The 57,671-nt window shown below is 70.3% G+C and carries 46 protein-coding genes and 1 tRNA gene (2 of these 47 running past the window's edge); 17 read left to right on the top strand and 30 right to left on the bottom strand.

Annotated elements, in window-relative coordinates; all coding sequences use genetic code 11:
• Positions 1-576, bottom strand: the 5' portion of a protein-coding gene (locus MKK82_RS17715) for a 2-hydroxyacid dehydrogenase (protein WP_243986362.1). It extends 396 nt beyond the left edge of the window; only the first 576 of its 972 coding nucleotides appear in the window; it begins with the start codon at positions 574-576; the stop codon falls past the left edge of the window.
• Positions 577-835: 259 nt separating this feature from the next.
• On the opposite strand from MKK82_RS17715, the gene leuC reads away from it, so the two are divergent.
• The 3 genes from leuC to MKK82_RS17700 all read left to right on the top strand — a co-directional run bounded on the left by leuC (position 836) and on the right by MKK82_RS17700 (position 2,961).
• A complete protein-coding gene (gene leuC / locus MKK82_RS17710) occupies positions 836-2,248 on the top strand; it encodes a 3-isopropylmalate dehydratase large subunit (RefSeq protein WP_243986361.1) in 1,413 nt (470 codons plus the stop codon).
• Positions 2,249-2,315: 67 nt separating this feature from the next.
• Positions 2,316-2,400, top strand: a tRNA-Leu gene (locus MKK82_RS17705).
• Between the two features lie 297 nt (positions 2,401-2,697).
• Entirely contained in the window at positions 2,698-2,961 is a 264-nt protein-coding gene (locus tag MKK82_RS17700) for a hypothetical protein (protein WP_238287352.1), read from the top strand.
• A 1,985-nt stretch (positions 2,962-4,946) separates the two neighbouring features.
• Here the strand turns inward: MKK82_RS17700 and MKK82_RS17690 are convergent.
• A complete protein-coding gene (locus MKK82_RS17690; protein ID WP_238287350.1) occupies positions 4,947-5,378 on the bottom strand; it encodes a hypothetical protein in 432 nt (143 codons plus the stop codon).
• Between the two features lie 2,126 nt (positions 5,379-7,504).
• Between MKK82_RS17690 and MKK82_RS17685 the strand changes: the two genes are divergently transcribed.
• Both MKK82_RS17685 and MKK82_RS17680 read left to right on the top strand, forming a co-directional pair.
• Positions 7,505-8,173, top strand: a complete 669-nt coding sequence (locus MKK82_RS17685; protein WP_238287349.1) for a metal ABC transporter permease — start codon at positions 7,505-7,507, stop codon at positions 8,171-8,173.
• A 1,358-nt stretch (positions 8,174-9,531) separates the two neighbouring features.
• Entirely contained in the window at positions 9,532-10,314 is a 783-nt protein-coding gene (locus tag MKK82_RS17680; protein ID WP_238287348.1) for a PAS domain-containing protein, read from the top strand.
• A 31-nt stretch (positions 10,315-10,345) separates the two neighbouring features.
• Here the strand turns inward: MKK82_RS17680 and MKK82_RS17675 are convergent, their stop codons facing one another.
• Positions 10,346-11,659 (bottom strand): polyhydroxyalkanoate depolymerase, encoded by a 1,314-nt coding sequence (locus MKK82_RS17675; protein ID WP_238287390.1) that lies wholly within the window; start codon positions 11,657-11,659, stop codon positions 10,346-10,348.
• Positions 11,660-12,470: 811 nt separating this feature from the next.
• On the opposite strand from MKK82_RS17675, the gene MKK82_RS17670 reads away from it, so the two are divergent.
• Positions 12,471-14,222 (top strand): sensor histidine kinase, encoded by a 1,752-nt coding sequence (locus MKK82_RS17670; protein WP_238287347.1) that lies wholly within the window; start codon positions 12,471-12,473, stop codon positions 14,220-14,222.
• A 5-nt stretch (positions 14,223-14,227) separates the two neighbouring features.
• Here MKK82_RS17670 and MKK82_RS17665 read toward each other — a convergent pair whose 3' ends face one another.
• The 3 genes from MKK82_RS17665 to MKK82_RS17655 all read right to left on the bottom strand — a co-directional run bounded on the left by MKK82_RS17665 (position 14,228) and on the right by MKK82_RS17655 (position 17,853).
• The gene (locus tag MKK82_RS17665; protein WP_238287346.1) at positions 14,228-15,187 is read right to left on the bottom strand and encodes an amidohydrolase family protein; all 960 of its coding nucleotides are present in this window, start codon (positions 15,185-15,187) and stop codon (positions 14,228-14,230) included.
• A gap of 243 nt (positions 15,188-15,430) precedes the next feature.
• On the bottom strand, positions 15,431-16,510 hold the full coding sequence (locus tag MKK82_RS17660) for a tartrate dehydrogenase (RefSeq protein ID WP_238287345.1): 1,080 nt from the start codon (positions 16,508-16,510) through the stop codon (positions 15,431-15,433).
• Between the two features lie 44 nt (positions 16,511-16,554).
• Positions 16,555-17,853 (bottom strand): MFS transporter, encoded by a 1,299-nt coding sequence (locus tag MKK82_RS17655; RefSeq protein WP_243986359.1) that lies wholly within the window; start codon positions 17,851-17,853, stop codon positions 16,555-16,557.
• 153 nt (positions 17,854-18,006) lie between these two features.
• Between MKK82_RS17655 and MKK82_RS17650 the strand changes: the two genes are divergently transcribed.
• On the top strand, positions 18,007-18,732 hold the full coding sequence (locus MKK82_RS17650) for a GntR family transcriptional regulator (RefSeq protein WP_243986358.1): 726 nt from the start codon (positions 18,007-18,009) through the stop codon (positions 18,730-18,732).
• Positions 18,733-19,460: 728 nt separating this feature from the next.
• On the opposite strand, the gene MKK82_RS17645 is transcribed toward MKK82_RS17650, so the two are convergent.
• From MKK82_RS17645 to MKK82_RS17635, 3 genes are all read right to left on the bottom strand, one after another.
• Entirely contained in the window at positions 19,461-20,447 is a 987-nt protein-coding gene (locus MKK82_RS17645) for an inorganic phosphate transporter (RefSeq protein ID WP_238287342.1), read from the bottom strand.
• A gap of 16 nt (positions 20,448-20,463) precedes the next feature.
• A complete protein-coding gene (locus tag MKK82_RS17640) occupies positions 20,464-21,105 on the bottom strand; it encodes a DUF47 domain-containing protein (RefSeq protein WP_238287341.1) in 642 nt (213 codons plus the stop codon).
• Positions 21,106-21,235: 130 nt separating this feature from the next.
• Complete coding sequence (locus tag MKK82_RS17635; protein ID WP_238287340.1) at positions 21,236-21,448, bottom strand: hypothetical protein; 213 nt, start codon at positions 21,446-21,448, stop codon at positions 21,236-21,238.
• A gap of 597 nt (positions 21,449-22,045) precedes the next feature.
• On the opposite strand from MKK82_RS17635, the gene MKK82_RS17630 reads away from it, so the two are divergent.
• Positions 22,046-22,225: a hypothetical protein gene (locus tag MKK82_RS17630; RefSeq protein ID WP_238287339.1), complete on the top strand. Its 180-nt coding sequence runs from the start codon at positions 22,046-22,048 to the stop codon at positions 22,223-22,225.
• A 30-nt stretch (positions 22,226-22,255) separates the two neighbouring features.
• On the opposite strand, the gene MKK82_RS17625 is transcribed toward MKK82_RS17630, so the two are convergent.
• Together MKK82_RS17625 and murI are read right to left on the bottom strand one after the other, a co-directional pair.
• Positions 22,256-22,801: a histidine kinase gene (locus MKK82_RS17625; protein ID WP_243986356.1), complete on the bottom strand. Its 546-nt coding sequence runs from the start codon at positions 22,799-22,801 to the stop codon at positions 22,256-22,258.
• Positions 22,802-23,051: 250 nt separating this feature from the next.
• A complete protein-coding gene (murI, locus tag MKK82_RS17620) occupies positions 23,052-23,927 on the bottom strand; it encodes a glutamate racemase (protein ID WP_238287335.1) in 876 nt (291 codons plus the stop codon).
• Positions 23,928-24,190: 263 nt separating this feature from the next.
• On the opposite strand from murI, the gene egtB reads away from it, so the two are divergent.
• The 3 genes from egtB to MKK82_RS17605 are packed head-to-tail and all read left to right on the top strand — an operon-like array spanning position 24,191 to position 27,556.
• Positions 24,191-25,459, top strand: coding sequence for an ergothioneine biosynthesis protein EgtB (egtB, locus tag MKK82_RS17615; RefSeq protein ID WP_238287333.1), 1,269 nt, complete (start codon positions 24,191-24,193; stop codon positions 25,457-25,459).
• A 20-nt stretch (positions 25,460-25,479) separates the two neighbouring features.
• Positions 25,480-26,454 carry an L-histidine N(alpha)-methyltransferase gene (gene egtD / locus MKK82_RS17610; protein ID WP_238287332.1) on the top strand — a complete coding sequence of 325 codons (975 nt, stop codon included), beginning with the start codon at positions 25,480-25,482 and terminating at the stop codon, positions 26,452-26,454.
• A 46-nt stretch (positions 26,455-26,500) separates the two neighbouring features.
• Entirely contained in the window at positions 26,501-27,556 is a 1,056-nt protein-coding gene (locus MKK82_RS17605; protein WP_238287330.1) for an adenylate/guanylate cyclase domain-containing protein, read from the top strand.
• An 18-nt stretch (positions 27,557-27,574) separates the two neighbouring features.
• Here MKK82_RS17605 and MKK82_RS17600 read toward each other — a convergent pair whose 3' ends face one another.
• The 4 genes from MKK82_RS17600 to clpS form a co-directional block, all read right to left on the bottom strand.
• Entirely contained in the window at positions 27,575-28,891 is a 1,317-nt protein-coding gene (locus tag MKK82_RS17600; protein ID WP_243986354.1) for a flavin monoamine oxidase family protein, read from the bottom strand.
• Positions 28,892-28,939: 48 nt separating this feature from the next.
• Positions 28,940-29,224, bottom strand: a complete 285-nt coding sequence (locus MKK82_RS17595) for a hypothetical protein (protein ID WP_238287326.1) — start codon at positions 29,222-29,224, stop codon at positions 28,940-28,942.
• A gap of 94 nt (positions 29,225-29,318) precedes the next feature.
• Positions 29,319-31,808: an ATP-dependent Clp protease ATP-binding subunit ClpA gene (gene clpA, locus MKK82_RS17590; RefSeq protein WP_243986352.1), complete on the bottom strand. Its 2,490-nt coding sequence runs from the start codon at positions 31,806-31,808 to the stop codon at positions 29,319-29,321.
• Positions 31,809-31,845: 37 nt separating this feature from the next.
• Positions 31,846-32,232: an ATP-dependent Clp protease adapter ClpS gene (clpS, locus tag MKK82_RS17585; protein ID WP_238287388.1), complete on the bottom strand. Its 387-nt coding sequence runs from the start codon at positions 32,230-32,232 to the stop codon at positions 31,846-31,848.
• Positions 32,233-32,782: 550 nt separating this feature from the next.
• Between clpS and MKK82_RS17580 the strand changes: the two genes are divergently transcribed.
• Positions 32,783-34,252, top strand: a complete 1,470-nt coding sequence (locus tag MKK82_RS17580) for a D-alanyl-D-alanine carboxypeptidase (RefSeq protein WP_238287323.1) — start codon at positions 32,783-32,785, stop codon at positions 34,250-34,252.
• 111 nt (positions 34,253-34,363) lie between these two features.
• Here MKK82_RS17580 and MKK82_RS17575 read toward each other — a convergent pair whose 3' ends face one another.
• Genes MKK82_RS17575 through MKK82_RS17565 form a run of 3 tightly spaced genes read right to left on the bottom strand, consistent with a single transcriptional unit; the run spans position 34,364 to position 36,531 of the window.
• Entirely contained in the window at positions 34,364-35,149 is a 786-nt protein-coding gene (locus MKK82_RS17575) for a DnaJ domain-containing protein (RefSeq protein WP_238287322.1), read from the bottom strand.
• Positions 35,150-35,152: 3 nt separating this feature from the next.
• Complete coding sequence (locus MKK82_RS17570) at positions 35,153-35,404, bottom strand: hypothetical protein (protein WP_238287321.1); 252 nt, start codon at positions 35,402-35,404, stop codon at positions 35,153-35,155.
• The gene (locus MKK82_RS17565) at positions 35,401-36,531 is read right to left on the bottom strand and encodes a S1C family serine protease (RefSeq protein ID WP_238287320.1); all 1,131 of its coding nucleotides are present in this window, start codon (positions 36,529-36,531) and stop codon (positions 35,401-35,403) included. The genes MKK82_RS17570 and MKK82_RS17565 overlap by 4 nt, the downstream gene beginning before the upstream one ends.
• A 404-nt stretch (positions 36,532-36,935) precedes the next feature.
• Here MKK82_RS17565 and MKK82_RS17560 point away from each other — a divergent pair, with 404 nt between their 5' ends.
• A complete protein-coding gene (locus tag MKK82_RS17560) occupies positions 36,936-37,151 on the top strand; it encodes a hypothetical protein (RefSeq protein WP_238287319.1) in 216 nt (71 codons plus the stop codon).
• A gap of 251 nt (positions 37,152-37,402) precedes the next feature.
• Here MKK82_RS17560 and MKK82_RS17555 read toward each other — a convergent pair whose 3' ends face one another.
• A complete protein-coding gene (locus MKK82_RS17555; RefSeq protein WP_243986350.1) occupies positions 37,403-40,840 on the bottom strand; it encodes an SbcC/MukB-like Walker B domain-containing protein in 3,438 nt (1,145 codons plus the stop codon).
• Between the two features lie 187 nt (positions 40,841-41,027).
• Between MKK82_RS17555 and MKK82_RS17550 the strand changes: the two genes are divergently transcribed.
• Complete coding sequence (locus MKK82_RS17550) at positions 41,028-42,698, top strand: methyl-accepting chemotaxis protein (protein ID WP_243986349.1); 1,671 nt, start codon at positions 41,028-41,030, stop codon at positions 42,696-42,698.
• Between the two features lie 16 nt (positions 42,699-42,714).
• Here the strand turns inward: MKK82_RS17550 and MKK82_RS17545 are convergent, their stop codons facing one another.
• The 7 genes from MKK82_RS17545 to MKK82_RS17515 form a co-directional block, all read right to left on the bottom strand.
• The gene (locus MKK82_RS17545; RefSeq protein WP_238287314.1) at positions 42,715-43,341 is read right to left on the bottom strand and encodes a DUF4194 domain-containing protein; all 627 of its coding nucleotides are present in this window, start codon (positions 43,339-43,341) and stop codon (positions 42,715-42,717) included.
• Positions 43,334-44,704 carry a Wadjet anti-phage system protein JetA family protein gene (locus MKK82_RS17540; RefSeq protein ID WP_243986348.1) on the bottom strand — a complete coding sequence of 457 codons (1,371 nt, stop codon included), beginning with the start codon at positions 44,702-44,704 and terminating at the stop codon, positions 43,334-43,336. Before MKK82_RS17540 ends, MKK82_RS17545 begins: the two co-directional genes overlap by 8 nt.
• A gap of 34 nt (positions 44,705-44,738) precedes the next feature.
• Positions 44,739-45,155, bottom strand: coding sequence for an FKBP-type peptidyl-prolyl cis-trans isomerase (locus tag MKK82_RS17535; protein ID WP_238287311.1), 417 nt, complete (start codon positions 45,153-45,155; stop codon positions 44,739-44,741).
• A 326-nt stretch (positions 45,156-45,481) separates the two neighbouring features.
• A complete protein-coding gene (gene coaBC, locus MKK82_RS17530; RefSeq protein ID WP_243986347.1) occupies positions 45,482-46,723 on the bottom strand; it encodes a bifunctional phosphopantothenoylcysteine decarboxylase/phosphopantothenate--cysteine ligase CoaBC in 1,242 nt (413 codons plus the stop codon).
• Between the two features lie 43 nt (positions 46,724-46,766).
• Positions 46,767-47,492: a di-trans,poly-cis-decaprenylcistransferase gene (locus MKK82_RS17525; protein WP_238287309.1), complete on the bottom strand. Its 726-nt coding sequence runs from the start codon at positions 47,490-47,492 to the stop codon at positions 46,767-46,769.
• A 77-nt stretch (positions 47,493-47,569) separates the two neighbouring features.
• Positions 47,570-47,959 carry a transcriptional regulator gene (locus MKK82_RS17520; protein WP_238287308.1) on the bottom strand — a complete coding sequence of 130 codons (390 nt, stop codon included), beginning with the start codon at positions 47,957-47,959 and terminating at the stop codon, positions 47,570-47,572.
• Positions 47,946-48,563 (bottom strand): hypothetical protein, encoded by a 618-nt coding sequence (locus MKK82_RS17515; protein ID WP_238287307.1) that lies wholly within the window; start codon positions 48,561-48,563, stop codon positions 47,946-47,948. The genes MKK82_RS17520 and MKK82_RS17515 overlap by 14 nt, the downstream gene beginning before the upstream one ends.
• A gap of 294 nt (positions 48,564-48,857) precedes the next feature.
• Between MKK82_RS17515 and uvrB the strand changes: the two genes are divergently transcribed.
• Positions 48,858-51,635, top strand: coding sequence for an excinuclease ABC subunit UvrB (uvrB, locus tag MKK82_RS17510; RefSeq protein ID WP_243986346.1), 2,778 nt, complete (start codon positions 48,858-48,860; stop codon positions 51,633-51,635).
• 18 nt (positions 51,636-51,653) lie between these two features.
• On the opposite strand, the gene MKK82_RS17505 is transcribed toward uvrB, so the two are convergent.
• Entirely contained in the window at positions 51,654-51,872 is a 219-nt protein-coding gene (locus MKK82_RS17505) for a hypothetical protein (RefSeq protein WP_238287304.1), read from the bottom strand.
• A gap of 138 nt (positions 51,873-52,010) precedes the next feature.
• On the opposite strand from MKK82_RS17505, the gene MKK82_RS17500 reads away from it, so the two are divergent.
• Both MKK82_RS17500 and MKK82_RS17495 read left to right on the top strand, forming a co-directional pair.
• Entirely contained in the window at positions 52,011-52,538 is a 528-nt protein-coding gene (locus MKK82_RS17500; RefSeq protein ID WP_238287303.1) for an ankyrin repeat domain-containing protein, read from the top strand.
• A gap of 65 nt (positions 52,539-52,603) precedes the next feature.
• Positions 52,604-54,364 carry a pyrroloquinoline quinone-dependent dehydrogenase gene (locus MKK82_RS17495; protein WP_243986345.1) on the top strand — a complete coding sequence of 587 codons (1,761 nt, stop codon included), beginning with the start codon at positions 52,604-52,606 and terminating at the stop codon, positions 54,362-54,364.
• Positions 54,365-54,392: 28 nt separating this feature from the next.
• Here MKK82_RS17495 and MKK82_RS17490 read toward each other — a convergent pair whose 3' ends face one another.
• From MKK82_RS17490 to MKK82_RS17480, 3 genes are all read right to left on the bottom strand, one after another.
• Positions 54,393-55,718 carry an O-antigen ligase family protein gene (locus MKK82_RS17490; protein ID WP_238287301.1) on the bottom strand — a complete coding sequence of 442 codons (1,326 nt, stop codon included), beginning with the start codon at positions 55,716-55,718 and terminating at the stop codon, positions 54,393-54,395.
• 119 nt (positions 55,719-55,837) lie between these two features.
• A complete protein-coding gene (locus MKK82_RS17485) occupies positions 55,838-56,740 on the bottom strand; it encodes an alpha/beta hydrolase (RefSeq protein ID WP_238287300.1) in 903 nt (300 codons plus the stop codon).
• A gap of 84 nt (positions 56,741-56,824) precedes the next feature.
• A protein-coding gene (locus MKK82_RS17480) for a lytic transglycosylase domain-containing protein (protein ID WP_373323326.1) crosses the window boundary here: on the bottom strand, positions 56,825-57,671 show its 3' portion. The gene runs 35 nt beyond the window's last position; only the last 847 of its 882 coding nucleotides appear in the window; its start codon lies beyond the right edge, outside the window — the gene reads right to left on this strand; it ends in the stop codon at positions 56,825-56,827.

Below are 57,671 nucleotides of genomic sequence, written 5' to 3'. Positions count from 1 at the left end.
GACCAAGCTGTCGTGATAGGCGTAAGGCGCGTCCGACTGGCGGCGCCGACCGTGATACGCGATCTCGACGCCGAAACTTTCGAGGCGCTTGGCGATGGCCCGGCCGATCCGGCCGAGTCCCAGGATGCCGACCCGCCGCCCGCGCAGCGAGGCCGTGAGGGGGAACGGCGCCTTCGGCCAGTGTCCCTCGCGGAGGTAGCGGTCGGCCTGGGGCAGGCGCCGCAGCGTCGCGAGCACGAGGCCGATTGCGAGGTCGGCGACCTCGTCGGTGAGCACGTCCGGGGTGTTGGTGACGATGACGCCGCGCCGGTGCGCCTCGGCGGCATCGACCGCGTCGTAGCCGACGCCGAAATTAGCGATGATCTCCAGGTTCGGCAGACGATCCATCAGCGCCCCGTCGATGCCGACCTGACCGCCGACGCAGAGCCCGCGGATCCGCGGCCCGATCGTCTCCAGCATCGCCTCCGGATCCGCGGCGCCCGCGAGGCGATGCACGTTGTGCCGCCCGTCCAGCGACGTCTCGACCAGCGGATGCATCTTCCGCAGGAACAGGATGTCGGCCGCGGCATCAGGCATCTTTCACTCCCAAGTCGGCCGTTCGCCGGCCATTCCCGACCAGCCAGCGAAGCCGTCGGATCCTCCACCCGCCATAGGGCCTCGGCGGGGGGCGGCGCCAGTCGATCCGGACCTCGCGCGTGACATCCGCCCGCGAGCGCCGGGCGGGTATCCGGCTGCGGCAGGCTTCGCCCCTTCCGAAAACCGCCCGCGATGCCTACTAAGGATGACGCATTTCCGCGAGCACCGTGCACCGACGCATCTCCGAAGACGAAAACCGATGACCAGCCCGCGCACCCTCTACGACAAGATCTGGGACGACCACGTCGTCGATGTCCAGCCGGACGGCTCCAGCCTCCTCTACATCGACCGCCACCTGGTCCACGAAGTGACGAGCCCGCAGGCCTTCGAGGGATTGCGCGTGGCGGGCCGCAAGGTGCGCCACCCGGAGAAGACGCTGGCGGTCGTCGACCACAACGTCCAGACCTCCGACCGCTCGCAGGGCATCGACGATCCCGAGAGCCGCACGCAGCTCGAGGCGCTGGCCGAGAACGTGCGCGACTTCGGCATCGAGTTCTACGATGCCCTCGACGTGCGCCAGGGCATCGTCCACATCATCGGGCCCGAGCAGGGCTTCACGCTCCCCGGCCAGACCATCGTGTGCGGCGATTCGCACACCTCGACGCACGGGGCCTTCGGGGCGCTGGCGCACGGCATCGGCACCTCGGAGGTCGAGCACGTCCTCGCCACCCAGACCCTGGTGCAGCGCAAGGCCAAGAACATGCGCGTGACCGTCGACGGCGCCTTGTCGGACGGCGTGACCGCGAAGGACATCATCCTGGCGATCATCGGCGAGATCGGCACCGCGGGCGGCACCGGCCACGTCATCGAGTATGCCGGCGCGGCGATCCGCGGCCTCTCGATGGAAGGCCGGATGACGATCTGCAACATGTCGATCGAGGGCGGAGCCCGCGCCGGCATGGTCGCCCCCGACGCCACCACCTTCGCGTACGTGAAGGACCGGCCGAAGGCTCCGAAGGGCGCCGCCTTCGATGCCGCCCGGCGCTACTGGGAGGGCCTCGTGACCGACGAGGGCGCCTTCTTCGACCGCGAGGTGCGGCTCGACGCCGCCAACCTGCCGCCGCTGGTGAGCTGGGGGACGAGCCCCGAGGACGTGATCTCGATCCAGGGCCGCATCCCGGATCCGGCCGAGATCGCCGACGAGAACAAGCGGCAGTCGAAGGAGAAGGCGCTGGCCTACATGGGCCTGACGCCGGGCACCCGGATCACCGACATCACCCTGGATCGGATCTTCATCGGGTCCTGCACCAACGGGCGCATCGAGGATCTGCGCGAGGTTGCCCGGGTGGTCGGTGACCGCAAGGTGCATGACGGCGTGTCCGCCATGATCGTCCCCGGCTCCGGCCTGGTGAAGGCCCAGGCGGAGGCCGAGGGGCTCGATAAGATCCTGAAGGCGGCGGGCTTCGACTGGCGCGAGCCGGGCTGCTCGATGTGCCTGGGCATGAACCCGGACAAGCTGCGTCCGGGCGAACGCTGCGCCTCGACGTCGAACCGCAATTTCGAGGGGCGGCAGGGTCCGCGTGGGCGCACGCACCTGGTCTCCCCCGCGATGGCCGCCGCCGCCGCGGTGGCCGGGCGCTTCGTCGACATCCGGGACTGGCCCAGGGGCTGAAATCGCGATTGACGGCGACGGCTCGGTTGCCTAAACGGAGCCGTCGCCGGCCACTGGCCGACGGCGAGCCCAGGTGGCGGAATTGGTAGACGCGCTGGTTTCAGGTACCAGTCTCGCGAGAGGTGAAGGTTCGAGTCCTTTCCTGGGCACCATTCTACCGTAGCCCGATATGTTTCAGCTGGACGTGAGTTGCTGACCGGGTTGCAAGGCCGGGTCACCCCTCCGGATGAGCCTCAGCACGAAGCGCGACATGGCCCGATCCGAGTCGGGCTTCCGGACCCGACCGCTATTTCGGACCGGGCGCGACGGGGCGCTGCCGCAGGGTGCGCGAAGGCCTGATCCAGGCCGCGACGCCGCCGACCTCTCGGCCCGGCGCTGCCTCACAATCCCCAATCAGCCGGAAGTTCAGGGCGGGCGGCGGCACACGCTCTTCCGGTGCAGAGCGCTGGATGACCTGTTCGGTGGTCCGTACAGCTGATCAGTCAGGAAAGAGGACGCTCGTTCAACCCCCTGCGTACCGCGCGCTCGGCGCAGGCATGTTGACGGAGGGCGCGCCCTTCGGCGGCAAGTCGGCTTTCAGCCAAGCGGTCGCGGTGCTGATGGCCGCCACGAGTATCGCCCCGATCTTCAGCATCCCCATCGCGAACTTTCGGCTCATGACGCGGCCGTTCGTGCTGCCCCGCATGCAGGGCGGGTTCGATCGGTCGCGCTGATCAACCTCACAGGTGCTGCCTTCCCGATCGGAGGGGTTTCGGCTTGCCCCCGCGCCTGGTCAACGGAAGCTGCGCCTACAAGCCGACGGATGCGTCGGTGGCTCAGTACCGATCGTCGACAGCGCTCCCCGACCCGGGCTCAGCGTCCCTGGTCGCCGCGGGGGGGACCTCCGGTTCTGGCTGCGGATGTGTTGTCCCGCGCTTGACCACTGAGCTTGTGGTCGACGGAGATTTCACCGCCGGAGAAGCACCGGGCGGTCCCATCTTTCCGACTGGGCCAGGAGCTCCCTGGGGTCCTCGTGGTCCGGGCGGTCCGGCTGGCCCAACTGCTCCGGCAACACCGGCCGGCCCCGGAGGACCTGCCGGACCGGGTTCGCCCTGCGCACCCATCGGACCGGGCTGGCCCATGGCCCCCCTGTCACCTTTCGGACCTGCCTCCCCCTGCGGCCCCGCCTCACCGCGCGGTCCGGATGGCCCGGCTGGTCCGACGAGCCCCGGTGCCTGCGGCCCCTGCTGACCGCAATCGCTGACCACGATGTCGCGGGACTGTCTCGGTGTCCGAAGCGTCGCGATACAGGTGGCCGGGTGATAGACGACCCGGAATTCGAAATAGCCCTTCGCGTCGGTGTGCTGAGGGAATTTGCCGTCGAGGGTGATTTCGCTGTCGGGCTCGTCGGCATACCCGAGAACCCACAGATAACCGCCCGTGATCTTGGCATCCTCGACTTTCACGTCAGCATAGGCAGGCATCGCATATGTCGCGATGAGACCTAAGCCTAACCACCTGATCGCCTGTCCTCGCATCGCAATACGCTCCTGGAGCTATGGCACCTCAGGCACCATGTTTGGAGTTGCGCTCGACAACTCGTAGCGACGTCGGGGCGCCCGATGCGCCCCGGGGGTGCTATCCACGTCGATGACGTTATCGCATCCGCAGTTTCCGCGTCAGAACTGAGACGATGCGGCCATCCATCAACGCGGTATGGGCCCAGCCTTTCGGATAGAGACGGTCTCACCACCGCGTCCGGACCGGTTCAGTCTCCAGGCCCTTCTTGCCGCAGACCGCGCAATCGGCGTTGGGACGACGGCGAGCTGAGCGACCAATCCGCGTTCCGGTTACGGCCGAAGAACCGTCGGCACGGTTTCGCCCCCCGTCGCAACTGTGAGACCGGCCAGCCTGCCGCCCCGTGGACGAGCGAGGCACGCGCGTGCGGGCGACCTCGGCACCTCCGTGGTCTTCAGAGCGGACTGACAACGGCTAGCGGCCACGGGCGGACCAGGCCCGGAGCTTCACAATCACCTTCCGCCGCCGCCCTGGAGCAGCGGCCGTTCGGGCTGACCGGCATTGCCCCCACCCGCCGAGTCGTTCGTCACGGTGTCGGCTGGTCGACCCGTCGCGGTTCCCGTCACCGTAGCCCAAGCGCCGGTCGAACCGAGGGCTAACGCAGGCGGAGCCGCTGCTGGCGCTTGCGCGAAGGCTGCTCCCGAGAAGAAGAGCAGGAGCGGAAGAGCTGCTGCGAGAGGGCGATGGCGCACGGGAACCTCGTCGATATAGCAGTCCGGTAACGCACGCCTCAGCGAAAACGTTTCGAGGTCTTGCGTCCTCCCGGGGCTACGATCGGTCCTTCGCCGATGACGCGCCGCGGGCCGCCTTCATCAGACACCCCGCGAGCATCCGGCGCCGCCGCATAGGGGAGGGCCGGCAGTGCCGATGGGGATCGCGTCGCCGTCGTCCATCACGACCGGAGGTAGCCCGGCGGCGTCGAGATCCCGGGGGCGGCCCCAAGGTCTCCTCCCGCCGCGGGGACGAGAAGCCGACGCTCAGGCGCACGATCCGGCGCACGCCGGATCGTGCGGCGTCCCAAATCTCTCGCGTGACTGCGCCGACGAGACTGCACCGGGGATCGCGGAGGATAGATCCCGGTGCTGCTCGTCTGACGCTCGGCTGACCCTCGGCATCCGGCCGGTCGCTCGAGACTTTCCACTCAGCGGCGGCCGAGGGCTGTCCACTGCGCGACGATCGACGCGTCGGCAGGCATGTAGGCGTCGACGATGGCGCCCTTACGGTTCACGACGCAGATCATCGTGGCCTCGCGCACCTCGTACATCATCGGTGTCGCGTACGTGATGCGGAACAATACCGGCGCGAAGTAGTCGCCCTTCTTGTTCGTCTTATCCACACCGGCCGAGACCGCTTCGACCTGCTTCATGCCGGCCTTGCCGGCCTCGCTCATGACGGTCGCGCGGCAGGTGTCGACGGTTCGATTGCGGCCCGGCACCTCCGGCAAGGGCTGTCCGATGGATTGCAGGGCGACGGCGGTCCCCTTCACCAAACCGGTTCCGGGCACCATCGACATGATCGTCTGCTCACCGGCCGCCGCCGAGGCCGGGCCAATCGGTGCGATCTGCCAGGGCATTTGCCACGTCGCCGCCGAGGTATCCGGCTCGGCGGGCACATCCTGCGCCAGAGCCGGCCCCGCCAGAGCCGAGATGAGGGCCGCGCAGGCGATCGAACGTCTGAACATCGAAAATTTCCTTCTTCGCGAGGTGAACGAGGGGCCGCGGCCCTGGGCTAGTCCGTCGGCGCGAGGGCTGGTGGCAGCGTCCAGGGGGAGGACGGTGCGGATGGGGGCGCAGAAGGGGCACGATGGGCTCGCGCCCGGTGCACGGAGGCACGCGCGACTGCGGCGGCATCGATCCCGGCCCGAGCCGAGGGCGATCGGCCGATGATGCTCGCGGTCTGCCCGGCATCGCGGTCGGGCTTGCGCGGCCGGGGAGCCGCTGCCGCCGCTCGTGGTCCCCTGAGCGACCGCGCGTGCCTTGCCGGCCCGGGATTCAGGATCGGCGCCACCACGGCCCCTATGTCACGGGGCGGCGTGATCGGGCTCATTCGATCCACCACCGGCAACGACGGGTCCGGGCCAAGCGTCGCCACGGGTCCGAGCGGGGGTGCAGTGCTGATCGTCGGTGGGGAGCGAACGGCGATCTCGGTCGGCACTCGCGCTGGGGCCGATCGCGGGGGCGGGATGGTCGGCATCGGATCGGCCGGCAGGGTTCGTGCCGTCGTCGTCTCGGCCCGATCCTGCGTGGATTGCGGTCCGTCCGGTTCGAGCGTCGCCACGGCCGATGGCGGGGCTACCGTCGCGATGTCCTGCAAATCCGGGCGTTCGTTCCAGGCGGGCGGCAGCTCATGCGTCAGACGCGTCGCATCGAGGGGCGCTCGGCCGATCAGTGGAAGGCGGGGGTTGGCGCGGGGCGGCAGGAAGATCTGCTGCTCGTACGCGTCCGCAGGGCTCGGATCGAGGAACGTGCGGGGTCCGTCGGCGATGGAGAACGTGTCCGGATCGTTCGCGTGCGCGAGCGGTCCTGTCAGGTGCGGAACCTCGACCCAGGCCGGGAAAACAGATGCATGTGGTCGCTGAGCGGATGCCGCCGATCCCGGCTGCAGGGTGAATGTCGGGGACGTCCAATCGCCGTGCGTGACGAGCCACGCTGCGCCCGCGGCGAGCAGCGTGAGGGTCGAGAGGCAGGAAATCGAGATCGTAACGAGGGATGTCAGCGAGTCACCGGGCCGCACGACCGCGAGAGCCCGGGGCACGCCGACAGGCTTCAGGTCGCCGACAAAGATGGGACCACGCTGTAACATCCTCCGAGAACTGGAATTTGCGCGTGACAGTTCAAGCCTGGCACGCTTAAGAAACGTCGATAGTCCTCTGTGTTTAAAATCGTGCTCGTGCACACCGTTGATGCAGGCCGTCCGGGTAATCTGGCCCGAACCTTCGCATTCGGCCGGTTCGCGTCGCCCGAACCATGGGTGTTCGGCCTATCGTCCGGCTGCTGAACATCAGCGCATGGCTCTGTCCGCCCGACCACGCGTGGAAAGCCTGCGCCATCGAAACCTGGGCTCAGGCCTCGCTCCGATACGCAAGATCGGATCATCGACATTTCGCTCAAGCCGCTGCGCGGAGCCACGAACAGCTGTTCGACCCCGACGCGCTCCGACTGATACAGCCGAGCGCCAACCCGAAACCGTCGGAGCCACATCGACGGTCACGGCGGCGCGCGCGGCCAAATCATCACTCCGTTCGGCCGCACATAGCCGCGCCATTTCCCGTTCACGCGCGACTTCGGCCGACGCCCCGTCGGTCAAGGCGACGGCGCTGCACCCCTGGCGATGTATGGCGCGCGATGGAGCGTCGCCCGAAACCGTGCACGCACCCCAGTGTCGCCGCGGACCTGTCCGCGCCGGTTCGGGATCAGTCCGGCCGGGAGACCGGGCAGCGTCTACCGGGAACACGACGGCGGCTCTCCGCTGCCGAGAGGGTCCAGAGCGGGCGCTCAGCCGCGATGCGGGCAGGATGGGGCATACCGTCTGAATCAGGCCCGCGGTGCGTGGCAATTCCGTCAGGCGGCGCCGACGAGAGCGGTGGGCTGAGCGCGCCGCCCGAATGAATACCGAATGCAGGGCGCCGGACCGGCGCGAAGGAAGTCCCGCGCTACATGACTGTCGGATCGAACTCAGGAGGACCGCGTGAAGCTTTTCATGGGACGGGCCGTCGTCTGCCTGCTGGCGCTGCCCGGCGCGGTTCTGGCCGCGTCGGCACCCGAACGCATCAGGGGCACGGTCGAGGCGGTCGACGCCGGATCGATGACCGTTCACACGATCGACGGTGGCACGGCGACCATCGCTCTGACCAAGGATACGAAGGTCGTCTCACTGGTGAAATCCAGCCTCAGCGCCATCACCACCGGTTCTTTCGTCGGGACCGCTACCAAGGGCGACAACCCGCCGACCGCCCTGGAAATCCACATCTTCCCCGAGGCCATGCGTGGAACCGGTGAAGGGCACCGCGACTGGGACACGATCCCCGACACCTTGGCGGGCGGCGGACGAGTGAAGAGCGCGATGACCAACGGTACCGTGAGGGTCGCTGCGTCCCCGGCGCCCAAGGTCAAGAGCGCCATGACCAACGGCACGGTCTCGAGAAGCAGCGCCGCCAACGGCGAGCAGATGCTCACGCTGACCTACGGTGACGGCGAGGCGAAGACCGTGGCGGTGCTGCCTCAGACGCCGATCGTGGCCTATGAGCCGGCTGATCAATCGGCCATCCGCCCCGGCGCAAAGGTCTTCGTCACCGCCGAGCGTCACGGCGACACACTGACGGCGCTCCGGGCCAACGTGGGCAAGGACGGTGTCACGCCGCCGATGTAGCGGGCGGCGGCCTGCAGTGCTGGGCCTGCCGGTATCCCGGTGGCCCAACCCACGACAAATGGTGGCTCGACGGTTCTGCCGCGATCCCACGCAACAACCGAAGCAATGACGGCGCAATCCAGCTTAACCATAAGGCCGTCCCAGGACAGCCGATCCCCGGCTGCACGAACGAGGGGACGACCGATGGCCGCCCGGATGATGACCAGGGGCATGAGTGTGACGGACCGCATTGTGGCTTGGTTCATGATGTCGGCCTTGGCCCTTGCCCTCCTCCAGACCGCGCAGACAGCGGCGCTGCCCGCGCACTTCGTGTGATCCACGGAACGTGGTCCGTAGAGACAGGGACGAGGGAGAGCGCGGATCCGGCTCCGGGCTGGGCGACATATCGGCAGTGGGGGCTGCTTGGTCGCTGGCAGGTTTGTTCCTGGTACCGGCCGGCATGACGCCCGCCGCCGTGCCGTTGGAAGCCGCGGGAATCTTCCGCTTCGGCTCCCGCCGCGATGGATGCCCGTGCTCAACACCCGGCACTCGCTCGGCGCGGCGCTGCTCTGGACCCGCGATTGCGGTGCCCTCGGTGCGTGCCGTCGCGCCGTACACATCCTCGGTACGGTCGGCAGATGCCGGCCTGCCCGTGACCCCGCGCCGATGCCGCGTCCCGCTGTCGTCCTCCTGAACTCGCTGAACGGCCGCGCCGACGCCCGCAGGGTCGAACGGCGGCGGCCGAGCCCGTGTGAAGAATTGCAGCACGTCTGACAGACCACCGCGCGGTAGCCGTCGAGGCGTGGCGGCCACGGTCGCATCGGCGACAAGCTCGATCGTGCAGGCTTGCCTAAGCACGTCGTCGGCCAGCGCAAAAGATCGCGCCCCCGTGACCGGAGACGGCACTGCGGAGGCCCGGCGTGCCGCAGTACGACGGCAGGGCCCTTGCGCGCCGCGCAAGCTTTCATCACGAATGCGTGGTTAATCCCATCCGTCGATAAAACATTGCGACGGCGTGCAAACAATCGAATTGTGCACCCGCTCCATCCGGCGGAGAAAATACTCCTTATACTGCGAACAACCCAATAAAACGCTCTTGAAGTAAGGTTCGGTCTGTGCGAGACAGCGATGTCCGTACAAGACATTGCGGGAGAGCCCAGACCGGCGAAAGCCGGTCATGGCGTCAAGGAGCGACCGCCCCCGGGAGCTTCGAGGCACAATCGCGCAGCGTTGGACGATCTGGAGTGCGACGCGTTCCGCGTCCTTGAAGAGCTGCTGCCCTCTTGGGGGTGAATGCGGCTCCAGGCACCCGCGACAGAGGGGGGCGACCGGAATGCTTTGGCGGGCATTTCCTCGCCCGTTTGTCGAGGGAGAACAGCATGTTTCCGGACGACGACGACTTTGAGTTTGTAGGCCCCGCTGCCGACTGGAATCGTGAGCCGTCCCGTGCCGACGCGTTCAAGGATTTCAGTTCACCGGTCTACACGACCGATGCCGAGGGCTGGCTGACCTATTACAACGAGGCGGCCGCGGACCTGTGGGGCTATCGTCCGGAACTCGGAAAGACGCGCTGGTGCGGGTGCTGGCGCATCTACACGATGGACGGTGCGGTCCTGCCTTTCGATCAGTGCCCCATGGCCGTGGCGATCAAGCAGGGCACACCCGTGCGCGGTGTTCAGGCGATGCTGGAGCGGCCCGACGGGACGCGCATTCCCTTCATGCCGTACCCCACGCCCCTGCGTGATACGTCGGGGCAGCTCGTCGCCGCATCCAACGTCCTCCTCAGGGTCACGCGGCTGACTTGGTTCAACCCGACGCCACCCGTGGACGATACCGAAACCGCGGCAGCACCGGTTGGGCGCGATGCGGGGCCTGGACTCGACGGCCTGACCGGTCTGCTCCAATCGACCCTGGCTGCCCTCGCGGACGTCGAATTCGAATTCCAGAGCGATTGTGAGCGCCTCGAAGGCTGGTCAGGCCCGGCCGACGAGCGGGAACGCATCCTGTTTCAATTGCAGCAGAAGCGGCAGAGGCAACGCGACGTCCTCGTCAAGCGCGCCGAGCAACTCACACGGCAGGCTAAGCCGTTCTTCGGCCAACAGGCCGAGGCCACCGCAGGACGGAGGTCCCGCGCCTCGCGGGGAAGCGGCATGACCCACTGAGCGTCCCGCGCCGCGGGACGCTTCGGACCTGCTAAGCGCGTATCTCCGGTGTGATCGCGCGGGCGGCCAGGATGCTGTCGGCGATCATCGTTGCCGGCACGTCCCGGCCGGCTTCGATAGACGGTGCGACCGCGTCCGGGAGCGTGATCGGCAGGGACGCCGCCTCACCGTGCGCTTCCATGAACGCGACGATTTTCGGCACGATCTCGGCACGGAAGCGGGAGCCGTTGAAGACGCCGTAATGTCCCGCACCCATCTGAAGATGGTAGGCCTTCTTGCTGTCCGGCAGGTTGAGCGTCAGGTCGAGTGCGGCACGGGTCTGACCGACGCCCGTGATGTCGTCCTTCTCGCCCTCGATCGCCATCAGGGCACAACGCCGGATCGCGCTCAGGTCGACGGTCTTGCCGCGGTGGCGCATCTCTCCCTTGGGCAGGCGATGCTCGATGAACACCGTCTCGACCGTCTGAAGATAATACTCCGCGGGCAGGTCCATCACGGCGAGGTACTCGTCGTAGAACTCGCGGTGCTTGGCCGCAGAATCCCCGTCGCCCTGGACGAGATGGTTGAACATATCGAGGTGGGCCGTGTGATGACGATCCAGATTCATGCTGATGAAGCCGGCCAACTGGAGGAAGCCGGGATAGACGTTGCGGCCGTGACCCTGATGCGTCCACGGCACCGAATGGATGCAGTGACGCTCGAACCAGGCAATGTTCCGCTCCTGCGGCAGCCGGTTCACGGCCGTCGGCGAGCGGCGGGTGTCGATGGGGCCCCCGATCAGGACGGCGGATCGCGGGACCAGCGGGTGCTCCTCCGCCTCCATGCGCGCGATCGCGGCCAGAACGGGGACCGAGGGCTGGCACACCGCGGCGACGTGCAGATCCGGCCCCAGGGCCGTGAACAGCTCGATGCAGGTGTCGATGTAATCGTCGAGGTCGAAGCGACCGGCCGAGAGCGGCACCTTCTTGGCATCGGCCCAATCGGTGATGAACACCTGATGCGTCTCGAGGAAGGCCGCGACCGTGCCGCGCAGCAGCGTCGCGTAATGCCCGGATAGCGGAGCCACCAGCAGGAGCTTCGGCTTCGTCGACGGCTCGCCGAAGGCCAGGACGCGGCAGAACGGACGTTCCCAGACCACGCGCTCGGGGACCGCCAGGTTGAAGGCGGGCTTGGCGTAGGTGCGTGTGGCCCGCTCGAACAGCTCACAGCCGGCCGCGACGGCTCGGCTGGTGGGCGCATAGGAGAGCGGGCTGAACGGGTTCTCACAGGCCGTCCGTGCCAGCTCAGCGGCCACCCGCATGGGCGAGAGCATCTGGTCGTAGGCGTCGCGCATCAGGTACAGCATACAAATGTGTCCTCTGGCGGCCGAACCGCTCAACTCTGAAACGCCTAACGTTTTTGCATTATGATGCGGTTCCGAGCCGATACGGACTTTCTTGCCCGCGCCTGCAGCATGAAAATGCTCACTCGCTGCGGAATTGACTAGAAGACGGCCGGCCGAATGCTGCGGATTGATGCGGCTTGTTGCTCCGCAGCAACAAGCGCGCGACCGTCCGTGCGTGCGAGTGTCACGCGCCGACCAACCGGCACCGGTGGCGGTTCGATCCGGGCCGGCGTGCGGCGACGTTTTCGGATGTCCCGGATGGCCTACGAATCGCGTGGCCAGCTCGCAGGCGCAGAACACGCCGAAGGCTGACGCCGGACGGATCGGAGGCCTCGCCCGCCCCGCGACGAATGGACGGTTGCGTCCCAAGGCCCGGGTCAAGGCCGCGGCACACGCACAAGAGCCCGCACGGACATGCCGAGCGGGCTGAGTGGCGGCATAGGGTCTGGTGATTTCGCCGTGGATCGGTCCCTATCATCAGGCGATGACGGGGGCGTGACACGCCGCGGGGCCCTGAACCGCCGCGAACCGTGCTCGCCGCGATGGGTCACGGCCGATACGCTGATGGGCGTCGAGGCCGGGCTGGCGGTCGGGAGGCCGGAGCGTCCGGGACACGACGCAAGTCCCGCACAACCGAGCATAGCGAGAACGGCTCTGGTTTTCCCGCCCCCGTCCAGGCATGGGCGCTTTCCGAATGACCGACGCCGCCTATCTGCGCGCCGGGGTCCCGGTACGCGCGGCGAGGGTACCCGGGAGGAGGACGGCGCCCTCGATGTCACTGACGAAGCGGATCGTGGGGCTCGTGGGACTGGCACTCGTGCCGGCGCTCGCCATCCAGGGCTACAACGAGTACGCCCTGCGCACCGCGCGGGGTGCGGCGGTTCGCAGCGAGGCCATGCGGACCGCCCGCGGGGTCGCGGCCGACCTCGGGCAGTACGGGCGCGGCGCCCAGCAGATCCTCGGCATCCTGTCCGAATTGCCGGAGGTCCGGAACCGGGACCCGCAGACCTGCACGGCCTACCTCCGCCGCGTCGTCAACAAAGTCCCCGGCTCGTTCTTCTTCGGGGTCGCCGACCCGGACGGGAAGATCCGCTGCAACACCCTCGGGTCGTCACCGGGCGCCTACACGATCGCGGACCGGTCCTACTTCCAGGATGCGATGCGCACGGGGGCCTTCGCGGTCGGCAACGTGGTGTCCGGACGCGTGACCCGGAGGCCGACCATCCAGTTCGCGGTGGCCATCCCCGGCGTGGGCGGTCAACCCGACGGCATCGTGCTCACGAGCATCGACCTGAGCTATCTGGCAGCGCGCCAGGCCGCGGCCGGCCTGCCCCCCGATGCAACCCTGACGGTAGCGGACCGAAACGGAACGGTCCTGGTGAGGCTGCCGGGCCACGACGAATGGGTGGGCAAGGCGTTGCCGCCGCCGTTCTGGGACTCCTTGACCCGCCACCGCGGTGACGTGGCGGATCTGCCCGGCCTCAACGGCAATCCGCGGATCACGGCCGTGGCCGAGTCGAGTCCGGACGACCTCGACTCGATCACGGTCTCGGTGGCGTTCTCGCCGGCCACGGCCTTCGCCGACATCGACGCCGCCACGCGGCGCGGTCTGGTGCTGATCGGCCTCGGTGCCGCCCTGGCGATCGCGGCCGCCCTGCTGGCTGGGCGTGCCTTCATCCGGCAACCGGTCCGGCGGTTGCTCCAGGCTGCGGCGTCATGGCGGGCCGGTGCGCTCGACGCGCGCAGCGGCCTGACCGGTCCAGGCGAGTTCGGGCAATTGGGCCAGGCGTTCGACGCGATGGCGGCCGCGCTGCAGACCCACGAAGGCGAGTTGCGCGCGGAGATCGACCGGAGCCGCCGCCTTCAGGACCGGCAGGCGTTGATGCTGCATGAGTTGGATCACCGGGTGCGCAACACCCTGGCGACCGTCCAGTCCCTCGCGCGGCAGGGGCGACGCGACGACGACCGGGGGGAGCGCCTGGAGGGGCGCATCCTGGCGCTGTCGAAATCCCACGATCTGCTCTCGCGCGACGATTGGAGCGGAGCTTCCCTTCGGGCGGCGCTGGAGAGCGCCCTCGAACCCTTCGAGACGCCGGAGCCCAGCCGCTTCGGGCTGTCCGGCCCCGACCTCGAACTGCCGCCCCGCTACGTCCTGGCGCTCGGCATGACGATCCACGAATTGACCACCAACGCCGCCAAGTACGGGGCGCTCGCCGCCGAAGGGGGGCGGATCGACATCACGTGGCGCATCCTCACCGCGGACGGCCCCACGGGTGCGCGCCCCCGGAAGCTGGCGCTGGAGTGGCGGGAGAGCGGCGGTCCACCCGTCGCGGAACCGCAGCGCCGCGGCTTCGGCACGCGCCTGATCTCCGGCGGCATCAGCCGGGAACTCGGCGGAACCGTCGACCTGACCTTCCGGCGCGAGGGTGTCCGCTGCACCCTGGAGGTGCCCCTCGACGAGCCGGACCGCTTCACCTCATTCCGGGATCCCTCGGCCGGACAAGCGCGGGCACTTCCGGCCTGACCGGATCAGGATTTCGGGAAGCCGTAGAGTTCGGCCGGGTTGTCGACCAGGATGCGGGTGCGGGTGGCCTCGTCCGGCACGATCGCCGGCAACAGATCGAGCAGCACGGCGTCGTCGGGCTTGTTGGACTGGCTCTCGGTCGGGTGCGGCCAGTCGGTCCCCCAGACACAGCGGGACGGTGCTGCGGCCGCGAAGGCGCGCGCAACGGCGACGGTGTCGGCGTAGCCCGGCGGGCCGATCTTGGTATCGGCGTAGAGCCCGGTCAGCTTGACCCAGGTGTTTCCCTGGTCGAGGAGCCGGCGCATCAGCTTGAACGTGTCGCTCTCGATGCCCGCCGGTTGCGGGCAGTGGGCCAGATGGTCGAAGACCAGCGTGCCGCGGATCTTGAGGAACGCATCGGCCGCCGCCGCGATCTTGTCGCCCGGCATGTTGATCTGGCAGTGCCAGCCGAGGGCATCGACCCGTCGCGACAGGGGCTCCAGCATGTCGAGGGTCGTGGCGCCGGCCTGCGCGAGGTTGAAACGGATCCCGCGGATGCCGAGATCGTGCAGCCGCTTCAGCTCGGCGTCGCTGACGGACGTGTTCACCACGGCGATGCCGCGGAAGTTCGGACCGAGGGCGGCTATGCCTTCGAGGGTCGGTCGATTGTCGGTCCCGTAGAGCGAGGGCTGCACGACGACGCCGCGCGTGGTGCCGAGCCGGGCCTGCAGGGCGCGGTAGTCGTCCGGCGACGCGTCGGGCGCCGGAAGCCCCCCCGCGGCCGGCGGGAATCGGTTGTCGTAGATGTGGAAGTGGCAATCGGCGGTGTTCGGCGGAACCCGGAATGTCGGCGCAGCACTGCCGGCGGAATAGCGGACGGCGTGCTGGGCAGATACCGGTCGGTCATCCAGGCCGAGGGAGACGCCCACCGCCGCAGCGGCCGCACTTCCGAGCACGCGACGGCGGCTGAGGTCCGATTTGATCATGGCGTCCTCCCGGTGCTCTGGGCCAGCCATGCGTGCGGCGGCCGCGGCTTCAGACAGCCTAGTGGCCGGCCGCACGGGGTGAAACGAGCGGAACCGAATACAAGATACGACCGCGCGCAAGCGTCAGGGGAACGGGTCTCGGCACCGGCGCCGTTCCGCGTCCGGCCCCCGGTCCGACGCCGCGCCGATCCCGCGACGAGGGCGAGGATGCCCGCGTCGACGGCATCCTCCGGCCCGACCGCCTCAGGCGTTGTCGCCGCGAATCGCCGCGATGACCGCGTCGGTCACTTGGCGGGTCGTCGCCTTGCCGCCGAGATCGGGGGTGTGCAGGTTCGGATCGGCGGTCACGCGCTCGACCGCGCGCATCAGCCGGGCCGCCGCGGCCGGCTCACCGAGGTGCTCCAGCATCTGGCAGGCGGTCCAGAAGGTCGCGACCGGGTTGGCGATGCCCTTCCCCGTGATGTCGAAGGCCGAGCCGTGGATCGGCTCGAACATCGACGGGAAGGTGCGCTCCGGATTGATGTTGGCGGTCGGCGCGATGCCGAGCGAGCCGGCCAGCGCGGCCGCGAGATCCGACAGGATGTCGGCGTGCAGGTTGGTCGCCACGATGGTGTCGAGGGTCTCGGGCTTCGTCACCATGCGCATGGTCATGGCGTCGACCAGCATCTTGTCCCAGGTCACGTCGGGGAAGTCTTCGGCGACCTCGGCGGCGATCTCGTCCCACATCACCATGGCGTGGCGCTGGGCGTTCGACTTGGTCACGACCGTCAGGTGCTTGCGCGGCCGGGACCGGGCGAGCTCGAACGCGTAGCGGATGATCCGGTCGACGCCCGAGCGGGTCATCATCGACACGTCGGTGGCGACCTCGTTGGCGTGACCCTGGTGGACCCGGCCGCCGACGCCGGCATACTCGCCCTCCGAGTTCTCGCGCACGATCACCCAGTCGAGCTCCGGTCCCGAGACGTTGCGCAAGGGGCTGGTGATGCCCGGCAGGATCCGAGTCGGGCGGACGTTGGCGTATTGATCGAAGGGCTGACAGATCGCCAGCCGGAGGCCCCACAGCGTGATGTGGTCGGGCACGTCCGGCGCGCCGACCGCGCCGAAGAAGATCGCGTCGTGGTTCCGGATCTGCTCGCGGCCGTCGGCCGGCATCATGACGCCGTGCTTCTTGTAGTAGTCGGACCCCCAGTCAAAGTGATCGAACTTGAACGCGAACGAGCCGGTCTTCTCGGCCAGCACGTCGAGCACTTCGATGCCGGCCGCGATGACCTCGACGCCGATCCCGTCCGCCGGGATGGCCGCGATGGTGTAGGTTTTCGTCATGTCAGGTTTCCTTGCGAACGAAAGGGGGCCAACGTGGACTTGGTTCAGCGCAGGACGGCGGGCGCGGGCGCGGCGCGGCGTCCGGCGCGGGCGACCACCAGGGTGACGACCGCCGACAGGACGAGCAGACCGGCGACGAACATCAGGCCGCCCGTGAAGCTGCCGGTCCGGTCCTTGATCCAGCCGATCGCCCAAGGGCCGACGAAGCCGCCGAGATTGCCGATGGCGTTGATGGTCGCGATGCCCACCGCCGCCGCCGAGCCGGACAGGAACATGGTCGGCATCGCCCAGAGCGGGGGCTTCGCGGCGCTGATGCCGACATTGACGAGGCTGAGCGCGGCGACGACCGCGATCACCGAGGTGGCCCCTCCGGCCAGCATCAGGCCGAGGGCGGCGGCGAGGCAGGCGATGACCACGTGCCACGTCCGCTCGCCCGTCCGGTCGGAGTGCCGCGCCCACAGGACCATCGCCACCACCGCCACGGTGGGAGGCACGGCGTTGAGCAGGCCCACCGTCATCGTCGACAGGCCGAGGCCCTTGATGATCTGCGGTGCCCAGATGCCCAGCGTGTAGAGCCCGGCCGAGGTGCCGAAATAGATGAGCGCGAGGGCGAGCACCCGCGGATCGGCGAGCCCGCTCAGGATGTTGTGCCGGGCACTGGCCTGCTTGCCGGCCCGCTCGGCCTCCATCTCGGCGACGAGCCAAGCTCGCTGGTCGTCGGCGAGCCACGTCGCCTTCTCGGGCAGGTCGGTGAGGTAGAACAGCACCGCGATGCCGAGGATGACGGCCGGCACGGCTTCGATGAGGAACATCCACTGCCAGCCGTGGAGGCCCAGGAGCCCCTCCATCTCCAAGAGCAGGCTCGACAGGGGCGAGCCCAGCAGGACCGAGATCGGCGCGGCGGTCATGAAGAGCGAGACCACCGCGGCGCGGTAGCGGGCCGGAAACCAGTAGCTCAGGTAGAGGATGATGCCGGGGAAGAATCCGGCCTCGGCGGCACCGAGCAGGAAGCGCAGGACGTAGAAGCTCGTCTCTCCCTGGATGCAGGCGAAGGCCCCCGACAGGAAGCCCCACGTGACCATCACGCGGGCGATCCAGAGCCGCGCGCCGACCTTGTCGAGGATGATGTTCGAGGGAATCTCGAACAGGAAGTATCCGAAGAAGAACACGCCGGCCCCGAAACCGAAGACCGTGGCCGAGAATCCGAGATCCTTGTTCATCGTCAGGGCCGCGAAGCCGATGTTCACGCGGTCGATGAAAGCGATGAAGTAGAGGAGGCAGATGAAGGGGATCAGGCGCCATGCGACGCGGCGCATGGTGGCCTGCTCGAGCGAGCCGTCCATCGTATCCTCCCGTTGGCGGGCGCGCCGTTCAGACTTGCGCGCCATCTTCCATGCAAGCTTGAATATCGCTAAATCCGCCGTGGCGAGCTGTCAATCAATGTTCCGCGGCGGCGTCCGACGGTGATAGGGCTGCGGCGTCGGGGGAGACGGTCGATGACGCGGGCACAGCCCAGCAAGGATCCGGACGCACGGACTGGCGCCGACGCAGGCGAGAAGCGCACCTCGCTGGTCGACGATGCCTACGCGGCGATGCGCGCCGCGATCCGTAACGCCAGCTTCGCTCCCGGGTACCAGGCCTCCGAGCAGGAGATCGCCCTGCGGCTGGGCATGAGCCGGACACCGGTGCACGAAGCTGCGATCCGGCTGCAGGAGGACGGTCTCGTGCGCGTCCTGCCGCGCAAGGGTATCCTGATCCTGGCCCTGGCGCCGGACGACATGCGTGAGATCTACGACGTCGTCATCGCGATGGACGGTCGCGCCGCCGAACTGGTCGCGGCGCTTCCCGAGCCCGAGCGCCTGGCCGCCGCGCAGGCGCTCGACGCCCACACGGACGCGATGGCCGACGCGCATGCAGGCGGCGACCTTCCGGCCTGGGGACAGGCGGACGGAGCGTTCCACGCGGCCCTGATCGAGCACGCGCGGAACGGTCGGATGAGCCGGATCGTGCAGGCCATCAACGATCAATCGCATCGGGCGCGCATGCTAACCCTCAACCTGCGCCGGGCGTTGGACGCCTCGATCGCCGAGCATCGTCGCATCGCCCGGGCGATCCGGGCGGCAGACCCCGTCGAAGCCCTCGACGCCGCGCGCCAGCACCGCATCCGGGCGCGCGACGAGTTGCTGCCTCTCCTGAACAGCTACGGCCTCAAGCACCTGTAGCCATCGGGGATAGCGGCGTCCGTGTCGCCCCCGCGGTGTGCTGGCGCGCCAACGGCTCCCCACCTGGACCCGCGGCCGAACCGTCCATGCCGTGAACCGCCGGTCCCTTCGTCCGCACAGCGATAGGCAGGGCGACACCGTGGTGGCGGAGGCGAACGCCCGCGGTCGGGCACGGCTCGCCCTGACCGTCCCGGTCCTGGCCTGAGCGTCGACGCGGCCGCGCGACCAAGCGTGACACACCGGTGCACCCCGGTAACATCCGCGGAGAAGGCCCGGGCGAAGCTTCGCTCACGCGTCGCGCCGGCACGACCGTCGGCAAGACCGCCGTGCCGGCGCGACGAGGGCAGGGGCCGGCCGGTGTTCCCGCGACTCGCGCCGAGGGAACAGATCGATGATGCAGGTTTCCGCTCCGGCCACGTTCTCGGCCGCGCGCCTAGCCGGCTCGTGGTCGCCTTCCTGGGCACGGCCTCGGCCCTGCCGCCGGTGAAGGATGCGGTGTCCACCGGACCGGGCGATGCGCAGATCATCCGGGTCGATGGCAGCCGCGGCCCCTACGCGCCTGGCGGTCGTCGCGCAGGCGGTCGCACGGGCGGGCCGCGGGGTTATAGCTAGGTCCGGGCGTGTCCTGCCCGGCCGGCTTCCTCACCGGCCCCTATGACCGCCGCTGGTCGCCGAACTCGGCCTGATCTGGATCCGGTTTCCCGTCCTGCGGGCGTCGCCCGGCCGCTTCACGGCAGGACGAAACCCGAAGCCACGTAGGTCAGGGCGGCGACGAGGGCGGCGGCCGGCATCGTGATCACCCAGGCGACCACGATGCCCTGCGCGACGTTCCAGCGGACCGCCGAGACCCGGCGGGCCGCACCGACGCCCACGATCGCCCCCGTGATGGTGTGGGTGGTCGAGACCGGGATCCCGAAGGCTGTCGCGGCGAACAGCGTCACGGCACCGCCGGTCTCCGCGCAGAAGCCCTGCATCGGCGAAAGCCGCGTGATCTTCGATCCCATCGTGTGGACGATGCGCCACCCGCCCAGCAGGGTGCCGAGCGCCATGGCGGTCTGGCACGAGAGCACGACCCAGAGTGGAACATGGAAGCTCCCGCTCTCGCCGTGGGCGTAGAGGAGCGCGGCGATGATGCCCATGGTCTTCTGGGCGTCGTTACCGCCGTGCCCGAGGGAGTAGAGCGACGCTGAGACGAACTGCATGCCCCGGAACAGCCGATCGACGGCGTGCGGGGTCGAGCGGACGAAGATCCACGAGACCGCCAGCATCAGCATCAGACCCAGGGCGAAGCCGAGGGCGGGCGACAGGACGATCGCAGCGCTGGTGGCGACGACGCCGTGCCAGACGATCACGCCCGTTCCGGCCTTAGCGATCCCGGCGCCCAGCAGGCCACCGATGAGGGCGTGCGAACTCGATGACGGGATGCCAGCGTACCACGTGATCAGGTTCCACGAGATGGCGCCGCCGAGCGCCCCCATGATGACGCGGTCGTCCACCGCGCCGACATCGATGATGCCGGAACCGACCGTGCCGGCGACGTGCAGGCCGAACACCAGGAAGGCCACGAAATTGAAGAACGCGGCCCAGAATACCGCGTAGCGGGGCGCCAGTACCCGGGTCGACACGATGGTGGCGATGGAATTCGCGGCATCGTGCAACCCGTTCAGGAAGTCGAAGAGCAGGGCCAGGGCGATGAGGACGATGAGGAGGGTCACGCGTGCGGCCCGCGGCTCAGACGTGTTCGACCACGATGCTGCTGATCTGGTTCGCCACGTCCTCGAAACGGTCCATGACTTTCTCCAGATGATCGTACAGTTCAGATCCGACCAAAAACGCCATGGGATCCCGGCCCGACGCCTTGAACAGCGCCTTCCGCCCGGCATTGTGCAGGTCGTCCGCGCGGCCTTCCAGTTCGATGACGCGCTCGGTCAGCGCGTTCAGCGCGGTCGCGTTCTCGCCGAGCGCGCGCAGCTTCGGCATCGCCTCGGCGGTGACCTGGGCGGCCTCTTGGATGACCGCGCCCATCTCGCGCATCGCGGGCTCGAACGCCGTCACCTCGAAGAGTTGGACGGCCTTGGCGGTCTTGAGCATCTGGTCGATGGCGTCGTCGAGGGAGCCGACCAGGGCCTGGATGTCGCCGCGGTCGAACGGCGTGATGAAGGTGCGGCGGACCGCCAGCAGCGCGTCCCGGGTGATCGCGTCGGCCTTGTCCTCATGGGCCGCGATCGCCGCGCAGGCCGCCGGGACATCCTGTGTGCCGTCGAGGAGCGCCCGAAGCGCGATCGCACCGTCGACCAGGGTGGCGGCATGACGCTCGAAGAGGCCGAAGAAGCGGTCCTCCTTCGGCATCAGGGCGCGGAACCAAGCCAGCATGTCGTGTTCCGGGTCCAGAGGATCGTCGTGCCGGTCGAGCCGAACGGCTACCGGGAGGCACAACTGCGCAAGCGGCCGGACCGATCCACGACGCTCCGGCGATATCGGGTCGTCGCGGCGGATCTGCGGCTCACCGGAGCGGCAACAGGCCGAGGCCCCGGGCGGCGCGGGTCGCACGACGCCAGCCCCGCTTGCGTCCGAAGACCCGACGCTGGTCGAAGAGGCGAGCCTCCGCGGCCTCCCTCCGGTGGACGGGCGCTGGCCGGCTGGCGCCGATCGCGACCCCGATCGCCGTACTGATCAGCGCGACGAGCACCGGACCCACGAACCAGCTCTCGAACATCGGACACCCCAGACCAGCGATCGGCGCGACTGGGTCGAAAACCGTCTGCAATTGCGGCCGAATCTGGACACGCGCCTTTTGTCGGCGCGATCTACAATATCGTAGTCGACTCAGCTGTGGAAACCCGGTCTTGAGGACGCTGGACCGGTCAGAGTCCGCGCGCGGACCGGGCGATCCGGGCGGCTGACAGCATGGCACGTGCGGAGCCTTCCGGCCGGGCGCTTCCCGCGACGCGTCTGTGCGATGACGCACCGCGCGCCGGATCCGGCATCGGCCATCTCCGGCCCGCGGCACGGGGGAGGCGATCCGGTTCACCTTTAGGGTCAGCCATCGGTTTCCCGGTGGTCGTTGCGGGACGCGGGACCCCCTCCATCCCGAACGCGCGGCCATCGTCGCGGGGGAGGGCACCGCGCGTCGGATCATAGTTTTCGCAAGATGTTCCCGGGCAACCCGACCCCGGTGCTCCGCGGGCTGCTCCGCGCCGATGATCGCGCTTCGGTAGCGGGATGACCAAGGCCGGAGCGTCGAGGCGGTTTTTACGAAGCGTTCATCCTCCCGGTGTCCCATCCGGGTTCGCGGAGGCAGGCAGGAGACGTGATGCAGAGCGAGACGAAGACGCCTCAGGAACCGATTCTGGAATTGTGGCGCATCGTTGCGCTCGCACTGATCGTCGCCGCCGGGATGCTCTTCGTCCACTTGGTGGTGCCCAATGAGGCTGACGCTTCGGGCGAGCGGGTCGCGGCGATCTCGATGACGGGTAAGCCCGGCGCTCCGTGAGGTCAGGGGTGACGGCTCAGGCGGCCCCGTCTATCCGGCCTCGACCTGCCCCAGAGCGGTCGCGGTGAATTGCAGGTCGCGACACGCCCGAGCGATCGCCAACGCCTTTTCGTCACCTTGCGCGTTGCGCGCATCCAGGAAAGCGATCCAGTCCGCATGGGCGCCACGCGGAATTTTCGCGTCGAGCCTCTGGCGAAGGAGGGCGATCCACCCGTCCGGGCTCGCGATCGCGGGCGCGACGATGTCGGTGCCGTACGCGCCGACTCCGCAGGTCTGATCGCCGGTGCAGGTGCAATACGTCGTCTTGGGCTCCTCGACCGTGCTGCCGAGCGTAGGGAACAGGGAGCGGATCACCGAGATCCGGCCGGGTCCCGCGGCGTCCATCATCGTCCGGACGGAGTGGTTGCCGGTCCGGTCATGCGGATCGCGCCCCCTGAGGACGGGGTTGGAACGCGTGCTCATGACGCCATCGGGCCCGACGCAGAACATATACGCGCCGGCTTTCCGGTATCCCCGCGCACCGTCGGTGACAGCTCGCAGTGCCTGCGCCTTGTCGGCCGTGTGGGTTCGGTCCACGCGACCGAGCCTTCAGGAGGCTGAACCGTTCGGGCTCGGGTCGCCGCAGGAAATCGGTGCCTCACCGTCGCCGCAGGTCAGAACCGGCGACGACGCGCCGCAGATCAGCACAGCCGCCAGCACTGAAGCTTTTTAGCGCCATCGGCCTTTCGCAGATTCGCGTTTTATTGACTTCGGGCCATCAAAGACCGCATCCGCCCGCCTCGAAAGATTGCAGGGCCGAACCGATCGGTCGAACCCGGCCGGGCGGCTATTGAAGGGGCAGCGGCACCGCCTCGATGGCGACCTCGTTGATCCCGCGGGCCGCGAGGGCATCCCGCAACGGGGTGGTGAGGCAGGTTCCGGCCGTGAAGGCGCCGAGCGCGAAGCCGTGCCGATCCGCATCGCGCGGCAGCGCGCCGATCAGCTGCACGACGCGCCGGGCGATGGCGGGCGCCGGATCGATCCAGATCACCGGCCAGGGCGCGAGGGCCTCGAGGCGCGGCAGCAGCAGCGGGTAGTGCGTGCAGGCGAGGCAGATCACATCGGTGCGCCGGCCATCCGGGTCGGTCACGAAGCAGGGCGCGATTTCGGCCGCGAGCGCCGCATCGTCCACGGGGGCGCCGGCCAATTCGGCCTCGGCGAACCCGGCGAGGTTCTGTGAGCCGACCAGGGTCACCGCGCAGGCGCCGGCATAGGTCGCGATGAGGTCGTGGGTGTAGGAACGCGCCACGGTCCCGGGCGTGGCCAGCAACGAGACGAGGCGCGAGCGCGTCGCCGCAGCCGCCGGCTTGATGGGAGGCACCACGCCGACGAAGGGTGTGGTGAAGCGTTGGCGCAGGGCCGGAAGGACCAGGGTCGACGCGGTGTTGCAGGCGATGACCACGAGGTCGGGCCGGTGCGTCGCGACGAGCCGCTCCATCACGGTGAGCACGCGGGCGACGAGGGCGGCCTCGCCGAGGCGGCCATACGGGAAGGCCGCGTCGTCGCCGACATAGACGTAGCGGGCGTCGGGCCGGGCGCGGCGGACGGCGTCGAGGACGGTGAGGCCGCCGAGCCCGGAATCGAACACCAGGATGGTCGGCTCGGCGGAGGCACGCAGCGCCGCGGCGGACAAGCTGGCCCCGGCCATCAGATCGATCCGCATGAGAGAACCCCGGACTCCTCAACGAGCAACCCAAAATCTCGGCCGTGAGGGTTAAGGCTGCCTCACTGCGGCGACAGAAAGACCCGCGATCCCCAACCGTTCCCGTTAACCGCGGCGCTGTCGGGGCGAACTGCACGCCGAGCCCGTCGGAGGACGGACCTTGCTGCAGAGGTTGTTTCAGCACGATGGGGGCATATCTTCTGCGCGCGAACCCGGGACAAGGAAATGGTTCTGGGCTCAGCCGGCAAAAAGGGACAATCGTCATGGCAGCGACGGCCGCACTGCGCCCGGACGAGGCGCGCGAGCAGATGGCGCCGGCCTTCCCGCCGCCGCCCGTCACAGCCCGTCCGATCGACCGCGACGCCTGGATCGCCGCCTTCCGCCACGTCCGCGGCGAGACCGAGCGCCGCGCCGCGCCGCTCTCCGCGGAGGATCAGCAGGTCCAGTCGATGGCCGATGCCAGCCCGACCAAGTGGCACCGGGCGCACGTGACGTGGTTCTTCGAGCAGTTTCTGCTGCGCGAGCATCTGCCCGGCTACGCGATCTACGACGAGCGGCTGCACTATCTCTTCAACTCGTACTACGTGGCCGCCGGTCCCCGGCAGCCGCGTATCCAGCGCGGCCTGATCACGCGACCCACGATGGCGGAAGTCACGGCCTACCGGGCGCATGTCGACCGGGCGGTGGAAGCCCTGCTCGATCAGGCGTCCGAAAGCGGATTGGAGGCGGTGCTGCCGATCTTGGAGATCGGGCTCTACCACGAGCAGCAGCACCAGGAGCTTCTTCTCACCGATATCCTGCATGCGTTCGCGCAGAACCCGCTCGGCCCGGCCTACGATCCGGATTGGCAATTCCCCGCCGCTTCTGCGCCCTCCGGCCAGATCCGCCTCGACCGCAGCGTGGCGTGGATCGGGCATGACGACGACGGGTTCTCGTTCGACAACGAATCGCCCCGGCACGAGGCGCTGATCCCCGCGGGCAGGATCGACAAGGCGCTCATCACCAACCGTCAGTGGCTCGCCTTCATGGAGGACGGCGGCTACGCCAAGGCCGAGCTGTGGCTCTCCGACGGGTGGTATGCCGGGCCCGGCGAAGGCTGGGAGGCCCCCGGCTACTGGCGCCGGGACGGGGACGGCTGGGCCACCATGACGTTCGGCGGCGTGCGTCCGGTGGATCTCGACGCCCCCGTGACCCACGTGAGCTACTACGAGGCTGACGCCTACGCCCGCTGGGCAGGCCGGTTCCTGCCGACGGAGTTCGAGTGGGAGGTCGCGGCCCGGAACGGCGAGCTGCCGGACGCCTTCGGCCTCGTCTGGCAATGGACCCGCAGCGCCTACCTCGCCTATCCCGGCTACCGGCCGCTCCCCGGTGCGCTGGGCGAGTACAACGGCAAGTTCATGGCCAACCAGTTCGTGCTGCGCGGCTCGTCGGCCGCCACGCCCGTCGGTCACGCCCGGATCCCGTACCGCAACTTCTTCTACCCACATCAGCGCTGGCAGTTCACGGGCCTGCGTCTCGCCGACGCCGCCTGACGCCCCCCCCGGAGGCCGCCTTGACCATCAAGCCCACATTCCCCGACGCGACCCCCTTTCCGCTGGAGACGGCTGAGCTCGCCTTCCTGGCCGATGTCCGAGACGGCCTGTCCCGGCCGCAGAAGGCGCTGTCACCGAAATACTTCTACGACGCCGCCGGCTCAGCCCTGTTCGAAGAGATCACCCGGCTTCCGGAATATTATCCGACCCGCACCGAGATCGGCATCCTCGACCGAAGCGGACCCGAGATCGCGGCGCTGCTGCCGACGCAGGCGGCGCTGGTGGAGTTCGGCAGCGGCTCGACCGTGAAGCTGCGCCGGCTCCTTGAGCATCTCGACACGCTCGCCGCCTACGTGCCGGTCGACGTCTCGGGCGAGTTCCTGCGCGCGCAGGCCGAGGCGCTGAGCGGCGACTTCCCGAGCCTGCGCGTCGAGCCGGTGGTAGCCGATTTCACCCGTGACTTCGATCTGCCCGGGAGCCTCGACGGCTTGCCGCGGGCCGGGTTCTTCCCCGGCTCGACCATCGGCAACTTCGAGCCGGCGGAGGCCGAGGACCTGCTGCGCCGCTTCGGACGGATCCTGGGGCAGGGGGCCCACATGATCGTGGGCGTCGACCTCGTGAAGGATCCCGCGACCCTGGAGACCGCCTACGACGACGATGCCGGCGTGACCGCGGCGTTCAACCTCAATCTCCTGAGCCGGATCAACCGGGAACTCGCGGGACGTTTCGACCCCGCCGCCTTCGCCCACCGGGCGGTGTTCAACTCGCAAGCGTCGCGGATCGAAATGCATCTCGTCGCGCGCGAGGAACAGGCCGTACTTATCGGATCCGACACCTTCACCTTCGCGGCAGGCGAAACGATCCACACCGAGAGCAGCTACAAATACACGGCCGCGACGTTCCGTGCGCTCGCGGAACGGGCCGGCTGGACGTGGCTGACCGTGTGGACCGATCCGGAGGCCCTCTTCTCCGTCCACGCCCTGCGCCTGGACTGACGGCCGTCGACGGAAGCGACGGCCGCAGACCGCGGAGGACGCGCCGATGCGCTTCAGGTGGCCCTGGTTCTACGGCGTCGCGCCTGTGCTCGGCGCCCTGGCGGGCCTGCTCTACGGCGCCCTCTTCGAGGTCGGACCGCTGACGGGTTCGGCGATCCGCGGGGCCATCATCGGCACCCCGATCATGCTCTACGAGCGCCGCCTGCTGGTGCCAGCCCTGCGCGAGCGGATCCGCGGGCTCGCGACGCCGCTCTTCCTGCTCGCCACGGTGGCGCTCTACATCGCGATGATCGTCGCGGGGAACGCGGTCGCCAGCACCGTACTGAACCGCCTGTTCCGGTTCATGTACAGCGAGCGGAACGCGATGCTGATGACCGACACGGGCCTCCTCTACGCCCTCTGCATCTCGGCCCTCGCGGTCTTCGTCTTTCGTGTCCGCGACCTGATCGGACCGGGCGTGTTCGCCAACCTGCTGATCGGCCGGTACCACCGGCCGATCCGCGAGGAGCGCATCTTCCTGTTCCTCGACGTCGCCGGCTCGACCCGCTTCGCCGACCGTCACGGGGACCACGCCGCGCAGGCCTATCTCGGACAGGTCTTCAACGCCCTGGCCTTGCCGGTGTCGCGCTCACGCGGCTCCATCGACGACTACATCGGCGACCTGGCCCTGGTCACATGGACGATGGAGCGGGGCCTGCGCGACGCCGCATGCCTGCGCTGCGTCTTCGATTTCGCGGAGCGCCTCGCCGCCGACGCCGACACCTGGCGGAGCCGCTTCGGGCAGGTGCCCGAATTCCGCGCGGCGCTCCATTGCGGTCCGGTCGTCACCGCGGAGATCGGCCTGGAACGGCACAAGATCGCGTATTTCGGCGACGTCGTGAACACGACCGCACGGCTCGAATCCCTCTCGAAGAGCCTTGATGTCCGGGTTCTCGTCTCGGCCGACCTGCTCGCGAGGCTCGGACCGCTGCCCACGGAATTCACCCGCGAGGATCTCGGTGCCCACGCCCTGCGCGGGCGCGCGGAGCCCCTGGCCGTGGCCGCGATCCGATGCGGTCCGACCGCCGGAGCGCCGGCACTCTCCGGGGCGATATCGGGCTGAGCCCGCCTGCTGCGCGGTTCAGGTGCCGAGGGCCTTGAGCACGTCGCGGGCAGCGCGCTCGCCGTCGAGGGTCGCGCCCCCCACCGTCATGGCCCCGCCGCCGGCCAGGGCCTCGCCGGCGAAGAACACCCGCCCCCCGACGGGTTCGCGCAGGCGGTCCCGGGCGTCGGCGTGGCCTGGCGTCACGATGGAATAGGATCCCCGGGCATGGGGATCCGTCCACCAGCCCGCGAGGCGTCCGGCCAGCACCGCGCCCCGCGCCCGCGCGCCCAGGAGCGCACCGAGACGTTCCGTGGCCAGCGCGACGGCGGCCGGCTCGCCCGCCCGGCAGAGATCGCGGGCGAGATCGCCGCCGAGATTGGCCACCGCCAGGGACCGCCCGAACGGACTCATCTCGAAATAGAGAGTCGGGCCGCCGGTCGCGAGTGAGACCGCGTCGCCGAGCGCCGCCGCATCGACCTTCGCCGGGTCGAGGCGCAGACCGATCTTGGTGTAGGCGCCCATGCGCAGCCCATCGAGCGCGCCCAGCGCCGCGTCGGGCAGGGCGGGCGTGAACCGGATCCCCCCCGCCCTCAGGACCCCCACCGGAACCGTGACGATGACGGCCGCGGCCGTCAGAGCCCCACGCGCGGTCTCCACCCGCACGTCCCGTCCGGACCAGTCGATCGCCCGAACCGGGCAGCCGAGGCTCACCGGCAGATCGGCGAAGTGCCGCGCGACGAGGTCTCCGTACCCGTCGACCCACAGGTCGCTACCGGACCAGAGGCGCGCATAATCGATTGCGGAAACGCGATCGGGATCCTCGCCCAGCGACAGCCGGCTCAAGCCCGCGGCCGCCTGCTCGGCGTCCGGCCCGCCGACGCGCGCCGCCTCGGCCAGCGACGGATCGCCCGCCCCTTTGGGTTCCAACAATGCGTCGAGGCCCGAGAAGCCCGAGCGACGCCGGGCCTTCTCGGCATCCGAGGCGGGCCGGCCGTCGATCGTGAGGGTGCGCGCCCAGCCGTCCTCCCGGGCGAAGCGGGCGCCAGCCTGCCGGGCGATTGGAGCCCAGGGATTGCGCTCGGCCCAGTGGATGTACTCGGCACCCGCATCGAAGGGACAATCCGGCCCGAGGGCCCGCTCGGTGAAGGCGCGGCCACCGATGCGGTCCCGCGCTTCCACGAGGGTGAAGCTCCGTCCAGCCGTCCGCAGGGAGGCCGCCGCGGCCAGGCCGGCCGATCCGGCGCCGACGATCACCACGGGGCAGCCACGGGCCGACGCGCGCAGCGCCGGTGCGGCCAGAAACGCGGATGTGAGGACCGAGCGTCGGGTCGGTCGAAATCGGGTGGATCTCACGGCGCCTCCGATCGGGATCGTCCCGGAGCCGCCGAACGGGGCGACGCGCTAGCCGCGCGCGCCGGGATTGCTCGAGCGCTTCTCCATCATGGCCTTGACCTGCATCAGCTGGTCCCAGACCTGGCCCGGCGACGTGCCGAAGAAGCCGAAGCCGGCGTTCACGCCCCAATAGATGCCGAAGCAGATCAGGGGCACGAGCACCCAGGCGAGAACCTCCTCGCCGCGACGACGGCGCCGCCGGCGAAGGCGACGCTCCTCCCGCCGGGTCAGCTTCTTCGGAGGCGCCGGCTGCGCGACGGGGGGGAGGGGTCCCTCGTGCAGGTTGTCAGTCATCGGGCGCCTCCTCGCCGCGGCGCGCACGCGTCGCGGCGGCGGTCATAGACCGGCGGCTCCTAGCCTGGAAGGCCGCCGGCCAGCCTGCACACCATTAGGCGCGCACCAGTGGCACCTTCGGCACGGTCCGGACGCCGCCACCCGAGCTGCCGCCGCCGCCCTTGTTGTCCTTCGGTGTCTTCTTTCGGGACGCGGTGCGGGGCTTGGCGCGCTTGTGGCGCTTGGTAGCGTTGGTCACGTCCTTCTCGGGCTTGGGCGTGACGGGACCAGCCGGGAAGTCGAAGCCCAGGCCGTCCTTGGCACCGGCCTTGGCCTCGCCGTCCTCCGGCTTGCGCACCACCACGCGGACCGCACCACCATCCTTGAGCTTGCCGAACAGCACCTCGTCGGCCAGCGGCGTCTTGATGGTCGACTGGATCAGCCGGGCCATCGGGCGCGCACCCATCGCGTCGTCGTAGCCGTGCTCAACCAGCCACTCCCGGGCCTCGTCTGAGAGCTCGATGGTGACGTTGCGGTCGGCGAGCTGTGCCTCAAGCTGCAGGACGAACTTGTCGACCACCTTGGCCACGACTTCCTTCGGCAGGTGGCCGAACGAGATGATCGCGTCGAGTCGGTTGCGGAATTCCGGCGCGAACAGGCGGTTGATCGCCTCCACGTCGTCTCCCGTCCGCTTGCTCTGGGTGAAGCCGTAGGCCGACTTCGCGAGGTCCGAGGCCCCCGCGTTCGACGTCATGATGATGATGACGTTCCGGAAATCGACCTGCTTGCCGTTGTGGTCGGTCAGCTTGCCGTGGTCCATCACCTGCAACAGGATGTTGAACAGGTCGGGATGGGCCTTCTCGATCTCGTCGAGCAGCAGCACGCAGTGCGGGTGCTGATCGATGCCGTCGGTGAGCAGGCCGCCCTGATCGAAGCCGACATAGCCGGGTGGTGCGCCGATCAGACGGCTGACCGTGTGGCGCTCCATGTACTCCGACATGTCGAAGCGCAGCATCTCGACGCCGAGCGACGATGCGAGCTGCTTGGCGGCCTCGGTCTTGCCGACGCCGGTCGGACCCGCGAACAGGTACGAGCCGATCGGCTTGTCCGGATCGCGCAGGCCGGCACGCGCCAGCTTGATCGCCGAGGTCAGGGCCTCGATGGCGTTCGGCTGGCCGTAGACCACGCGCTTCAGGTTCTCGGTCAGGTGCTGGAGCACCACCGCGTCGTCCTTGGAGACAGTCTTCGGCGGGATCCGGGCCATCGTGGCGATGGTCGCCTCGATCTCCTTGATGCCGATGGTGCGCTTGCGGCGCGCCTCCGGCACCAGCATCTGCGAGGCGCCGGTCTCGTCGATCACGTCGATCGCCTTGTCGGGCAGCTTGCGGTCGTTGATGTAGCGGGCCGACAGCTCCACCGCGGCCTTCACGGCCTCGGTCGTGTACTTGAGCTTGTGGAACTCCTCGAAGTACGGGCGCAGGCCCTTCACGATCTCGATCGTGTCGGGGATCGACGGCTCGTTGACGTCGATCTTCTGGAACCGGCGCACCAGGGCGCGGTCCTTCTCGAAATACTGGCGGTACTCCTTGTAGGTGGTCGAGCCGATGCAGCGCAGCGTGCCCGAGGCGAGCGCCGGCTTGAGCAGGTTCGACGCGTCCATGGCCCCGCCCGAGGTCGCACCGGCGCCGATCACCGTGTGGATCTCGTCGATGAACATGATGGCGTTCGGGTGCGCCTCGATCTCCTTCATCACCTGCTTGAGGCGCTCCTCGAAGTCGCCCCGGTAGCGGGTGCCGGCGAGCAGCGTGCCCATGTCGAGGGAGAAGACCGTCGCGTCGGCCAGGACCTCCGGCACCTCGTGCTGGATGATCTTGCGCGCCAGCCCCTCGGCGATGGCGGTCTTACCGACACCGGGGTCGCCGACCAGCAGGGGGTTGTTCTTCTGCCGGCGGCAGAGGACCTGGATCGTCCGCTGGACCTCGCTCTCGCGGCCGATCAGCGGGTCGATCTTGCCGTCGCGGGCCTTCTTGTTGAGGTTGACGCAATAGGCGTCCAGGGCGTCGCCCTTCTTCTTGGCGCCGCCGCGGGGATCGCCCTCGTCGCTCGGACGCTCGGACGCGCCCTCGTCCTCGGCGCCGCGCACCGGCTTCGACTCCGACGCACCGGGCCGCTTGGCGATGCCGTGGCTGATGTAGTTGACCGCGTCGTAGCGGGTCATGTCCTGCTCCTGCAGGAAGTAGGCGGCGTGGCTCTCGCGCTCGGCGAAGATCGCCACCAGCACGTTGGCTCCCGTCACCTCCTCGCGGCCCGAGGACTGGACGTGGATCACCGCGCGCTGGATCACGCGCTGGAACCCGGCCGTGGGCTTGGCGTCCTGCCTGCCGTCCCCGGTGAGGTTGGAGAGTTCCGTGTCCACGTAGTCGACGAGGCTGCGCTTGAGCGTGTCGATCTCGACGTTGCAGGCGCGCATGACCGCGGCCGCGTCCTGGTCGTCTACGAGGGCGAGCAGGAGATGCTCCAGCGTCGCGTATTCGTGCCGGCGCTCTCCCGCGAGCGCCAGGGCGCGGTGGAGGGCTTGTTCTAGGCTGCGTGAGAAGCTTGGCAAAGCTGGCCTCTGTGTGGGTGCCTACCGCGAGCGGCGCCTATTTCTTTTCCATAACGCACTGGAGAGGATGTTGGTGTTTGCGTGCGAAGTCCATGACCTGCGTCACCTTGGTCTCCGCCACCTCGTAGGTGAAGACCCCGCACTCGCCGACCCCGTTCTGATGCACGTGCATCATGATCTGGTAGGCGTCCTCGTGGCTCTTGTTGAAGAACCGCTCGACCACCAGCACCACGAACTCCATCGGCGTGTAGTCGTCGTTCAGGAGGAGAACCCGGTAGAGGCTCGGCCGCTTCGTCCGCGTTTTCGTGCGGGTGATGATCGCGGTGTTGGACCGGTCGTCGCCGCCCGGCGTGCGCGACCCGGACGCCGTGATCGCGGTCCGCGCCGGCCGAAGACTCCTCGTCGAACTCGCGGTGCCCTGCATGGGGACCTGTGTCATGTGCGTCGAACCGATCCCTCGATTGGAGCGGGCGTCGCCGGCCCTGGCGGGCGTTCTTGTCCGGGCCCTGCCGGGGGCAGCGCTCAGCTCCACCGCCGGTAATCTACAGACGGTGAGCCGACTTCGCCAGACGCCTGTGCGCACTTGTCCGCCCCGCACAGCTTGTCCCCGGTGCAGGGCCGCCGCGCCCATCCGGCGGCCGGCCCCCGCGCGGCCGCCGGATGGGCGCGGGGATCGCGGCCAGGATCCGACCCGGTCGCCCCGTCGTGGCACAGGTCGCCCCGGGTCGTCACGCGTCACCCTGGCTCCGCAGGCGCGGGTACGGACGGCGCGGGCCTCAGCGGCCTTCCGCAGCCCCGGCGCCCGGCAAGTCGCGTTCAGGCCAGCATGATCCGGTATTCAAAACGCCGGCATTAACGGGCCTGTAACTGCACTTGCCTAACTCTCCGATGATGCAGCGGGGCCACGCAATCGGCGCGGGGCCACGCAGGGGACACGACCGGCCAGCACCGGTCTCGCGAGGCAATCAGGCGTGATGCGTAGCGTAGTAGGCCGCTCCCGGACGATACCCGCGCTGCCGGCCGCCCTGGCGGCCGCGGCGGTCCTGACGGCCCTGGCCGCGCCGGCCGAAGCGAGGCGCGGGCGGCATCACCATCACGTGCGCGCCAGCGGCGGCTACAACCCGCCCTACGCCGCCATGGTGGTGGATGTGAAGAGCGGGAAGACCCTGCACGCGATCAACGAGGACGCCCTGCGCCACCCGGCCTCGATCACCAAGGTCATGACGCTCTACATGCTGTTCGAGCAGATGGAGCGCGGCAAGTTCGCCCTCGACTCGGACCTAACCATCTCGGCGCACGCGGCCGCACAGGCTCCCTCGAAGCTCGGGATCCGGCCGGGGCAGACGATCTCGGTCGAGGACGCCATCAAGGCGATCGTCACGAAGTCGGCGAACGACGTGGCCTGCGCCATCGGCGAGAACATCGCGGGCTCCGAGGAGCGTTTCGCCGAGATGATGACCGCCAAGGCGCGCGCCCTCGGCATGAGCCGGACCCATTACGCGAACGCCTCCGGCCTGCCCGACCCGGATCAGATCACCACAGCCCGCGACCTGACCGTGCTGGCCCGCGCGATCCAGGACCGGTTCCCGCACTATTACCGCTACTTCCAGACGCGATCCTTCGCGTTCCGCGGCCGGGTGATCGGCAATCACAACCACCTGCTGGGCAACGTCCAGGGCGTCGACGGGATCAAGACCGGCTACACCCGGGATTCCGGCTTCAACCTGATGACCGCGGCGAAGTCCGAGGGCCGCCAGATCGTGGCGATCGTCCTCGGCGGCAAATCCGGCGCGAGCCGCGACCGGATCATGGCCGACCTCGTCCGCTCAAGCCTGCCGCGGGCCTATGCCGGCGCCCGGACGTCCCCGGCGGTCACCGAGGTCGCCGAGCGTGCACGGCCCGCCGTGGTCGCCGACGCGGTCTCGCGGACCCGCACGCAGGTCGCCTCGGCCGACGATGAGGATGTCGAGACCACCGGCACCACCGGCGAGCCCCTCGACCTCGCGCCCAGGGCCACCACGACCCCGGGCGGCGTCTGGAAGCCCGGCCCGCAGGGCCTGCCGAAGGCCGCGCAGGCCTATGCCGGCACGGGCGGCGCCCAGGCGCCCTTCCCGGGCGCGAGCAAGTCGACCGCCCGCGTGGCGTCGGTCGAGCGCGACGAGCCGCCGAAGGCGGTCTCCGGTGCCCGCGTCGTGCCCACCGCCTGGGTGATTCAGCTCGGCGCCATGGACGACGAGGGCAAGGCGCGCTCGATGCTCTCGGAGGCGCGCGCCAAAGTCGGCAGCAGCCTCTCCAAGGCGGCCCCCTACACGGTGAAGGTCGAGCATGGTGGAACGACCCTGTTCCGGGCCCGCTTCTCGGGTTTCGCGGAGCAGGATTCCGCTCAGGAGGCCTGCTCGGCCCTCAAGCGCAGCGGCTTCAGCTGCTTCGCGACCCGGAGCTGAGCGCCACACAATTCCGCGACGCAGGTGCGCGTCGGACCGGTGATGCCGCGGCATGTCCGCCCGCGGCCGAGACTCTGTTGATCCGTAGATCCCTGACAACGCGCGTGGAGTTTAGCGATGTCGGTTCAGAAGCCTGTCCCGGGCCGCGTTGACGCGCGCCGCCCGTTCGGCGCTCCCCCCCTGGTCGGGGTGGGCGCGCTTCATGAGAGACCGGTGGGTCGCCCGGATCTCCTCAGCGGTCGCCCCGCGCTGAAGCCCCAGGATCTGGTACGCCTCCTCCTGCGACATCGCCCCTGGATTCGGCGCGCGGCGCGGCCCCGGGTCTCGATCGCGCTCAGCGTCTACACGCCATCCGGGCGCCCGGCGGTCGAGATACGGCTCTAGCAGCGCGACGCCCGCGGCATCGCGCAGGCGGCAGTGCCGCAGCAGCTCGATCACCGCGTCGACGGGCATGGCGTCGAGCCAAGCGCCCGCGGCCGGGCCCGCGACGACCCGGCCCGTATGCAGGCTGCCGTCGGGATGCAGCATGGCCTCGAGGAGCGCTGTCCGGACGCGGCGCTCCTGACGCTCGCGTCGCCGTTGGCCGAACGGCTGCGTGACGAGGCCGCGCAGGCGCGCGGTCATCGCCGCCGGCCCCTCGATCATCCAGACGCCCCCGAGACCGAGAAGCGCGGCGAGGACGAAGTTGCCGCGGAGCAGGAGGAAGCCGGCGGCCAGCAGTGCGAAGGCGCCGAAGGCCGGCCATCGCGCCGGGCCCAGCCCCGTACCCGTCCTCGTGCCCAGCGCCGCGCCGATGCCTCGGCCGACGGCGCGTTTCAACCGGCGGCCGAGTCCCCCGCTGTTCTTCGACCACCACCACAGGGTCAGGCAGGCGAGCAGGCCGGCGAACAGCACCATCGTTCAGCGCCGCGCGCCGGACGCGGCCGTGACCCGGCCGCCGATCTGCACCGTCGTCCCGTAGCCGAGGTCGTAGACCCCGCTCCGGCGCGGCTTCGCCTGGTCGGATCCGGCCTCGCAACCGGGTGGCGGCGGCAGGCGTACGCCCTCGGGCAGATCGTCCGGGCAGAGGCGGGACCGCAGCGGCCGTTCCGCAGCCGGTGCGATGCCCCCCGTGACGGCGCAGAGGAGCGCGACGAGCGGCCAGACCTTCATCGGCGGTTCTCCGCGACGTCCGTTGTGGTGATCCGGACCTGCCGCACCCGCCCGCCGCGCTCGACCTTCAGCGTGACAGAGGTGCCGAGGCCCGCCTCTTCCATGGCCGCCGTGAGGTCGGCGAGCCTGTGGACCGGGCGCCCGTTGGCCTCGACGATCACGTCGCCGATATCGCCGGTCTGCAGATCGACGCCGCGCAGGCCCGCCTGGGCGGCCGGGGTGCCCGGAAGGACCCGCACGATCACCACGCCGTCGATCCCGAGGCGCGCCGTGGCCGCCTCCTGCGCTGCGATGATCCCGATGCCGGGATTGCGCACACGGCCCACCCGGATCAGTTCCGGCACCACCCGGTTCACCACGTCGACGGGGATGGCGAACCCGATGCCGGCACTGGCACCCGAGGGCGAGACGATGGCGGTGTTGACTCCGATCAGCCGGCCCGCGGAATCGAGCAGCGGCCCGCCGGAATTGCCCGGATTGATCGCCGCGTCCGTCTGGATGACGCCGGAGAGTTCCCGCCCCTCGCTGGTCGGCATTCGCCGCCGCACGGCGCTGATCACCCCCGTGGTCAAAGTGTGGTCGAGGCCGAACGGGTTGCCGATCGCGAATGTTGATTGTCCGACCTTGAGGTCCGCCGAGGTCCCGATCGCCAGCGGCGGGGGCATCCGTGTGACCCGCCCGAGCCGGAGGACCGCGAGGTCGTAGGACGGCGCCATCCCGACCAGGGTTGCCGGGACAACGGTGCCGTCGCTCATCCGGACCGAGACGGAGCCGCCGCTCTGCGCCGCGTTCTGGACCACGTGGGTGTTGGTGACCACGTGGCCGGCGCCGTCCCAGACGAAGCCGGTCCCCGTCTGCGTTCCGCTCTGCTCGCCGCTGCCTTCGTCGAGGTCGAGCAGGTCGCGGTTCTGCGCCGCGGCCTGCGCGAAGACGTGAACGACCGACGGGCTCGCCTGCTCGAACAGGGCGATCGTGGCCGTCTCGGATTGCGCCAGATCGCCGCGAGCCGTCACTGCCCGCGGCGCGTCGGCCGAGTAGAGCAGCGGCTGCAGGTAGGGCTGGGCGACGTAGAGCGCCAGCAGGACCAGAACCGCGGCGACCACGATGCGCACGGTACGATCCGGCACGAATGTCTCCGATCCCGAGCCCATCGCGGGCAGGAGCCTTAAGTGCGCGTTCAGGATCGGAGCGTCAACACGGAGAGGCGCCGTCGCCGGCGTGCCCGAGACGTGTCCTGGCGCACGGCGGCGAGCGGCGCAGACTGGCTAACGGAATGGTCATCATTCGGGAGCCACAATTCTCGCAAGTTCACGGTAGGATCTAAGCGCTCTTTACGGACACGGAACATCGTACCAGGCCTGTTATGGTGCCCAGGCGCTGAAGGCTGGTTTCTGAAGCCGCCCACATTGACCGCAAAGATGCCGCAGAGATGCTTGCATTGACGCTCAGAACCACCATCTCCGCCGCCCTCCGGTTGCGTTCGGCGGCGGCGATCTGAACGGTCCCAAACGGTTCGGAAGGACGAGTACCCATGGAAACCGAAGCTCTGGAACGGCCGGCCGATCTGACGATCTGGCGCACGGCCCCGGCGAGCACCCCACTGGCGCAGCCCGAGCGCTACGGCACCCTGCGCGAGGCGATCGCGGCCGCCGCCGGCGCCCTGGCCGACCCGGCCAAGCAGCCCTGGATCATCACGGAGGAGGGCGAGATCCTCTCCCCGAACTGGATCCGCACCTACCTGAACTGACAGCGTCCCGGTCGAAGATCGGGGATACCGGGGACGGCGGTGCGCGATCGGCCGGCTGGGACCGCCGCACGGCGCCCGTGGCGGAACTCAGCCCGCAGGGAGGCCCAAGTCGTCCCGAGGCCGCGCCGCGCGGGATCCGGATGCGCCGACGTATCCGGGTTCCGCACTGACGGCGGTTCCGGAGTCCGGGCCCGCCCGTGGCGCTTCGCACCGGCGACGCCTCATCGGTAGGGCACCGATTTCGCCGGGTCTCACTCCGCCGCGTCTGACTGCCGGTATCCCTCGATCCCGACCTGATCGGGGTTGATCGCGTGCAGCGCACGTCGGGCCGCCTCCAGCGGATGCTCGGCCTCGATCCGGACGGAGCTGAGATCGGGGCTCTTGTAGACCGTCACGATGGTGTCCATCACCTCGGTCAGCGTGGTGCGCTTGTCCTCGGGCGCGGCGATCAGCAATTGCAGGCCCCAGGCCCTGTAGAGATCGACCAGCGCCTGGCTGTTGCGCACGTCGAGCTTCGAGAAGGCTTCGTCGAGCAGGCACAGGCCCAGGCCCGGGTGCTCGTCCCCCGGCCGGTCGCCCGGATAATACGCGCTCGCCAGCGACGCGGCGATCGCCACGTAGAACGGCGCCTGCGCTTCCCCGCCGGAACCGCGCAGGGCGCGCGCCGACATGGTGGTGCGATTGCCCGCCCGGTCGCGCATGCCGATCTCGTAGACGAAGTAGTTGCGGTAATCCGCGAGGCGCCCCGCCTCCTCGTCGCCCGCGATGAGCGCGGTGATCTCCTCCAGCGCCGCCGCCATGGGACCCTCGGCCTCGCCGGCGAGGAGTGCCTGGGCGGCCTCCGGGGAGCGGGCCGTCTCCGTGGCGAGGGCGTGGACAGCGGCGTAGCGGCGGTCCACCGCGGCCTCGAAGGCGTAGATCTGGCCCGTGAAGCTGCGGGCGGAGAGCCGCTCGTTCAGCGCCTCCAGCCGGGCATGGACCCGTTCGAACCGGTCCGCGAGGCGCGTCAGCAGATCCTCGGTCATGAGGCGGCGCATCTCGATCACGGCCCGCTCCGCCTGGGCCCGGTAGCGCCGCAGCTCGTGGCCCTCCACGGCCTCGTATTCCCGCCGGACCCAGGCGAACCCGTCGATCGCCGGGGCGTCGCCCGCGTGAAGCGGATTCTCCACCCGCCACGCCGCGCAGGCCTCGGCCAGTTCCCGCTCGGCCACGCGCCCATGGGAGCGGGCGGCCTCCGCGGCCTCCCGCGCGAGGCCGCGCTCGGACGTCGTCCGTGAGCCGGCAGCCTTGGCATCGAGGCCCGCCAGGGCGGTCCGCGCCTCCGCGATCACCGTCGGGTGGAACGGCTCCGAGCGCGCGAGGCGGACCTTGGCGGCATCGCCACTCATGAGCTGGCGCAGGGCCGCGCGACGGCCCGAGAGCGCGGCGCGGGCAGCCTCGCGCATGGTGACCAGCCGGGCGCGCAGAGCCGCCTCGTCGGCGAGCAGCCGGTCGAGCTTCGGCTCAAGCTCCTCCGACAGCTCCCGCAGGTAGCCGCCCCGCTCCGCCGTGAGCGCCGCGATCTCGGCAGCGAGCCCGGCGGTGTCGCGCTTCTCGATATCGGCGCGCTCCGTCTGGAGGGTGCGCCGCCGTCCGTCGAGGCCGTCGAGCTCGGCCCGCAGCGTCTCGACGTCTTCGAGGCCCCGCGCGATGCGGGCGCGGATCGCCGAGGCGGTGCGGGCAGCCTCGCGCAGCACCGCCGCCTCGCCCCGCAGGCGCCGCGCCTCGGCGACCGCGATCTCGTGGGCGCGGCGGCTGTCGACGGTGGGCCCGCGGTGGCCGCGGGTCATCAGCAGATCGACGCTGCGCGTGACCGAGTAGGCCATGCCGGCGGTGGTGCGCCCGCTCGGCGCGACCGCCCGGGCGAGGCGCGCGAGTTCGGCATCGTCGCGGGCGAGGTCGTAGCCCCCGAGCCGCACGCCGAGGAACGCTTCCGCGTGCGGATCGGCCGTCTCGATGACCGTGAGCGGCCCGTCGTCGTAGCGGCGTGCCCGCTGCTTGGCGGTGTCGGTGGTCTTGACCAGGATGCAGCGGTGAAACCGGTCGCGCCCGTATTGCAGGACGCCGAGCGCCTCGTGCAGCCGGTCGGGCGGCACCACCAGCGCCTCGCGGGCGCGCCCCAGCAGCCCCTCGAGGGCCGGCCCCCAGGCCGGATCCACGATCTCGGCCAGTTCGCAGACCGGCACTGCCTCGATGCCGCGGCGCGCCAGCTCGCCCCGGAACGCCACCGTATCCGATGACAGGCGCGCCGTCGGACCGGCGCCGGTGCGCGGCGCGGTGCGCTCGGCCTCGCTCTCCTGGGCGCGGGCCTTCAAAGCGGCGTCCTCGGCGGCACGCTCCAGCGCCTCGTCGAACTCGGGAAGTCGTCCCAGCCCCTCGACCAATTCGGCCAGGGGCCCCTCCGGGCGCAGGATTTCCTCGGGCGGCGCTTCCCGCCGCAGCCCGGCACGGAGGCAGGCCTCGGCGAGGCGGGCCGCCGGCGGGCAGCTCTGCCGCAGGATCGGCGTGACCGGCTGAAGCTTGCCCATCTGGCCGATGAGGCTGACGAGGTCGGCGGTCCGGGCGACCAGGTCCTTGCGGTCGCGGTCCAGCATCGAGAGGCCCAGCGTCGAGGCGGCGAGCCGCCCTTCCGCGGCGCTGGCGGCGGCGAGCGCCTTCTTCTCCGCGATCTCGCCGTCGATCTCCCGCACGTGACCGCGGCTCGCGGCGACGCGCTCCCGGGCGATGCGCAGGGTGTCGGTCCCCTCGCGCAGGCGCGCCCGGACGGCGACGAGGTCGAGGCTGCGGCGGCGCAGATCGGCACCCGCCGCGCGCAGTTCGTGGATCGCGGCGTCGAGCACCGCGTCGCTCCAGGCGTCGTAGCGATCGCGCAGGCGGCGCAGGCGCGCCAGCCGGCTCTCCAGCTCTGCGATGGTCTCCAGGAGGCGGCGCCAGTTGGCGATCGAGTGCCGCACGCGCTCGACGTCCAGCGGCTCGGGATCGAGCACGAAGGCGCGGACGAACGCGCTGGTGTCGAAGATCGGCTTGAACGCCACCGCGTTGGCGAAGCTGCGCAGGAAGTGGCGGGGCTCCGGCGCCGGCGCCCCCTCGCGCAGGGTCGCCAGCACGTCGGCCGTGAAGCGCTCGCCGGAGGTGCGGTACTCGGTGAAGCTTGCCGCCTTGGCGCGCAGGTCGAGGGCGATCTCGCTCCACGGGGCCGTGAAGCTGCCCCCCGGGGCCGTCCGGGCGTAATCGGCGATCTCGAACCGGTGCCCGACCGCGATGAAGCGTGACAGCACCGTCTCCTTCGGCTCGACCGCCCGGGCCGCGAGCGCGAGGCCGACCGTGACCACCCGGCCCGATGCGGCGTTCTCGAAGACCAGGGCCAGCACCGTCTCGCAGGATTCCCGGGTCGGGCGTCCGCCCTCGGCCGGGTCGCTAATCCAGCCGAGGCAATAATCGCGCACCGTGCGGGCGCTGCGCCCGGAGGCCGAGGCGTTGAGCGCGAGACGGCTGGCGTTGTTGCCGGCTAGCACCGTGCCGACCGCGTCGAAGATCGTGGACTTCCCGGCGCCCGTCGGCCCGACGAGGGCCGCGGCGCCGCGCAGCCGGATCTGCTCGCGGCGGATCAGGTACCAGTTCGAGATGGCGATATCGGTGAGAACGTACACGATGCGGGTGGGGCTAGGCCGCTCCTGAGGACATGGGCGGACCTGTTGGCCGGGTTCGCCCGCGTATGCAAGCGCAAGCCACGCCCTGGAGACGGGCGCAATCGCCGGTCGCGACAAACCGCCTTGTCAGCCTGGCGGTGCCATGCATCATGCAAGTCAAATGACAAACCCGGAAGAGTCGCGGCGCATGAAACTGAGCAACAAGCTGAGCGCCCTCATTTTCATGCTGTTATTGGCCGCGATCTTTCAGGGCGGCGTCGCGTCCTACAATTTGAAGTCCATCGATCTTCGCCTTGAACAACTGCTCGGCGCGGCCCTTCCATCCATGAATGCCGCTCAGGGGATCGAGGCGCTGGTGGTTCGCGGGCGCTTGCTGCCGGTCCGGTTCGCGACGGCGGACACCGAATCGGAGCGCGCCGCGAGCCGGAAGGAGTTCGACGAGCTCATCGCGCTGCGCGGCAGACAGGTGGACGCCTACCGCGCCCTGGTCGCCACGCCCGACGAGCAGGCCCTCTACGACGATCTGAGGGCGAAGCTGAAGCTGCAGCGCTACGACTGGGACCGGCTGAGCGCGTTCTCGGTGGATCAGCGCGAGCAGGCCATGGCCTATTATCGGGGCGCAATGAACACGCGCTACGCCGCGGCCCTGGCGGCGGCACACGCGCTGGCAGACCTCCACGTCCGGCGCGTCGACCAAGCCGGCCGCGCGGCGCGGGAGAGCCAGGCGAGCGCCCTCCGGTGGACGCTGATCATCCTCATCGGCGCGCTGTTCATCGCGTCGGCCGCGATGCTGTACGCGTTCCTGGGCGTGTCGCGGCCTCTGACGCAGATGACGGCGGCGATGCGCAGCGTGGCCGCCGGGGACACGGCATGCCGGCTGCCGTCGATGCGTCGGCGGGACGAGATCGGCGCCATGTCGGCCGCCGTCCACGTCTTCAAGCAGAACCTGTTGCGTGCCCGCGCCCTGGAGGCGGAGGCCGCGCAGGCCCGCGCCGACGCGGAGGCGCAGCGCCGGGAGGCGGCCCGGCATCTCGCCGACCGCTTCGAGACCGCCATCGGCGGAATCACGGGCTCCTTCGCGGACGCGACCGTGCATCTGCGCTCGACTGCCGAGCGGCTGAGCGCGACGGCGACGCAGACGGCGGGACGGTCGACCAGCGCCGCCGTCGGCGCCGAGGAGGCTTCCGCGAACGTCGCGACCGTGGCGGCGGCGGCCGAGGAACTGGGCGCGTCGATCGGCGAGATCGGCCGTCGGGTCGGCGCCTCCACGGATCTGGCGAGGGCCGCGGTCGGCGAGGCGGCCACGACGGCCCACCTCGTCCAGGATCTCTCCGCGGCCGCGCGCCGGGTCGGACAGGTCATCGACACGATCGCGGCCATCGCCGGCCAGACGAACCTGCTCGCCCTCAATGCGACCATCGAGGCCGCCCGCGCGGGCGAGGCGGGCCGCGGCTTCGCGGTCGTGGCCGCGGAGGTGAAGGCCCTCGCGGACCAGACCGCTGGGGCCACCACGCGGATCACGGTTCAGATCGCGCAGATCCAGGGTTCGACCGGGCTGGCCGTGCAGGCCATCGCGGGTATCGCGGCCCGTATCGGCGAGATCAGCGACTTGGCGGCCGCGGTCGCCGCCGCCGTGGAGCAGCAGGGCGCGGCCACGCAGGAGATCGTCCGCAACGTCGCTGCGGCGGCGATCGGTACGGCATCGGTCACAGCCAACGTCAGCGGGGTCGCCGGCGCCGCCGGAGAGACCGGCGCGGCCGCCGCGCAGGTCCTGGCCTCCACCTCCGAGATGTCGCGTCAGGCGGCGCAGCTCGGTTCCGAGGTCGCGCGCTTCCTGGCGACGGTTCGGGCGGCCTGATCGCGGCCGGCCGGTTTCATCCCTCCGCGGCCTCAGTCCAGGCCCGCAGGCGTTCCAGCCACGCGTCGGAGGCCAGCACCGCCAGCCCCGGCAGGAGCGAGAGCGGCGTGACCCTCTCGACCCGGTCGCGCTCGCCCAGCCGCAGGCCGCCGCGCCGGGCGTAGAGGCGCAGGATGTCGGCGAGCCGGCCCTCCTCGGGCGGCTCGTTGCGGGCCACGGTGCGGATCTTCTCGACGATCTCGTCGGTGGTGCACTCGACGATCCCGTCCGTGCCGGCCCGGTGATCGCGCAGGCCTTCCTCGTAGAGCAGCCGGAGCGCCAGGAGCACCAGGGTCTCGTCCTTGCGCAGGCGCTCGGAGGCGATGTCGTGGCGCGGCGCGTCCGCGGCCGGACTGAGGGACACCATCTGGTCGCGATGGGTCACCGTGAGCGCGTAGCCGAGGCACGCGAAGTAATCGGTGAAGAACGGCGCGTAGTGCCGCGCCAGTTCGTAGGAGCGGCCGATGCCCGGGGTGTCGGCGTAGATCACCTGTCCCTTCAGCAGGACCTGAAGGGCGCGGGTCAGCTCCTCGGCGTCCGGGGCCCGGGCGCCGGGCGGCGGAAGCTCGTCGCCGTCGATGATGGCGCGGAAACCCTCAAGCACCGCGCCGCCGCTCCAGCACGAAATCCGGGCAGTCGAGCCAGCCGTTGGTCACGCGCCCGTTCAGGCGCGCGACGGTGAAGCGCTCGCCGAGCCGGGCGTCGAACAGCACGTCGATCTCGCGCAGACGCTGGAACACAATGAAATCGTCGACGTCCGTGATCGCGATCTGCGAGCCGCGCAGCGTCAGCGCCCGGCCGAGCCGGGCCTCCACGAAGGCGGTCATGCTCTCGGGCGTCACGGTCGTGCGGCGGCGGAATTCCGCCTTGGCGGCCGCGAAGGCATCCACCACCGGATCGTCCTCCAGATCGGGCAGGGGCTCGACGTCGATCGCGCTCTTGCGCGCCCGCGGCGCCTGAAGGTGCGCGGGGCCGATCGGTGGACGCAGCAGCGCGACATCGGGCGCCACCGTCGGCGCGATCTCCGACAGGCCGATGGCCCGCAGCATCGCGGCGGCGCGCTCGACGCCGCTGGGGTCCGGCCGATCCATGACGTGGAGGGCCGCGCCGATCCGCCGCTCCAGGCGGGCCACGACGGCGTCGACCGCGTCGAGATGGTTGTCGAGGCCCTCGAACACCGCGAGGATCTGCGCCAGATCCGAGCGGATCGCCCGCTGAGCCGTGTCGAGGTCGGGGCTGCGCCCCTCCCGGATCAGCCCCTCGGCCAAGGCCCGGATCGTGAGGGCGTCGCGCAGCGCCCGGCCGGCCTCGCGGACCACGCTGGCGCGGAAGCGGAACGGATTGAAGCGGGTGTGCAGCGTCCGGTAGTCGCTGATCAGGTGGCGCTCGACGAACTCCTCGAAGAACAGCCGGAAGGTCTTGGCCCGATCCGGCTCGCGCAGGATCCGCTCCTCGACCTTGCGCATCCCGGCGGCGAGCCCGCGCACGTGGGAGAGGAAGGCGGCGGCGGCCCGAGCGGCGTTCGACAAGGCCTCCGAGCGACTTCCAGGATCCGACAGGGCGCTCTCCAGCCCCCCCAGGACCTCCAGCACGGCGCCGCCATAGGAGCGCGTCTCGCCGCGCTCCAGCCGCGACAGCTCCTCCAGGAGCAGGCGGGCCTCGGGGTCGAATTCCACCACCGGCACGTAGCGCTCCCGGCGCTCGATCAGCCAGCCGGTCTCGAGCAGGCGCCGGTAGAGCGCCGCCCGGCGCTCGGCCGGGTCGGCGGAGATCGGCTCGTCGCCGCCGACCTCCGGATCGCTCCAGCCGGCAGCGAAGTCGCCGATCTCAGCGAGTAGTTCGGCCTTGCGGACCGGTTCCGCGCCGAGGACGCGCCGGTGCAGGTGCAGGAGCAGGGCGGCGTTGAAGCCGCGGCTCGACGCGGCCAGCGGCTTGAACAGCTCGTCGGGCAGCTGCGCGAACAGCATGGTTCCAGCCTCTCGCCGTCGCGCAGCCCGACCGTTACTTCGCGCCGAGGAGTTCGACGTCGAAGATCAGCGTGGCGTTCGGCGGGATCACGCCGCCGGCCCCCCGGGCGCCGTAGCCGAGCTGTGGCGGGATGATCAGGGTGCGCTTGCCCCCGGTCTTCATCGTGGCGACGCCCTCGTCCCAGCCCTTGATGACCTGTCCGGCCCCGAGCGGGAAGGAGAAGGGCTGGTTGCGGTCGCGGGAGGAGTCGAACTTCTTGCCCTTCTTGCCGCCCTCGTCGAGCCAGCCCGTGTACTGGACGGTGACCTGCTGGCCGGCCTTCGGCTCCGGCCCCGTCCCGACGACTTCGTCCTGGTACCGAAGGCCCGAGGGCAGGGTCACGATCTCGGCAGTGGCAGCTGTGGTCATGGCGATCAACGCGGCTCCGGTGATGAGGGACAGGCGAGGCATGGTTTCTCCCTGGGACCGGCGCCGTCCGCGCCGGCCGTCGGCAGGCCTTCTACCGGCTCGCGCCGGTCCAGGCCAGCGACAGGGCGGCGCCAGGCTCCATGCCCCTCATCGCCACCGCGATCATGCCCCTTCCGGGTAGCCCGCGGGAGGGGCGAGCCGGCGTTCCTCAACCTGAGCGATGGCGCGCAGGTCCGGCACCGGGCGCAGGTGCGTCGGGACCGAGCCCCACGGGCGCCGCGCGGCGGCACAGATCGACCGGCAGGGACGCTTCGCGCTGGCGCGTCCGGATCCTTCGGGCCGCGCGACGCCGACGGACCTCAACCGCGTCAGGTCTCGGGCCGGTATCGCCCGGCGAGCATTCCGGCGAAGTGCGCCATCAGTCGGCGGGCGACCTCGTCCTTGCCGAGGCGCGGCCAGGACTCGACTGAGCCGTCCCGGCCGATCAGGTGAACGGCGTTGTCGATACCCCCCATGACGCCGCCCTCGGCCGACACGTCGTTCGCCACGATCAGGTCACAGCCCTTGCGGGCGATCTTGGCTCGCGCGTGGTCGAGGACCGCCTCGGTCTCGGCGGCGAAGCCGACCACGAGGGGTGGGCGACCCGTCGGCATCCGGGCGACCGTGGCGAGGATGTCGGGATTCTCCACCAGCGGCATCGGCGCAGGACCGGCGCCGTCCTTCTTGATCTTCTTCGCGCCCGCCTCCCGCTCCGGGCGCCAATCGGCCACCGCGGCGGCGAAGACGGCGATGTCGGCCGGGAGTGCCGCCTCGACGGCCGCCAGCATCTCCCGGGCGCTCTCGACCCGGACGACGCCGACGCCCGGCGGATCGGGGATCCCCACCGGCCCGGACACGAGGGTCACGGCGGCGCCCGCCCGCGCGGCGGCGGCCGCGATCGCGTGGCCCTGGCGGCCGGACGAACGGTTGGCGATGTAGCGGACCGGATCGATCGGCTCGTGGGTCGGTCCGGAGGTCACGAGCACGCGGCGGCCCGCCAGCACCTGCTCACCGGAGCGCCCGCCCAGCAGCCGCTCCAGGGCGTCGGCGATCTCGTTGGGCTCGGCCATGCGGCCCGGGCCGCTCTCCGCCTCCGCCATCCTGCCGGCATTGGGGCCGACGATCCGCACGCCGTCGCCCTCCAGGGTCGCGCGGTTGCGGCGCGTGGCGGGATGGGCCCACATCTGCACGTTCATGGCCGGCGCGATCAGGATCGGCAGGGTCGTGGCCAGCAGGACCGTCGTCGCGAGGTCAGCGGCGTGGCCGCCGGCCATGCGGGCCATCAGGTTGGCGGTGGCGGGCGCCACCACCACGGCATCCGCCTGACGGGCTAGTTTGATGTGGCCGATCTCGGCCTCGGAGGCCCGATCGAACAGGTCGGTATGGGCGCGCTCCCCGGCCAGCGCGGCGGCGGCCAGCGGTGTCACGAATTCCTGCGCGCCCTCGGTCAGCAGGGGGCAGACGCTCGCGCCGCGCTCGCGCAGGCGCCGGATCAGGTCGAGGGCCTTGTAGGCCGCGATCCCGCCGCCGATGACGAGGAGGACACGGCGTTGCGCGAGGGTCTCGATCATGCCGGGGACCCTCTGCGCGTCGGGCCGGACCCGTCAAGCGCGCTCACGCGGCGGCAGGAACCGCGGACGTCTTCAGACCGCCGAAGCGGCGCTCGCGGCGGGCGAACTCGGCCACGGCCTCGGCCAGGTCGTCGGGGCCGAAATCCGGCCACATCCGCTCGGTGAAATGCAGCTCCGCGTAGGCCGCTTCCCACAGCATGAAGTCCGACAGGCGCCGCTCGCCGCCGGTGCGGATCAGCAGGTCCACCTCGACCGGCGACCCGTGCATCGGGCCGGCCAGGAGCGCGCCGAAGCTCTCGCGCGTCACCGCGTCCGCGCCGTGAAGCGTCTGCGCCGCCGCGATGATCGCGTCGCGGGCCGAGTAGTCCACGCAGATCCGCAGGTGCAGGCGGGTGCCGGACGCGGTCGCCGCCTCCGCCGCCAGGATGGCCTCGGGGATGCCGTCCGGCAACCGGTCGCGGCGGCCCACGACGCTGAGCCGCGTTCCCGTCCGGGCGAGCCTCTGGGTCTCGTTGCGCAGGTAGGAGCGCAGGAGGCGCATCAGGCCGCCGACCTCCTCCACCGGGCGCTGCCAGTTATCCGCCGAGAAGGCGTAGAGCGTGAGCGTGCCGATGCCGTGATCCGGGCAGGCCTCGGCGGTGCGACGGATCGCCTCGACGCCGCGGTGATGGCCGGCGAGCCGCGGCAGGCCGCGCTGCGTCGCCCAACGCCCGTTGCCGTCCATGATGATCGCGGCGTGCAGGCCCTTGGGCTCCGCTTCGCTCTGCATCGAAAAGTCTCCCGGCATGGGCGTATCACTGAGGTTTATCGGGTCAACATTAACAATCCCGGCCGGATCCGGCGGTCTCACGCCGGTTTCGCGGCCGGATCGAGGCCGCGACGCCCGCTTTCCGCGCCGCGGTCCGCGGCCGTTGCGGCGTCCCGCACCACCTGTTCGAGCACGCCCAGGTAGCCGATGAACCGCTGGCGCCCGATCGCGGTCAGCCGGCACACCGTCTGCGGCCGGTTGTGCGCGAAGCCTTTCTCCAGGCTCACGAGATCAGCCTCACTGAGAACGGCGAGGTGGCGGCTGAGGTTGCCGTCGGTCAATCCGCAGAGGCGCTTGAGGTCCGGGAAGGACAGGCCCTTCGGATGGGCCACGAGCGAGGTCAGCACGCTCAGCCGCGCCCGCTCGTGGATGATCCGGTCCAGCCCCTCGTAGGAAAACCGCCCGTCGTCCCGGTCAGTGGTCGTCATCGCAGGATCGCGCGCCGTGGTGGATGATCGCCGCCAGCCACACTTGGCCGACCAGGAAGGGCAGGCCCATCGTCCAGGGCGACAGGGCATGCGTCCCCGCCGAGACCGCCAGGACGACGAGGCCGGCGAGCAGATACCAGGCGCCGATCGCCTGTACCGCCCGGGGCAGGATGCGCGCCGAGGCGAACAGGCCGAGACCGACCAGCACTTGCCACAGGCCCGGCAGCATCCAGACCTCGCCCGGGGCGAACCGGGCGATGACCAGGGCGAGACAGGCCCCCGCGCCCGCGGCCGGCAGGAACACCTCGATGGCGTTCCACACCATCGCGTCGGCGAGGCCGGAATGCAGGCGGCGGCTGCGCCGGACCGCCTCGATGCCGATCATCAGGAAGGCCGCGAGGGCCGCGGCGATCCAGAGGCCGAAGAACAGGCCCGGCCGCGCCATCGGGTCGCCGAGCCACAGGGCCTGCCCCACCGCGCAGGCGAGCGCGAGGCCGCCGGTCCCGGCGAGGGTGGCTGCGCCGACCCCACGGAACGCCGTGCCGCGCGCGATCTGGGAACGGATCGCGACGATGTCGGCCAATGCCCTGTCCAGGTCCTGCATGGCCCTCATGCCCCGGGCTTCATCGCGCTTTGCACTGCAAAGTAACGGGCCGACCGGATCGTCGCAAGCCGATTCGCGTCCGTCATGACGGCGGGTTTTCCGGCCATCGGCCGAGCGAGTCCAGTCCGCGACAGGACGAACTCTGGAAAGGGGATGTATTGCGGGCCTCATGCCGCGCGCGCAGCCGCAGTGGCGCACCGCCGGACCGGGGCGGGCGGACGGGTGGGCGGGAGCGGCAAAACTCCCCGGCGCGGCAGGGTTTCTCGCGGGCCGCGACAGGCCCATATTGTCTCCATGCCCGCTCCGAAGAAATCGCGTGCCGCTTCCGTCACGGCCTCCTCCGCCAAGGCGTCGAAGCCGGAATTGAAACCGCTCGACACTTATCTCGCCGAGTTGCTGAACCCGGCGCTCAACCGCAACCGGCCGGCGCCGATCGAACCGCCCCCTGAGGCGCCGGCGCGGCCTGGCAAGCCCAAGGGCGGGGCTGGCAAGAGCGGCAGCGGCAAGAGCGGCAGCGGCAAGAGCGCCAGCGGCAAGGCCGCCACGCGCCGGGCCGAGATCGCCCGCGACGGCTTCGCCGAGGCCCCGCAGGCCGGGTACGCCCTCGGCGACGCGGCCGATGTTGATCCGCGCCTCGCCCAGGCGCTCGGCCTGACGCCGCCCGAGGACGGTCCGGCGCCCGAGGGCGCCGACCTGCCGGATCCGGGCGGCGACGGCGGCGCCTCGGCGACGGTGACGGCGCTGGAGCGCCTGCTCATCGAGGGCAACCCGCTGTTCAAGGACGGCAAGACCTGGGTGCCGCATCGGCCGGAGCGGCCGCAGAAATCCGAGGGCGGCGTCCGGTTCACGCTGAAATCCGAGTTCACGCCGGCCGGCGACCAGCCCCGGGCGATCGCCGAGCTGGTCGGCGGCGTCCAGGCCCTGGAGCGCGATCAGGTGCTGCTCGGCGTCACCGGCTCGGGCAAGACCTTCACGATGGCCAAGATCATCGAGGAGACGCAGCGTCCGGCCCTCATCCTCGCGCCCAATAAGACGCTGGCCGCGCAGCTCTACGGGGAGTTCAAGACCTTCTTCCCCGAAAACGCCGTCGAGTATTTCGTCTCCTACTACGATTATTACCAGCCCGAGGCCTACGTCCCGCGCTCCGACACGTTCATCGAGAAGGAATCGTCGATCAACGAGCAGATCGACCGGATGCGCCACGCCGCCACCCGGGCGCTCCTGGAGCGCGACGACGTGATCATCGTCGCCTCCGTCTCGTGCATCTACGGCATCGGCTCGGTCGAGACCTACACGGCGATGTCGTTCACGGTGTCGCTGGGCGAGCGCATCGAGCAGCGCCAGCTGATCGCCGACCTCGTGGCCCTGCAGTACAAGCGGATCCAGTCGGATTTCGCCCGCGGCACCTTCCGGGTGCGGGGCGATTCCATCGAGCTGTGGCCGGCCCACCTGGAGGACCGCGGCTGGCGGATCGGGCTGTTCGGCGACGAGGTCGAGAGCATCGTCGAATTCGATCCGCTCACCGGCAAGACCATCTCCGAGCTCAAGTTCGTGAAGGTCTACGCCAACTCGCACTACGTCACGCCGCGCCCGACGCTGCAGCAGGCGATCAAGGGCATCAAGAACGAGCTGAACGGCCGGATCGAGGAGTTGACCAAGATGGGCCGCCTCATCGAGGCGCAGCGCATCGACCAGCGCTGCACCTTCGACATCGAGATGATCGAGGCCACCGGCGCCTGCAACGGCATCGAGAACTATTCCCGCTACCTCACCGGCCGGAAGCCGGGAGAGCCGCCGCCGACCCTGTTTGAGTACCTGCCCGACAACGCGCTCGTCTTCACCGACGAGAGCCACGTGACGGTGCCGCAGATCGGCGGCATGTACCGGGGCGACTTCCGCCGGAAGGCGACGCTCGCCGAATATGGCTTCCGGCTGCCCTCCTGCCTGGACAACCGCCCGCTCCGCTTCGAGGAATGGGATGCGATGCGGCCGATGACCGTCCACGTCTCGGCCACGCCGGGAAAGTGGGAGATGGAGCAGACCGGCGGCGTCTTCGCCGAACAGGTCATTCGCCCGACGGGCCTTGTCGATCCGGTGATCGAGATCCGCCCGGCCCGCAGCCAGGTGGACGATCTCCTCGGCGAAGTCCGGGAGGTGGCCCAGGCGGGCTACCGGACGCTCGTGACCACGCTGACCAAGCGCATGGCCGAGGACCTCACCGAATACCTGCACGAGAACAGCGTGCGGGTGCGCTACATGCACTCCGACATCGACACGCTGGAGCGGATCGAGATCATCCGCGACCTCCGCCTCGGCGCCTTCGACGTGCTGATCGGCATCAACCTGCTGCGCGAGGGCCTCGACATCCCGGAATGCGCCCTGGTGGCGATCCTCGACGCCGACAAGGAGGGTTTTCTCCGCTCTGAGACCTCGCTGATCCAGACCATCGGCCGCGCCGCCCGCAACGCCGACGCGCGCTGCATCCTGTACGCGGACTCCATCACCGGCTCGATGGAGCGGGCGATGGCCGAGACCGAGCGGCGCCGCACCAAGCAGCTCGCCTACAACGAGGAGCACGGGATCACGCCGCAGAGCGTGAAGCGCGGCATCGCCGACATCCTCAGCAGCGTGTTCGAGCGCGACCACGTCCAGGTCGATACCGGGTTGGCCAAGGACGCGATCACCGTCGGCCACAACCTCAAGGCCGTGATGGCGGACCTCGAGAAGCGCATGCGCGCGGCCGCTGCGGACCTCGACTTCGAGGAGGCGGCGCGGCTGCGCGACGAGCTGAAGCGACTCCAGGCCACCGAGCTGCTGGTCTCCGACGACCCGATGGCGCGGCAGGGCGACGTGGAGCGCGAGGCCGGCAAGTTCGGCCGGAAGCCGCCGCGCGGGGCGGGCGGCAGCCGGATCGCCAAGCCCGACCTCGACAATATGGGTCCCGGCACGGACCGCGAGCTGCCCGTCGGCAGCGCGCCGGTCTGGCAGGAGCGCCCCAAGCCGCGCTCGACGCAGGGGCTCGGCGGGCAGAAACCGAAATACAAGGGCGGGGGCGGCAGGCGGCGGAGCTGACCGGCGACCGCCGGGACCTCACGCGGCCGCGTTGTCCCGGCCCAGATGGCGGCTCGTCGCGGCCTCGCTCGCGTCGACGATCGCCTGCGCGATCCGGACCACGAGGGCGTCGCAGGCTTCGTCGTAGGCGCGATGATCGGACTGGCCGGCCGCCGCCGCGAGGGCGCCGCCCCGCTCGCGGACGATCTCGCGCGCGGTGCGCAGCGCGTCGGCAAAAGGTTCGAATGGACGGGGCATCGTCGCGCTCCGGAGGCGCCGGGCCATTGTGGGCCAGGTTGGCGGCTGGAACGAGCGTCGCGGTAAAACTGTTCCCGGCGAGGCCGAACGCGAATGCCGCACCGGCCCCGATCAGCCCCGGCGAGTGGCGAGCGCACGATGGCCTCAGAGACGAACACCCCCCCGACCCTCGACGACGATACCCTGGCCTTCGCGGCCCGCGTCTTCCAGTACGCGCGGATGGGCCATGCCGGGGAACTCGCCGACCTGTTCGGGCAGGGGTTGCCGGCGAACCTGCGCAACGACAATGGTGACAGCCTGCTGATGCTGGCCGCCTATAACGGTCAGGAGGAAGCGGCCCGGGTCGTTCTGGAGGCGGGCGGCGACCCGGAACTGGCCAACGATCGCGGCCAGACGCCGCTGGCCGGCGCGGCGTTCAAGAACGATCTGGCGATCGCGCGGCTGCTGCTCCAGCACGGGGCGGCGGTGGACGGGACCGGCGACGGCACGCGAACCGCCCTGATGACGGCGGCCATGTTCGACCGGACCGAGATGGTCGACCTGCTCCTCCAGCACGGCGCTGACCCGGACCGCCGCGACGCCTCCGGCCAGACGGCGGCCGACATGGCACGGGCCATGGGCGCCCAGGCGACGCCCGATCAGCTCGACCGCGCGGCGCGGCGTTAGAGCCGGCTCTCGGCCTCGCCGCGAGGCACGATCCGATGCGCACGACAGCTGGCCCTGAACGGAGAATGGCTTTGCAGAAATGGTCGGGAACCATCCTCGTCGGCGCCGCCGCGGTGGTCGGCGCCACATCGGGATTCGCCGCCGAGACGCCCTGGCCCGCCTTCGGGCATGACCCGAGCAACCGCAACTTCTCCGATCTGACCCAGATCGACCGCGACAGCGTCGCCCGGCTGCGGCCCGCCTGGATCTTCCAGACCGGGATCACCGGCTACTTCCAGGCGCAGCCGGTGATGGTGGACGGCACCCTCTACGTCTCCACGACCCAGAACAACGTCGCGGCCCTCGACGCGAAGACCGGTGAGCCCCTCTGGACCTACACGCACAGGCCACGCACGGAGAAGATCTTCGGGCCGCCCTCCAACCGTGGGCTCGCCGTGTCCGGTGGACTCGTCTTCGAGGCGACCATGGACGGGCGGCTGATCGCGCTCGACGCCAAGACGGGCCGGACGGTCTGGGACAAGGAGGCGGTGCGCCCGGAGGAGGGCGAGAGCGAGACGGCGTCGGGGCTGGCGGCGACGCTCGGCGGCAAGCCGGTGCAGGGTTCGAGCCGCCTCGGGTTCAAGATGCCGCCGCTGGTCGCCGACGGGCTGGTGATCGTCGGCGTGACCGGTGCGGGCTACGGCCTCCACGTCGAGGACGAGGCCGGCGGCCTCGACGGCGGGTCGGTGGTCGGCATCGAGGGCGGCTACGGGCGGCGTGGCTGGCTCGCCGCCTACGACGCGAAAACCGGCGAGGAGCGGTGGCGCTGGTACGTGACCCCGCCGGAGGGCTGGGAGGGCGGCTTCGTCGGGACGACCGCCGACGGCACGCCGCTCCACCGCGACATCGCCGCCGAGAAGGCAGCGGCGCCAGCCAACCGCGACGCTTGGCGCGTCGGGGGCGGTTCGCTCTGGATGACGCCGGCCTACGATGCCGACCTCGGTCTGATCTTCCTGGGGACAGGCAACCCGGCGCCGCAGAACTTCGGCCTGTCCCGGCCGGGCGACAACCTGTACACGATGTGCCTCGTCGCCCTCGACGTGAAGACCGGTGCGCTCCGCTGGTACTACCAGCAGGTGCCGCACGACGAGTGGGGCTACGACGTCGCCGCGCCGCCCTTCCTGCTCGACATGCCCGGCGGCGTGAAGGCGGTGGCCTCCGCGAGCAAGACGGGCTGGATCTACGTCCACGACCGCGCCACCGGGAAGCTGATCGCGCGCTCGGCATCGCTCATCGACCAGAAGAACCTGTTCGCCCCGCCGACCCCGCAGGGCACCGTGGTGGCGCCCGGTCCCCTCGGGGCGGTCTCATGGCCGCCCACCGCCTACGATGGACGGCGCGCGTACCTGCAGGTCCGCCACGGGGCGACGACCTACACGGTGAAGACGGTGCCGGCCGCCGCCGGGCGACCGGAGATCCGCTACACCGAGACCGGCGAGGCCAGGGGCGAACCGTCCTTCAGCACCCTGACCGCGGTCGACCTCGCCGACGGCGGCAAGATCGCATGGTCGGTCCGCGCGGCAAGCCGTCTCTCGGGGGGAACGCTGGCGACCGCCGGCGGGCTGGTCTTCTCCGGGGAGGAGGACGGCCATCTCGACGCCCACGATTCCCGCGACGGGCGGGTGCTCTGGCGCTTCCAGTGCGGGGCAGGGATCAGCGGGCCGGCCATGACCTACGCGCTGGACGGCAGGCAGTACGTGGCGGTGGCGGCCGGCGGCGCGTCGTTCACGAAGGCCGCCGGGTTCGGGACCGGCGACGCGCTGCTCGTCTTCGCGCTGCCCGATTGAGGGCAGCCGATGCGGGCCTCACCGGCGCTCAGTCGGCGGCGATGGCGTAGCGCGTGCGCAGGCGCAGGCCGAACACCGCCATCATGAACATGCAGCAGGTGGCGTTGTTGCCGTTGTACAGGACCGTCTCGAACGAGGCCGAGACGAGGCCGAGGAACCACAGGCGCAGGAACAGCAGCGTCTCGGCGTCGAGCCGCGTCCCGCCTGCGGCACGCTGGAGGTCGCGCACCGGTGCCAGCACGAAGGCCACGACGGTGAGCACCAGGAACGGGAAGCCGCCGATCAGCGCCGTGTCGAGATAGGCGTTGTGCGAGTGGTTGGCGCTGGTCACCCAGGTCAGTTCCTCGGCGCCGCCGTACATGGTGCGCTCGGTCATCCAGAACGCGCCGATCCCCCAGCCGCGCCAGGGGCGAACGAAAATGTTGTCGATGGCGAACTGCCAGATCTCGCTGCGGCCCGTGAAGGTCGCATCGGTCAGCAGCGCCCCGACGGCGTCGCGGATCGGCGCCACCAGGACGGAGCCGATCGAGACCAGCGAGAACCCGATGATCGGCCCGAGAAGCAGCAGGGACCGGGCGAACCCGCCGGTCAGGACCTGACAGAGGCCCGTGACGGCGAGGATCACTGGCAGCAGGAGGATCGCGGTCTTGGAACCGCTCGCCACCAGGAAGCCTGCGGCCAGAAGCACGATGCTCCAGCCCAGCATGCGGCTGGCGGCGGCGGCGACGTAGAACCCGATGATCACCAGGACGACCATGGCGGCGCCGGCCTCGTTCTTGTGCGGGAAGATCCCGCGCCACAGACCGGGATGGCTCGGATCCGAATTGACGTCGAAGGCCGAGTGGATCGCGAGGTTCGGCACCAGCGCGACCGCGAGGTAGGACGAGGCCAGGATCACCAGCGCCGCGCCCGCCAGGGCCAGGGCGAGCTGCCGGGGCGAGCGGGCGACGATCAGCACGCCGGCCGAGAGCATGGCGGCGATGGCGAAGAGGGTCAGCCGGCGGAGCGACAGGCTCGGCTCGATCGACAGCAGCGCGGTGAGCCCGAGCCAGAGGGCGCAGAGCATCAGCGGCCAGGTCGCGAGGGGCCGCAGGTGGCGCGGGCCGATCCGGTAGATCGCCGCGGCCATCGAGAGGCCCGTCACGACGAACAGCAATTGGGTCAGCGTGCTGCCGTCCTCGGCCGCCGCGAGGGACGATCGGTCCGCCAGATCCACGAACCACAGGTGGTTCCAGAGCAGGACGAAGACGGCGCCGTTGAGGAGCACGCGCAGGCCATCCGGCACGTCGCGCCCGGCGAGGCCGCGCCGCCGCCCGCCGGCCGTGACCCCGATCGCCGCGTCCGCAGAAGCCATGTCATTCCACCGCGAGGGCCGCGCCACGCGGCCCGACGTATTCTAGCGGCGGCGACATCCCGGGCGATGGCGAATCGGCGGTTGCACCGATCAATCGCGCGATAACCTTGACGCGCTGCTCAGCGCCGCATCGTGTACTGCGAACGGCCGGAGGATTGCCGCATCAGGAAAGACGCCATCTCGGCGAGTTCGGGCGCCTTCGACCGGAAGGTCACCGACAGGGCCAGCAGCGTGTCCTTGTGGTCGAGCCCCGGGTAGATCCGTTCCTGCACGGGCACGTGCTCGGCGCGCAGCTTCGCGGCGAGGCTGGCGGTGTGCCGCGGCTTGACCACCGTGTCACCGTCGCCGGTCGCCAGGAAGGCCGGCGGCGACAGCGGCCCCACGAAGCTCCCCGGCTGCGTGGCGGCGAGGTCGGCTGCCTGCCCGAACACCTTGACGGTGGTGTCCTGATCGAGCGGCAGGAAATCGTAGGGGCCGGACAGGCCGGCCACGGCCTTGATCACCTTCGGATCGACGCCGGCGGCGGTGACGTAGCGCGGGTCGAGTCCGAGCATCAGGGCGTTGTAGGCGCCGGCCGAGTGGCCCGCGAGCACGATGCGGCGGGGGTCGCCGCCGTACCCGGCGATGTTGTCCCGCACCCAGGCCAGGGCGGCCGCTCCGTCCTCCAGGAATCCCGGGAACGGCGCCTCCGGGTAGAGCCGGTAATCCGGCAGCACCGTGACGAAGCCCTGGGCGGCCAGCGCGTGCCCCACGAAGGCGTAGTCGTCCTTGGACCCGCTCTGCCAGGAGCCGCCGTAGAAGAAGACCAGGACCGGGGCGTTCTCCGCGGCGGTGACGGGAACGTAGACGTCGAGGCGCCGCCGCGAACCGTCGCCGAAGGCCTGGTCCTTCGCGGCGAGGCGCCCGCCCGGATCGCGCGGGCCTATCGCGTCGAACAGGGCGAGCGGCGAGGCGGCGCTGATGCCGAAGGCCGCGAGTCCGAGGCAGAGGAGGCTCGCAAGCGCGGTGAGGATCCGTGTCATATCCCATCCGGTTGTCCCGACCGGGCGATACCGCACCGCGCTCTGGGCGGATTGATGACGGTCCCGCGGCGGAGCGCGGCAAAATCAGGTGCGCAGCACGATGCAGGCGCCGCCGACCTTGCGGATGCGGCCGCAGAGGTCGTCGGCGGCCTGCCGGCTCTGCGCCGGGATGCGGATCCGGTAGAACGCGCGGGTCCCGCGGTTGCGCAGGCGCGTCCCGATGATCATCGGCCGGACCTCGCCGATCACCCCCGCGTAGCTGCTCCGGGCCCGGTTGAAGCTCTGGAGGGCGAGCGCCTTCGAGAAGTTGCCGGCGAGCTGGATGCCCCAGGGCGCGGCCGGGCCCTCGTTGAGGCCCAGCGCGAAGCGGTCGCCGCGGGTTGGGATGCGCAGGCTGGCGGTGACCTGCATGCAGGTCTGCGGCGGCTCGGCCTTCGCCTCCTTCGCGTCGGGCTTGGCGGGCGCGCCGCCCTCGGGATACTCGATCCCCTTGGCGGGGCCGGTCCGCCAGTCGTCCACCGGCAGGCCCGTGATGGAGGCCACGTAGGCGCGGGTCTCGGCCGGGAGGCCCCCGTCGCCGGCGAGCCACTTGCTCACCCGGGCAGCCCCGCCGTTATAGGCGGCGGCGGCGAGCCCGAGATTGCCGAACTGCCTCTTCAGATCCGCGAGAAGATGCGCGGCGTGCGGGATCGCCTGCTCCGGGTCGAACGGGTCGAGCAGCCCGCGCTCCCGCGCCGTTCCCGGCATGAACTGGGCGACGCCCTGCGCGCCCGCCGGGCTGACGGCACCCACGCGGAAACTGCTCTCCCGCCAGATCAACCGGGTCAGGAACGGCACCGGCAGGCTGCGGGCCTTCGCGGAATCGTCGATGAGGCGGCACAGCGCCTGTTCCACCGTTTCGGTCGCCCCCTCGGACGGAACGGCCGCGGCG

The sequence above is a fragment of the Methylobacterium sp. E-046 genome, assembly GCF_022829625.1.
Taxonomy (GTDB): Bacteria; Pseudomonadota; Alphaproteobacteria; order Rhizobiales; family Beijerinckiaceae; genus Methylobacterium; species Methylobacterium longum.
This window is presented reverse-complemented; position numbering and strand designations above follow the sequence as displayed.

Excerpts from the sequence above, each read along its gene's own strand:
- MKK82_RS17580 (WP_238287323.1), top strand. The coding sequence starts at position 32,783 with ATGCGTAGCGTAGTAGGCCGCTCCCGGACGATACCCGCGCTGCCGGCC.
- MKK82_RS17680 (WP_238287348.1), top strand. The coding sequence starts at position 9,532 with ATGTTTCCGGACGACGACGACTTTGAGTTTGTAGGCCCCGCTGCCGAC.
- leuC (WP_243986361.1), top strand. The coding sequence starts at position 836 with ATGACCAGCCCGCGCACCCTCTACGACAAGATCTGGGACGACCACGTC.
- MKK82_RS17605 (WP_238287330.1), top strand. The coding sequence starts at position 26,501 with ATGCGCTTCAGGTGGCCCTGGTTCTACGGCGTCGCGCCTGTGCTCGGC.
- MKK82_RS17655 (WP_243986359.1), bottom strand. The coding sequence starts at position 17,853 with ATGGACGGCTCGCTCGAGCAGGCCACCATGCGCCGCGTCGCATGGCGC.
- MKK82_RS17630 (WP_238287339.1), top strand. The coding sequence starts at position 22,046 with ATGCAGAGCGAGACGAAGACGCCTCAGGAACCGATTCTGGAATTGTGG.
- MKK82_RS17485 (WP_238287300.1), bottom strand. The coding sequence starts at position 56,740 with ATGACACGGATCCTCACCGCGCTTGCGAGCCTCCTCTGCCTCGGACTC.
- MKK82_RS17520 (WP_238287308.1), bottom strand. The coding sequence starts at position 47,959 with ATGACGACCACTGACCGGGACGACGGGCGGTTTTCCTACGAGGGGCTG.
- MKK82_RS17650 (WP_243986358.1), top strand. The coding sequence starts at position 18,007 with ATGACGCGGGCACAGCCCAGCAAGGATCCGGACGCACGGACTGGCGCC.
- MKK82_RS17500 (WP_238287303.1), top strand. The coding sequence starts at position 52,011 with ATGGCCTCAGAGACGAACACCCCCCCGACCCTCGACGACGATACCCTG.
- clpS (WP_238287388.1), bottom strand. The coding sequence starts at position 32,232 with ATGCAGGGCACCGCGAGTTCGACGAGGAGTCTTCGGCCGGCGCGGACC.
- MKK82_RS17685 (WP_238287349.1), top strand. The coding sequence starts at position 7,505 with ATGGGACGGGCCGTCGTCTGCCTGCTGGCGCTGCCCGGCGCGGTTCTG.
- coaBC (WP_243986347.1), bottom strand. The coding sequence starts at position 46,723 with ATGATCGAGACCCTCGCGCAACGCCGTGTCCTCCTCGTCATCGGCGGC.
- MKK82_RS17595 (WP_238287326.1), bottom strand. The coding sequence starts at position 29,224 with ATGACTGACAACCTGCACGAGGGACCCCTCCCCCCCGTCGCGCAGCCG.
- MKK82_RS17550 (WP_243986349.1), top strand. The coding sequence starts at position 41,028 with ATGAAACTGAGCAACAAGCTGAGCGCCCTCATTTTCATGCTGTTATTG.
- egtB (WP_238287333.1), top strand. The coding sequence starts at position 24,191 with ATGGCAGCGACGGCCGCACTGCGCCCGGACGAGGCGCGCGAGCAGATG.
- MKK82_RS17535 (WP_238287311.1), bottom strand. The coding sequence starts at position 45,155 with ATGCCTCGCCTGTCCCTCATCACCGGAGCCGCGTTGATCGCCATGACC.
- MKK82_RS17660 (WP_238287345.1), bottom strand. The coding sequence starts at position 16,510 with ATGACGAAAACCTACACCATCGCGGCCATCCCGGCGGACGGGATCGGC.
- MKK82_RS17640 (WP_238287341.1), bottom strand. The coding sequence starts at position 21,105 with ATGCTGGCTTGGTTCCGCGCCCTGATGCCGAAGGAGGACCGCTTCTTC.
- MKK82_RS17525 (WP_238287309.1), bottom strand. The coding sequence starts at position 47,492 with ATGCAGAGCGAAGCGGAGCCCAAGGGCCTGCACGCCGCGATCATCATG.
- murI (WP_238287335.1), bottom strand. The coding sequence starts at position 23,927 with ATGCGGATCGATCTGATGGCCGGGGCCAGCTTGTCCGCCGCGGCGCTG.
- MKK82_RS17700 (WP_238287352.1), top strand. The coding sequence starts at position 2,698 with ATGACCTGTTCGGTGGTCCGTACAGCTGATCAGTCAGGAAAGAGGACG.
- MKK82_RS17670 (WP_238287347.1), top strand. The coding sequence starts at position 12,471 with ATGTCACTGACGAAGCGGATCGTGGGGCTCGTGGGACTGGCACTCGTG.
- MKK82_RS17635 (WP_238287340.1), bottom strand. The coding sequence starts at position 21,448 with ATGTTCGAGAGCTGGTTCGTGGGTCCGGTGCTCGTCGCGCTGATCAGT.
- MKK82_RS17575 (WP_238287322.1), bottom strand. The coding sequence starts at position 35,149 with ATGGTGCTGTTCGCCGGCCTGCTCGCCTGCCTGACCCTGTGGTGGTGG.
- MKK82_RS17505 (WP_238287304.1), bottom strand. The coding sequence starts at position 51,872 with ATGCCCCGTCCATTCGAACCTTTTGCCGACGCGCTGCGCACCGCGCGC.
- MKK82_RS17665 (WP_238287346.1), bottom strand. The coding sequence starts at position 15,187 with ATGATCAAATCGGACCTCAGCCGCCGTCGCGTGCTCGGAAGTGCGGCC.
- MKK82_RS17515 (WP_238287307.1), bottom strand. The coding sequence starts at position 48,563 with ATGCAGGACCTGGACAGGGCATTGGCCGACATCGTCGCGATCCGTTCC.
- MKK82_RS17690 (WP_238287350.1), bottom strand. The coding sequence starts at position 5,378 with ATGCCCTGGCAGATCGCACCGATTGGCCCGGCCTCGGCGGCGGCCGGT.
- MKK82_RS17675 (WP_238287390.1), bottom strand. The coding sequence starts at position 11,659 with ATGCTGTACCTGATGCGCGACGCCTACGACCAGATGCTCTCGCCCATG.
- uvrB (WP_243986346.1), top strand. The coding sequence starts at position 48,858 with ATGCCCGCTCCGAAGAAATCGCGTGCCGCTTCCGTCACGGCCTCCTCC.
- MKK82_RS17495 (WP_243986345.1), top strand. The coding sequence starts at position 52,604 with ATGGCTTTGCAGAAATGGTCGGGAACCATCCTCGTCGGCGCCGCCGCG.
- MKK82_RS17540 (WP_243986348.1), bottom strand. The coding sequence starts at position 44,704 with ATGCTGTTCGCGCAGCTGCCCGACGAGCTGTTCAAGCCGCTGGCCGCG.
- MKK82_RS17570 (WP_238287321.1), bottom strand. The coding sequence starts at position 35,404 with ATGAAGGTCTGGCCGCTCGTCGCGCTCCTCTGCGCCGTCACGGGGGGC.
- MKK82_RS17490 (WP_238287301.1), bottom strand. The coding sequence starts at position 55,718 with ATGGCTTCTGCGGACGCGGCGATCGGGGTCACGGCCGGCGGGCGGCGG.
- MKK82_RS17560 (WP_238287319.1), top strand. The coding sequence starts at position 36,936 with ATGGAAACCGAAGCTCTGGAACGGCCGGCCGATCTGACGATCTGGCGC.